Origin of the sequence: Pseudomonas brassicacearum (genome assembly GCF_003732265.1) — a bacterium.
Classification (GTDB): Bacteria; Pseudomonadota; Gammaproteobacteria; order Pseudomonadales; family Pseudomonadaceae; genus Aquipseudomonas; species Aquipseudomonas brassicacearum_D.
In genome coordinates, this window is the sequence record NZ_MOBK01000001.1 from 739,963 (window position 1) to 797,633 (window position 57,671).

The 57,671-nt window shown below is 61.7% G+C and carries 49 protein-coding genes; 30 read left to right on the plus strand and 19 right to left on the minus strand.

From position 1 onward, the window contains the following. Window positions 1-94: 94 nt before the first annotated feature. The 10 genes from BK660_RS03570 to BK660_RS03615 all read right to left on the minus strand — a co-directional run bounded on the left by BK660_RS03570 (window position 95) and on the right by BK660_RS03615 (window position 13,701). Entirely contained in the window at window positions 95-2,641 is a 2,547-nt protein-coding gene (locus tag BK660_RS03570) for an efflux RND transporter permease subunit (RefSeq protein ID WP_259698473.1), read from the minus strand. A gap of 28 nt (window positions 2,642-2,669) precedes the next feature. Beyond that, on the minus strand, window positions 2,670-3,731 hold the full coding sequence (locus BK660_RS03575) for a WD40/YVTN/BNR-like repeat-containing protein (RefSeq protein WP_123432110.1): 1,062 nt from the start codon (window positions 3,729-3,731) through the stop codon (window positions 2,670-2,672). A gap of 70 nt (window positions 3,732-3,801) precedes the next feature. Further along, the gene (locus BK660_RS03580; RefSeq protein WP_123432111.1) at window positions 3,802-5,160 is read right to left on the minus strand and encodes a DUF1329 domain-containing protein; all 1,359 of its coding nucleotides are present in this window, start codon (window positions 5,158-5,160) and stop codon (window positions 3,802-3,804) included. A 38-nt stretch (window positions 5,161-5,198) separates the two neighbouring features. Further along, complete coding sequence (locus tag BK660_RS03585; RefSeq protein ID WP_123432112.1) at window positions 5,199-7,025, minus strand: DUF1302 domain-containing protein; 1,827 nt, start codon at window positions 7,023-7,025, stop codon at window positions 5,199-5,201. Window positions 7,026-7,204: 179 nt separating this feature from the next. Continuing rightward, window positions 7,205-8,212, minus strand: a complete 1,008-nt coding sequence (locus tag BK660_RS03590; RefSeq protein WP_123432113.1) for a YeiH family protein — start codon at window positions 8,210-8,212, stop codon at window positions 7,205-7,207. Between the two features lie 3 nt (window positions 8,213-8,215). Next, complete coding sequence (locus tag BK660_RS03595; protein ID WP_221178635.1) at window positions 8,216-9,490, minus strand: spinster family MFS transporter; 1,275 nt, start codon at window positions 9,488-9,490, stop codon at window positions 8,216-8,218. Between the two features lie 61 nt (window positions 9,491-9,551). Beyond that, entirely contained in the window at window positions 9,552-11,132 is a 1,581-nt protein-coding gene (locus BK660_RS03600; RefSeq protein WP_123432114.1) for an acyl-CoA carboxylase subunit beta, read from the minus strand. Next, complete coding sequence (locus BK660_RS03605; RefSeq protein ID WP_123432115.1) at window positions 11,129-12,688, minus strand: class I adenylate-forming enzyme family protein; 1,560 nt, start codon at window positions 12,686-12,688, stop codon at window positions 11,129-11,131. The genes BK660_RS03600 and BK660_RS03605 overlap by 4 nt, the downstream gene beginning before the upstream one ends. Window positions 12,689-12,760: 72 nt before the next feature. Further along, complete coding sequence (locus BK660_RS03610) at window positions 12,761-13,471, minus strand: GntR family transcriptional regulator (RefSeq protein WP_123432116.1); 711 nt, start codon at window positions 13,469-13,471, stop codon at window positions 12,761-12,763. Window positions 13,472-13,476: 5 nt separating this feature from the next. Beyond that, the gene (locus tag BK660_RS03615; RefSeq protein WP_221178636.1) at window positions 13,477-13,701 is read right to left on the minus strand and encodes an acyl-CoA carboxylase biotin carboxyl carrier protein subunit; all 225 of its coding nucleotides are present in this window, start codon (window positions 13,699-13,701) and stop codon (window positions 13,477-13,479) included. A gap of 198 nt (window positions 13,702-13,899) precedes the next feature. Here BK660_RS03615 and BK660_RS03620 point away from each other — a divergent pair, with 198 nt between their 5' ends. From BK660_RS03620 to BK660_RS03735, 24 genes are all read left to right on the plus strand, one after another. Beyond that, the gene (locus tag BK660_RS03620) at window positions 13,900-14,367 is read left to right on the plus strand and encodes an acetyl-CoA carboxylase biotin carboxyl carrier protein (RefSeq protein WP_123432117.1); all 468 of its coding nucleotides are present in this window, start codon (window positions 13,900-13,902) and stop codon (window positions 14,365-14,367) included. Next, window positions 14,367-15,776, plus strand: coding sequence for an acetyl-CoA carboxylase biotin carboxylase subunit (accC, locus tag BK660_RS03625; protein ID WP_123432118.1), 1,410 nt, complete (start codon window positions 14,367-14,369; stop codon window positions 15,774-15,776). The genes BK660_RS03620 and accC overlap by 1 nt, the downstream gene beginning before the upstream one ends. Beyond that, a complete protein-coding gene (locus BK660_RS03630; protein WP_123432119.1) occupies window positions 15,773-17,170 on the plus strand; it encodes an acetyl-CoA carboxylase biotin carboxylase subunit family protein in 1,398 nt (465 codons plus the stop codon). The genes accC and BK660_RS03630 overlap by 4 nt, the downstream gene beginning before the upstream one ends. 3 nt (window positions 17,171-17,173) lie before the next feature. Continuing rightward, on the plus strand, window positions 17,174-18,673 hold the full coding sequence (locus BK660_RS03635) for a carboxylase (RefSeq protein ID WP_123432120.1): 1,500 nt from the start codon (window positions 17,174-17,176) through the stop codon (window positions 18,671-18,673). Window positions 18,674-18,680: 7 nt separating this feature from the next. Then, entirely contained in the window at window positions 18,681-19,094 is a 414-nt protein-coding gene (locus BK660_RS03640; protein WP_123432121.1) for a Zn-ribbon domain-containing OB-fold protein, read from the plus strand. 8 nt (window positions 19,095-19,102) lie between these two features. Further along, on the plus strand, window positions 19,103-20,632 hold the full coding sequence (locus BK660_RS03645) for an AMP-binding protein (RefSeq protein WP_123432122.1): 1,530 nt from the start codon (window positions 19,103-19,105) through the stop codon (window positions 20,630-20,632). Beyond that, window positions 20,629-21,813: a thiolase C-terminal domain-containing protein gene (locus BK660_RS03650; protein WP_123432123.1), complete on the plus strand. Its 1,185-nt coding sequence runs from the start codon at window positions 20,629-20,631 to the stop codon at window positions 21,811-21,813. Before BK660_RS03645 ends, BK660_RS03650 begins: the two co-directional genes overlap by 4 nt. Before the next feature lie 175 nt (window positions 21,814-21,988). Further along, window positions 21,989-23,530 carry an acyl-CoA carboxylase subunit beta gene (locus BK660_RS03655; RefSeq protein ID WP_123432124.1) on the plus strand — a complete coding sequence of 514 codons (1,542 nt, stop codon included), beginning with the start codon at window positions 21,989-21,991 and terminating at the stop codon, window positions 23,528-23,530. A 76-nt stretch (window positions 23,531-23,606) separates the two neighbouring features. Beyond that, a complete protein-coding gene (locus tag BK660_RS03660) occupies window positions 23,607-24,308 on the plus strand; it encodes an NAD(P)H-dependent oxidoreductase (protein ID WP_123432125.1) in 702 nt (233 codons plus the stop codon). Between the two features lie 88 nt (window positions 24,309-24,396). After that, window positions 24,397-25,068 carry a GntR family transcriptional regulator gene (locus BK660_RS03665; protein ID WP_027924781.1) on the plus strand — a complete coding sequence of 224 codons (672 nt, stop codon included), beginning with the start codon at window positions 24,397-24,399 and terminating at the stop codon, window positions 25,066-25,068. A 114-nt stretch (window positions 25,069-25,182) separates the two neighbouring features. Next, window positions 25,183-26,115 (plus strand): 4-hydroxyproline epimerase, encoded by a 933-nt coding sequence (locus tag BK660_RS03670; RefSeq protein WP_123432126.1) that lies wholly within the window; start codon window positions 25,183-25,185, stop codon window positions 26,113-26,115. Then, complete coding sequence (locus BK660_RS03675) at window positions 26,112-27,227, plus strand: NAD(P)/FAD-dependent oxidoreductase (RefSeq protein WP_123432127.1); 1,116 nt, start codon at window positions 26,112-26,114, stop codon at window positions 27,225-27,227. Before BK660_RS03670 ends, BK660_RS03675 begins: the two co-directional genes overlap by 4 nt. Continuing rightward, window positions 27,220-27,456, plus strand: coding sequence for a (2Fe-2S)-binding protein (locus BK660_RS03680; RefSeq protein ID WP_027924784.1), 237 nt, complete (start codon window positions 27,220-27,222; stop codon window positions 27,454-27,456). Before BK660_RS03675 ends, BK660_RS03680 begins: the two co-directional genes overlap by 8 nt. After that, the gene (locus BK660_RS03685) at window positions 27,453-28,709 is read left to right on the plus strand and encodes an NAD(P)/FAD-dependent oxidoreductase (protein ID WP_123432128.1); all 1,257 of its coding nucleotides are present in this window, start codon (window positions 27,453-27,455) and stop codon (window positions 28,707-28,709) included. Before BK660_RS03680 ends, BK660_RS03685 begins: the two co-directional genes overlap by 4 nt. A gap of 74 nt (window positions 28,710-28,783) precedes the next feature. Further along, window positions 28,784-29,533: an AraC family transcriptional regulator gene (locus BK660_RS03690; RefSeq protein ID WP_123432129.1), complete on the plus strand. Its 750-nt coding sequence runs from the start codon at window positions 28,784-28,786 to the stop codon at window positions 29,531-29,533. Window positions 29,534-29,765: 232 nt separating this feature from the next. Continuing rightward, the gene (locus BK660_RS03695; protein WP_123432130.1) at window positions 29,766-30,584 is read left to right on the plus strand and encodes an ABC transporter substrate-binding protein; all 819 of its coding nucleotides are present in this window, start codon (window positions 29,766-29,768) and stop codon (window positions 30,582-30,584) included. A gap of 10 nt (window positions 30,585-30,594) precedes the next feature. Next, on the plus strand, window positions 30,595-32,373 hold the full coding sequence (lhpI, locus tag BK660_RS03700) for a cis-3-hydroxy-L-proline dehydratase (RefSeq protein ID WP_123432131.1): 1,779 nt from the start codon (window positions 30,595-30,597) through the stop codon (window positions 32,371-32,373). Then, window positions 32,366-33,031, plus strand: a complete 666-nt coding sequence (locus BK660_RS03705) for an amino acid ABC transporter permease (protein WP_123432132.1) — start codon at window positions 32,366-32,368, stop codon at window positions 33,029-33,031. Before lhpI ends, BK660_RS03705 begins: the two co-directional genes overlap by 8 nt. A gap of 10 nt (window positions 33,032-33,041) precedes the next feature. After that, window positions 33,042-33,692 carry an amino acid ABC transporter permease gene (locus tag BK660_RS03710; protein ID WP_027924790.1) on the plus strand — a complete coding sequence of 217 codons (651 nt, stop codon included), beginning with the start codon at window positions 33,042-33,044 and terminating at the stop codon, window positions 33,690-33,692. Then, window positions 33,685-34,407: an amino acid ABC transporter ATP-binding protein gene (locus tag BK660_RS03715; RefSeq protein WP_123432133.1), complete on the plus strand. Its 723-nt coding sequence runs from the start codon at window positions 33,685-33,687 to the stop codon at window positions 34,405-34,407. Before BK660_RS03710 ends, BK660_RS03715 begins: the two co-directional genes overlap by 8 nt. A gap of 126 nt (window positions 34,408-34,533) precedes the next feature. Further along, the gene (locus tag BK660_RS03720; protein ID WP_027924792.1) at window positions 34,534-35,562 is read left to right on the plus strand and encodes a trans-3-hydroxy-L-proline dehydratase; all 1,029 of its coding nucleotides are present in this window, start codon (window positions 34,534-34,536) and stop codon (window positions 35,560-35,562) included. A 119-nt stretch (window positions 35,563-35,681) separates the two neighbouring features. Beyond that, complete coding sequence (locus tag BK660_RS03725) at window positions 35,682-36,599, plus strand: dihydrodipicolinate synthase family protein (RefSeq protein WP_123432134.1); 918 nt, start codon at window positions 35,682-35,684, stop codon at window positions 36,597-36,599. Between the two features lie 70 nt (window positions 36,600-36,669). Then, window positions 36,670-38,067: a fosfomycin efflux MFS transporter AbaF gene (gene abaF, locus BK660_RS03730; protein WP_123432135.1), complete on the plus strand. Its 1,398-nt coding sequence runs from the start codon at window positions 36,670-36,672 to the stop codon at window positions 38,065-38,067. A 27-nt stretch (window positions 38,068-38,094) separates the two neighbouring features. Continuing rightward, the gene (locus tag BK660_RS03735; RefSeq protein ID WP_123432136.1) at window positions 38,095-39,675 is read left to right on the plus strand and encodes an aldehyde dehydrogenase (NADP(+)); all 1,581 of its coding nucleotides are present in this window, start codon (window positions 38,095-38,097) and stop codon (window positions 39,673-39,675) included. A gap of 251 nt (window positions 39,676-39,926) precedes the next feature. Here BK660_RS03735 and BK660_RS03740 read toward each other — a convergent pair whose 3' ends face one another. From BK660_RS03740 to BK660_RS03755, 4 genes are all read right to left on the minus strand, one after another. Then, window positions 39,927-40,934: an Ldh family oxidoreductase gene (locus BK660_RS03740; RefSeq protein WP_123432137.1), complete on the minus strand. Its 1,008-nt coding sequence runs from the start codon at window positions 40,932-40,934 to the stop codon at window positions 39,927-39,929. 33 nt (window positions 40,935-40,967) lie between these two features. Then, window positions 40,968-42,422: a purine-cytosine permease family protein gene (locus tag BK660_RS03745; RefSeq protein WP_259698474.1), complete on the minus strand. Its 1,455-nt coding sequence runs from the start codon at window positions 42,420-42,422 to the stop codon at window positions 40,968-40,970. Between the two features lie 159 nt (window positions 42,423-42,581). Then, a complete protein-coding gene (locus BK660_RS03750; protein ID WP_123432138.1) occupies window positions 42,582-44,420 on the minus strand; it encodes an amidohydrolase in 1,839 nt (612 codons plus the stop codon). A gap of 131 nt (window positions 44,421-44,551) precedes the next feature. Further along, window positions 44,552-45,565 carry a helix-turn-helix transcriptional regulator gene (locus tag BK660_RS03755; protein ID WP_123432139.1) on the minus strand — a complete coding sequence of 338 codons (1,014 nt, stop codon included), beginning with the start codon at window positions 45,563-45,565 and terminating at the stop codon, window positions 44,552-44,554. A gap of 223 nt (window positions 45,566-45,788) precedes the next feature. Here BK660_RS03755 and BK660_RS03760 point away from each other — a divergent pair, with 223 nt between their 5' ends. After that, window positions 45,789-46,061 carry a DUF2790 domain-containing protein gene (locus tag BK660_RS03760; protein WP_123432140.1) on the plus strand — a complete coding sequence of 91 codons (273 nt, stop codon included), beginning with the start codon at window positions 45,789-45,791 and terminating at the stop codon, window positions 46,059-46,061. 51 nt (window positions 46,062-46,112) lie between these two features. On the opposite strand, the gene BK660_RS03765 is transcribed toward BK660_RS03760, so the two are convergent. The 5 genes from BK660_RS03765 to BK660_RS03785 form a co-directional block, all read right to left on the minus strand. Next, window positions 46,113-47,051, minus strand: a complete 939-nt coding sequence (locus BK660_RS03765) for a LysR family transcriptional regulator (RefSeq protein WP_123432141.1) — start codon at window positions 47,049-47,051, stop codon at window positions 46,113-46,115. 76 nt (window positions 47,052-47,127) lie between these two features. Beyond that, window positions 47,128-48,078: an aldo/keto reductase gene (locus tag BK660_RS03770; protein ID WP_123432142.1), complete on the minus strand. Its 951-nt coding sequence runs from the start codon at window positions 48,076-48,078 to the stop codon at window positions 47,128-47,130. A gap of 31 nt (window positions 48,079-48,109) precedes the next feature. Continuing rightward, window positions 48,110-49,576, minus strand: coding sequence for an efflux transporter outer membrane subunit (locus tag BK660_RS03775; RefSeq protein WP_123432143.1), 1,467 nt, complete (start codon window positions 49,574-49,576; stop codon window positions 48,110-48,112). Between the two features lie 19 nt (window positions 49,577-49,595). Continuing rightward, complete coding sequence (locus tag BK660_RS03780) at window positions 49,596-51,065, minus strand: DHA2 family efflux MFS transporter permease subunit (RefSeq protein ID WP_123432144.1); 1,470 nt, start codon at window positions 51,063-51,065, stop codon at window positions 49,596-49,598. Further along, window positions 51,065-52,198 carry an HlyD family secretion protein gene (locus tag BK660_RS03785; protein ID WP_123432145.1) on the minus strand — a complete coding sequence of 378 codons (1,134 nt, stop codon included), beginning with the start codon at window positions 52,196-52,198 and terminating at the stop codon, window positions 51,065-51,067. Before BK660_RS03785 ends, BK660_RS03780 begins: the two co-directional genes overlap by 1 nt. 227 nt (window positions 52,199-52,425) lie before the next feature. On the opposite strand from BK660_RS03785, the gene BK660_RS03790 reads away from it, so the two are divergent. From BK660_RS03790 to BK660_RS03810, 5 genes are all read left to right on the plus strand, one after another. Further along, complete coding sequence (locus BK660_RS03790; protein WP_123432146.1) at window positions 52,426-53,049, plus strand: TetR/AcrR family transcriptional regulator; 624 nt, start codon at window positions 52,426-52,428, stop codon at window positions 53,047-53,049. A gap of 8 nt (window positions 53,050-53,057) precedes the next feature. Continuing rightward, a complete protein-coding gene (mug, locus tag BK660_RS03795) occupies window positions 53,058-53,582 on the plus strand; it encodes a G/U mismatch-specific DNA glycosylase (RefSeq protein WP_123432147.1) in 525 nt (174 codons plus the stop codon). A 116-nt stretch (window positions 53,583-53,698) separates the two neighbouring features. After that, complete coding sequence (locus BK660_RS03800) at window positions 53,699-55,072, plus strand: glutamine synthetase family protein (RefSeq protein WP_123432148.1); 1,374 nt, start codon at window positions 53,699-53,701, stop codon at window positions 55,070-55,072. Between the two features lie 7 nt (window positions 55,073-55,079). Continuing rightward, window positions 55,080-56,471, plus strand: coding sequence for an aldehyde dehydrogenase family protein (locus BK660_RS03805; RefSeq protein WP_123432149.1), 1,392 nt, complete (start codon window positions 55,080-55,082; stop codon window positions 56,469-56,471). 3 nt (window positions 56,472-56,474) lie between these two features. Then, window positions 56,475-57,635 (plus strand): iron-containing alcohol dehydrogenase, encoded by a 1,161-nt coding sequence (locus BK660_RS03810; RefSeq protein WP_123432150.1) that lies wholly within the window; start codon window positions 56,475-56,477, stop codon window positions 57,633-57,635. Window positions 57,636-57,671 lie beyond the last annotated feature (36 nt).

Below are 57,671 nucleotides of genomic sequence, written 5' to 3' on the forward strand. Positions count from 1 at the left end.
CCGAGAGCCCCCAAGACACACAAGCCGGCGGATTCTGTCTTACCCGTAGGCGTTGGCGCAAGGCGTTGTAGCCTCTTGCTGGTAACCGAAAGCTTCACTTAAACACTGGCGATTTTTCTTGTTTAAGTGAGGCCGCTTGTTCACCGTTGATCTGCGCTCGGCCGCAACCCACTTCAAGATCCCTCTCCCCTGCTTTCTTGCCCAATACGTGATGAGTGCGCAGCAGAAAATGCGACAGCGCAGGAATCAGGATCAGCGCGCCGAGCATGTTCCACAGGAACATGAAGGTCAGCAGGATGCCCATGTCGGCCTGGAACTTGATTGGCGACCACGCCCAGCACACCACGCCCGCCGCGAGGGTGATGCCGACCAGGCCGACGACCCGGCCGGTGAACGACACCGCGTTGCGGTAAGCCTGGGACAGCGACAACCCTTGGCGCTGGAACTGCAGCTGGACGCTGAGCAGGTACAACGCGTAGTCGACGCCAATGCCGACGCCCAATGCGATCACCGGCAGGGTCGCGACTTTCACGCCGATCCCCATCGCCACCATCAAGGCCTCACAGAGGATCGACGTCAGCACCAGCGGCAGCAGCGCCACCAGTGTTGCGCGCCAGCTGCGGAAGGTGATCAGGCAGAACAGCGTCACCGCTGCGTACACATACAACAGCATGGTGTGGTTCGCCTCACGCACCACGATGTTGGTCGCGGCTTCGATCCCGGCGCTACCGGCAGCGAGCAGGAACTGGCGATCCTCGGTGCTGTTTTCCTTGGCGAACTGGTCGGCGATGGCGACCACGGCGTCGAGGGTTTCGGCCTTGTGATCCTTGAGGAAGGCAATCACCGGCATCAGCGAGCAATCGGTGTTGAACAGCTCCGGGGAGTTGACCGAGGCTTGCTGCGCGGCGTAGTTGAGCACGTCCTGGTTGCGCTGGATGCTGTTGAGTTTGGGGTTGCCCTCGTAGGTCCCGGCAGTAATTTGCCGGACCGCGTTGACCAGCGAGGCTGTGGCCTGCACCCCCGGATTCTGTTGCAGCTCCCAAGCCAGCCGGTCAGCCAGCACCAACGTCTTGTAGTTCAGGCAACCTTCCGGCGCGGTCTTGATCATCACCGCGAACAGGTCGCTGGACAGTGCGTAATGCTGGGTGATGTAGGTGTTGTCGCGGTTGTAGCGCGAGTCCGCCCGCAGTTCCGGGGCGCCGCTGTCGAGGTCGCCGATCTTCAGGTGCTGGCTCACCGCAAAACCACCGATGCCCAGCAAGGCTGCCACCACAACGGCGCCAGTGGCCCACTTGGCTGTGGTGAAGCGATCCAGCTTGTCCCAGAGTTTGCCAAACCCTTTATGCGCGGCGGCCCGCGTATCGATTTTCAAGGCGCGCTCGGCGGCTTTTGCACCGACGCCGACGTAGGACAGCGCCACCGGCATCAGCAGCAGCGAGGTGAAAATCAACACGGCGACACCGATGCTGGCGGTGATTGCCAGGTCCTGGATCACTGGAATGTCGATCAGCATCAACACCGCAAAACCCACGGCGTCGGCCAACAGTGCGGTGACGCCGGCGATGAACAGACGGCGGAAGGTATAGCGTGCGGCAATCAGTTTGTGGGTGCCGCGGGCGATGTCCTGCATGATGCCGTTCATCTTCTGCGCGGCGTGGGACACGCCGATGGCGAAGATCAGGAACGGCACCAGCACCGAGTACGGGTCGATGGCGTAACCCAGCCAGGCGACGATGCCCAGTTGCCAGACCACCGCAATCAGCGAGCAGCCGACCACCAGCAAGGTGCTGCGCACGCAGCGGGTGTAGGCGTAGATGATCACCAGCGAAGTGATCACGGCCAGGCCGAAGAACATCATCACCTGAATCAGGCCGTCGATCAGGTCGCCCATCAGTTTGGCGAAGCCGATCACCCGGACTTTGTAGTGACCTTTACCTTCAGCGCCGGATTTGCGCGCCGCACTGTCTCCGGCGTATTCGATCTTGTCGCGCAACTGCTCTTCGAGCATCCGCGAAAACTGATGGTAATTAATGCTCTGACCGGTGGCCGAGGCTTTGTCCAACAGCGGCACGACCAGCATGCTGGACTTGAAATCGCTGGCGACCAGGCTGCCGACGATCCCGGCGCGGGAGATATTCTGGCGCAGTTGTTCGATGTCCGAAGGTGAACCCTGATAACTGTCGGGCATCACCGGGCCACCCTGGAAGCCTTCCTCGGTGACTTCGGTCCAGCGCACGGCGGGTGTCCACAGAGACTTCATCCAGGCGCGATCGACGCCTTCAGTGAGGAACAGTTCGTCGTTGACCTTCTTGAGCACATTCAAATAGTCGGGGTCGAAGATGTCGCCCTGGGTGTTTTCCACCACCACCCGTACCGAGTTACCCAGACCACGCAGCGACTGGCGATTTTCGAGGAAATTCTGGATGTACGGCTGACTCTGCGGAATCATTTTTTCGAAGCTGGGACGCAGCTCCAGACGGGTGGCCGCCATGTAGCCCAGCACCAGAGTCGCCAGGGTCATGAGCACGATGAACAGCGGGCGGTAGTTGAACACCAGCCGCTCCAGCAGGTTGCCGGAGCGCCGATCAAAGTCGCGCAGATCGCGGATCACCGGCATGTTGTCTTGCTTGGTAGTGGCCATGTCTGGGTACTCGCTCTGGATCTTATTGTTATTGAAGGGACAGCGTGCGCACGCCACGATTGCCGACCAGCACCAGCGCGCCATCGGCGCTCAGGGCAGCACCGGCCACCGGTGACGGGTTCTGTTGCGGCATCAGTTGCAACCGGGCGTTGTCGGACTGATCAACCAGCATGTGCCCCGCCTGGGTGAACAGCCGATAGTGACCTTGGGCGTCAATCGCGGCAGCGGTGACACTGATTTGCAGGCCGGTATCGAACGGCTTCCAGCTCAATCCGCCGTCGGTGCTGCGTAAGGCATTACCGCGCAGGCCGAAGACGACGACTTCGCCAGGCTTGCCGAGCACGCCGAAGAAGCTGCCCTGATACGGCGTGTTCAAGGCGGCAAAACGCTGATGCGCGTCGTCCCATTTCAACACCAGGCCTTGCTCGCCGACGATGTACAGCGCGTCGCCGGTCGAGGTGATGGCGTTCAAGTGAAAGTTCTGCGGGTTGTCGGTGCGGTCCTGAAAAGGTGTCCAGCTCTGGCCACCGTCTTCGGTGCGCAAGATCAGGTTGAACACACCGACCACGTAACCGACTTTGTCGTCGGCGAACCAGACGTCAAGCAAGGGTTTGTCGGCACCCTCCTCGACCAGCCGCTGACCTTCACTAACCCGCAGCGACCATTGTTCGTTGGCCGGCTCGGCATTCGCCAGCGCCGCATAATGTTTGATCAGCAACGCGCCGATCTCACGACCGTCCAATTGCTTTGTCCAGGTCACGCCAGCGTCGCTGCTGTGCAGAATCACGCCGTCATTGCCCACCGCCCAGCCTTGTTCTGGGGAAGGAAAGTACACAGCGTTGAGGTCGCTGCTGACCGGTACGCTGGACTGCTGCCATTGCTGGCCGGCATCGTCGGAATAAAGAATGTGGCCACGCTGCCCGACCGCGACCAGACGCTGTCCGGCATTCGCAACGTCGAGCAAAGGGCTGCGCACCGCCAACGCACTGGGCTTGGCGGGCAGGTCCAGCACATCAACGTACCCTGAGGCTTGCGCAAGCGTTTGCCATACCACCAGCATCAGCGGCGCAAGCGTTTTGAATAAACACATGGTGCGTCCTCTTGCCAAAGCTGAAGCCGGCGCTCTACCGCTGCCGGCCCAGACTTTTGTTGTGCGTTACTTAGCGAACGCCATTACCGGCCAACGCATCAGGCGACCACTGCGACTTGGAGAGCGGCGCGATGTATTTGATGCCGCCATAAGCGCCCGACAAACCATTGATGTTGTAGGTCCCGCCAATCAGGTCATAGATCACGTGCGGCGTAGTGTTGGGTGTCGTCGCATCGTAGCTTTGCGAAAGGAAGCTGAAGGAACCACGGTACAACTGGCCACGGGCATCGTACTGGTCAGACGCCAGAGCCACCCAGCTGTCCTCATCCAGATAGAAGCGACGCTTGGCGTAGACGTGACGGGCACCGGCCTTGAGCGTGCCCTCCACCACCCACACCCGATGTTTCTCCCAGCGCACGAATTGCGGTGCCAGGTGGTTCGGGGTGGTCAGGGCTTTCGGATCCTTGAGGTAGCTCAGCGCGTAGGCGTTGTACGGCACGATCATTTCCTGCTTGCCGACCAGTTTCCAGTCATAGCGATCCAGCGCACCGTTGAAGACATACACGTCATCATAGGTGCCCGACCCTGCGGTGCCCGGATTGGGCGTGTCGTAGGCCAATGTCGGTGCCAGTTTCACGCGACGCTGCCCTGGCAAGTACTGCCAGGCACGACGCGCCTGCTCCAGCGGATTGGCCGAGTCCTTGAGCAGGATCGCCTCGCCCGCACGACGTGCCGGGCCGGTGTAAAACAAGCGAGTCTGAAAGTAGGTGTCCTTGCCATCGATGACCTTGTTCGGCTCTTCGAAGATGGGAAAGGAGTTGACCACCTCACCGCTGGTGGCCAGGCTCTGCGTGCCGGAGGAGTCGACGTTCCAGGAATCATATTTGGTGGAATAGGCGACGCCCTGATAACGCAGCAGGTGGTTCCACATGGCCTCAGCCCCCGACTGCGGGATCGGGAACGGCACGCCAGGCAACACGTTCTCGATGGCATTGCCACCTTCCAGCGACTTGGCGCCGGTGGCGTTTTTCAAGGTGTTATCCAGCACACCTTGTGGCAGCGCCACGCTGCGGTGGGTCGGGTAAACGTCAACACGGAAACTCGGGAAACGCTTGGCCAGTTCGACGGTGACGGCGGTCAGTTGATCCTTGTACTGAGCGACATTCTTGCCATCGATCACCAGCAGCGGCTTTTCGTTGGCATAGGGATCGGGGCGGAAGGTGTCACCCGTTTTAAAACCCGCCGGGGCAGTGGTCAGCCCGCCGGTATAGGCCGGAATGGAGCCATCGGCGTTCCCGGCTTTATCAGCGCCGACGGCGGTCAGGCTGCTCCCCAGTTTGGCGGCGTCGGCGGCAGGTACGGCGGCCTGGACCAGGCCGGCGAAAGCCAGCGCAACCGAGGCGGTCAACAGATTGTGCATGCATTTCATTTTGTCGTTCTCCTGATTGGGTTTTAAGCAATCGCAAATCAGAAAGTGGTCTTGAAGGTGGCCGTGACCATCCCGCGATCCTTGAGTTGGGCCGGGGTTCCGCCGAACGCGGTGGTCTGGCCGGGTACGCAGTTGTACTGGCCGTTGGCACCCGGTGCCGCGCCGTCTCCTTGACTGCCAGCGTTGCCTGGCGAACTGCAGGTGTCGAATGGACCGAAGTTGTCCACGTATTTCAGGTCGAAGCGGTATTGGTTGTGCACGTCCATGCCGACCCCAACCGAATAACTACCGGAGTCTTCATTACCGCCCAGTTGCACGGCAGAGTTGCCGTTGAGGCCGACGTTGTAGGTCATCGGCAGGTACATATCGATGCCGGGAAACACCTGGTACCAGGTCGGGTTGAAGTTGACGCCGAGGATGTAGTTGTCCTTGGTGACCTTGTCGGTGCCGTGGTACCAGTCTTCGCCCTTGAACAGTTGCTTGTTCTCGGTCACGTCCAGCCAGCGGCTGTACCCGAGCTCAACCAGCAATGAAGAGCTGTCCCAGACCGGTGTCTTGCCAAACGTGGCCAGGCCGTTAAGCACCGCGTGCACGGTGTTGCCGCGGGCCACGCCGTTCTCGCCGTTGAAGCTGCCAATGAAGCCGGGCACGTTGGCGGCGGCCGCAGCCGGGCTGACAGTGCCTGGTACGCTGGCCAGGGGCATGTTCTCGCGGTAGTTCAGGTCGAAACCGACGCTGACGTCGCCGACGTTTTTCGACAGGCTGATGCCATAGATGTCGATGTCATCGACGTAGAACTGGTTGTAGCTGCCGATGTTGCCGGAGATCAATTGGGCAGGACCGACAGCGGTCGGCTGCAGCACCAGGTTGGGCAGAATGTCGGAGGTTTTGCGGTAGTAGAGACCGAGCGTGCCGTCCAGCCACTCCGGGCTCCACTTGGCCATCAAACCGAAGTCTCCGTGCTTGTCCGGGGTGAAGGTATGGCCATTGCTCAAGCGCAGGAACTGGTTCGCACCGAGCGGCCCAGGCGTACCAAAACGCGGATTCAAGCCACCGATCAGCGACAGGTTGTGCCCGCCGTTCTGGATGCCGTCATTGAAGCCCAGATAGGTACCGGACTCCGGCAGGCGCGAAGCGTCCCAGTCGAGGAAGTATTGTGCACCGAGGGTCAGCTCCGGGTTGACCGTGAAGTTCACGGACAGTTGATTACGCGGGATGAACAGTTCCTTGGCTTCGGTGCCGGGTACCGCCAGGGCCTTGGAAATATCCAGGCCGGACTGGCCGTAGCTGTTGCCGTGGGCAAAGGCCAGGACACTTTCGCCCCAGTATTGCGTGTGCTTGCCGAGCTTGCCGCTGAGGATCGAATCCTCGCCGACTTCGGTACTGCCGAAGACGAAGGCATCGAGGATCTCGGCCGACGGCCCGTTGTAGTAGCGATCGGCGTAACCGCTGATATGGCGTGAATCCGGCACCCCGTTGTTGATCTGGTTGGTGGCCGCGTTGTCACTGCCGACATTGTCATAGGCATGGTCGTACCAACTGTTGGTACTGACGCGAAAACCTGCCTTCTTTTTGTAGCTCACGTCCAGTTCGGACAGCACATCCAGACGCTGGGCCACCGCACTTCCGGAGGAGAAGTTACGGTTGCCGTCGTTGTTGTTCCACGCGTTCGCCAACTTGCTGTTGGGACTTTCGACCCGCTGGGCATAGTTGAACTTGAACGTGTTGTCGAAACGCACCGTCCAGTCTTCATTGCCGGTGTCGAATTCGAAGGCGTGCGCCGTTGGCCACGCCGCGACCAACAACGCCGAAGCCAGCAGAGTTGGCTCCCAGACACTCACCACCGATTTTTTGTTTATACGCATACATTGGCTCCGATTTTTTTGTTGTTGTTTTTATGTTTATGAAAAAACATGTGGCCACCCGATTCGGGCGCGACAGTGCTCACCACTCTTAGCCCCATCAGGGGAGCGTTCGATTCATTCAAAGTGATCCATTCACTACCGCCGGCGTCAGCACACCCCTCGGTAATGAACGACCAGACTCAACTTCCGAGTCGTATCAACAGCAACACCAGCCCCAGCAAGAACACGGTTTCACCGACCATCAACACAATGGGCTTGAGCCCCACCGTGGCCAGTTCCTTCAACTGGATTTTCATCCCCAGCGCACTGATGGCGATCACCAGGCACCAACTCGACAATTGATTGCCCAGGGCCTGCACCGCAGAAGGCAGCCAACCCAGACTGGTGATCGTCGCCAAGGCAATAAAGGCCACGGCAAACCACGGCAACAAGGGCGGTTTCTTACCGGTCCCTTGCCCGCCCTGGGCACGGGTAATCAACACCGCACAAACGATGACCGGCAGCAGCATGGCGATGCGCATCAGTTTCACCACTGTGGCGGTGTCGCCGATGTCATGCGACATGCTGTACCCGGCGCCGACCACTTGGGCGACGTCGTGGATCGTGGCGCCGAGAAACACCCCGGCTTGCAGCGGGTCCAGACCGAGCGCCCGGGCAATCACCGGATACAGAATCATCGCCAGGGTCGACAACGCGGACACGCCAATGACCGTGAACAGCGTCGCGCGCTCCTTGGCATGATGGGCAGGCAGCGCGGCGGCCAATGCCAGTGCCGCGGACGCCCCGCAAATCGCCGTGGCGCCGCCGGACAACAGGCCGAACAACACGTTGAAGCCCAGGGCCCGCGCCGCCAGCATGGACACCACAATGGTGACCACCACCGACACGACCACGATCAGCACCGGGTGCCAACCGAGCGCCACGATCTGCTCGAGGGAGATGCGCAGGCCCAGCAAGGCAACCCCGACACGCAGCACTTCACGGGCGCTGAAATCGATACCCGGTTTGCTCGGCCCCGCCGCCAGAAAGTTCATGGCCATGCCGAGCAAAAGCGCCAACAGCATCACTGGCGCGTGGTACTGGTCCGCCAGAAACCGCGCCGCAATAGCGACCACGATGCTGGCCAGGACACCCGGCAGGTACTGACTGACAACCGACTGAAACTGAATGACGGCGGATCTGGACATACGTTAAACCTTGATACCCATGGCGGGTGCTGCACAGGTGCTTTCACGCTTGATACGCGCGGCCATGAAAAAGAAAAACCCGCCCAACACCAACGCCAGAATGTCGCTGACCAGCAACACATGGGTCAGCGGCGAGGCAACCCCGGCCACGGTCAACGCGTCGCTGATCCAGCCCACAAAGAACGTGCCGAGCGCCACCGAAAAAAGGTTCAGCAAGAGCATCGAGCAACCCATGACCGTCGAACGCATGCGCACCGGGACGGCTCCCTGAATCGCCGTGGTCGCGGAACCGTAAAGCGACATCAACATGAAAATGCCGACGGCCATCCCCACGTAGAACAGCGGTGAATCGCCGGGTACCAGGCGGTAGGCAATCATGAACGGCGCGCACACCAGCATCAGCAACATCAGCACACTGGCATGGCCGCCCTTGAACCGAGGCGCCAGGCGATCACTCAAAATGCCACCGGCCAACGCGCCCAACGAGCCGAAAACAATCTGCATGACGCCCATGGTCATGGCGATATGAGCCGGGTCCAGCCCTTTCTCCCGCACAATCCAGAGTTGCGCGAACGAAATGCCCGGATAGACCAGGTGCGCCAGCACAAAACCGATAACGGTGTAACGCACGACACGGTTGCTGCGCAGCTCACCGAACACCTCGGCCAACTGAGTCTTGAGCGGTGCGCCACGCTCCTGCACCGCATCGCTGCTGCGTTTGTCGCTCATCAACATCAACGGTAAACCGATGACAACCCCGCAGATACCCAGCACATAGAACGTTGTGCGCCAGCCATGAGCGGCGCCCAGCGTACCCGCCAACAAAAAGCTGCAACCAATACCCAGCGGAATGCCGAGGTAGAACAATCCCACCGCAGTGCCCCGACGCTTCTCGGAGAACAGCTCCATCAGCAACGCCGTGGCGGCGGGCACCAATGCCGCTTCACCGGTGGCCACCAGAAAGCGTGCGACCACCATCTGTTCGAAGTTCTGGACAAAACCGGAGGCCACCGTGCAGGCGCTCCAGACGAGCATCCCTGCGCCGATCACCCGTGGCCGGCTGTGACGATCCGCCAGCGCCCCGAGGAATACCGCCATCACGCCATAGCTCAGCACCCAGACCGCGCCGACGAGGAAACCGTACTGCGCGTTATTGATCGCCAGCTCGCTGGTGATTTGCGGAGCGAAGCCCAGCAGAATATTTCGGTCCACCTGAGCCAGCAGGTGAATCACCATCAACGTTGCCAAAACGGCGCAAGGACTCTTTTTCCAGAACATCGTCTGTACCTTTGAGTTGTTGTTATGAAGGTAAGGCTGGATGCCGCTCGTCCTGCCAGGACTAGCGCATGGTCCGCCGCTTCGGCCCAAGGGAAAGTGCGGTGATGCGATACGCGTCACCCACCCAGTTGCACAGCAGCGGACGCGTACTGTCCGGCTCGATCACGTCAATCACGCCAAAACGCTCAGCCGTGCGCAGGGGGGACGCCAAGGCCTGGTAATGGGCCTCCAGCTCCTTGCGCCGTGCCAGCGGATCCTCGGCGGCGGCGATGTCCTGCTTGTAGGCCGCCGCGACGCCACCTTCGATCGGGATCGAACCCCACTGGGCCGAAGGCCAGGCAAAACGGTGCGGCAATGCCGTGCCCGTCGGACCGTGCCACGGACTGACCATGGCGCCGGCGAGCCCGACACAGCGGCGCAGGACGATGGTGATGACCGGCACACTGGCCTGCTCGATCGCATGCACCGCCTGCATCGCGGCACCCAAGGTGCCCTGCATTTCGGCTTCTTGCCCGGTCATGACACCCGGCTGGTCGACGAGGAAGATCAGCGGCAGATGAAAGGTGTCGCACAGATCGATGAAGCGGGTCTGCTTGAGCGCCGCCGCACGGGTCAGCGCACCGCCGCCGACGCGCGGGTTGTTGCAGATGATCCCGACCGAATAGCCGTTCATACGGGCAAACGCGGTGATGGTCGACGCGCCGAAATCCGGGGACATCTCGAACAGACTGTCTTTGTCGACCAGCGACTTGAGGATCTTGTGCGGGTTGAAAATCTTGCGCCGGTCATGAGGGATCGCGTCGTTGAGCCACGCGTCGCGGCGACCAGGTGCGTCGGTCACGGCTGCCCGTGCCGGCTGTTCCCAGACATTGCCCGGCAGATACGACAGGAAACGCTTGGCCAGATCCAGGGCCTCGGCGTCGGTGTTGGCCGCCAAGTTGATCATGCCGCTGTGACGATGCACCTGGTCATAACCGCCGAGGTCGTTCTTGTCGATATCAATACCGAATGCCTGCTTCACCACCGGTGGGCCGGCCGCGAACACCTGACTCTGGCCACGCACCATGATCGACAAGTGTGAGGCGGCAACCCGCAACGCACCCAGACCGGCGCACGCACCGTGGGCAATGCCGACCACCGGCACGGCGCCCAACAGAGAAGTGATCGGCAACAGCGCGTAACCCGGAATCTTGGTATGACCGAGCTTGTCGAGCAGCTTCACACTGCCGCCCGCACTGTCGATCATACGGATGATCGGCAGCTTGTATTCCCAGGCGTAACGATCGGCGTAGATCCACTTTTCAGCGACCGCCGCTTCCGACGAACCGCCGCGAATGGTGAAGTCATCGGCCGCCACCACGGTGCGCCGTTGTGCGATGGTGCCCACGCCGACGACCGCCGTGCTCGGGGTGGCGGAAGCAATCTTGCCTTCTGCGGTGTACTTCACGGCGCCGGCGAGGATGCCGAACTCTTCAAAGCTTTCGCTTTCCAGCAGATGGCCAATGCGCTCACGCGCCGTGAGCTTGCCTTGGGCATGATGTTTTTCCACCGCTTCCGGGCCACCCAATGCATAGGCAACTTCCCGACGTGCACGAATGTCGGCGAGCTCCAGCGACCATTCAGGGGCAACAGGCGTGCTCATAATTCATTCCTCTCAAGGCGCGCGAGATAACCATCGCGCAGAATGTTTTTGACGACCTTGCCGGCGTTGTTGCGTGGCAGCGCATCGACGAACTCGATCAGGCGCGGCTTTTTGTAGCCCGCGATCAGCGCCGTGCAGTGATTGCCAAGCGTTTCGCCGTCGACGGCTGCGCCTTCGCGGATCACGACAAACGCTGCAATGCGCTCGCCCCACTCCGCATCGGGCAACCCCAGCACCGCGACTTCGACCACCTGCGGATGGCTTTCCAGCGCATCCTCGACTTCCCGTGCGTAGACGTTGAAGCCACCGGAAATGATCATGTCCTTGTTGCGCCCGACTATATAAAGAAAGCCCTGCGCGTCGAGGTAGCCCAGGTCGCCCGAGTAGTACCAGCCGTCGCGAATCGCTTCGGCTTCCAGGTCGGGACGGCGCCAGAACGCCACCTCACCAATCCCGTCGGTGGCGATGGCGATCTCGCCGATTTCACCTTGTGCCAGCTCCTGGCCGTTGGCATCGCGCACAGTGATCTGCACATTCGCGGTCGGTTTGCCGCAGGAGCGCAGCGCACTTTCTTCAACGTGTTCGTGCGGGTACAACACCGCCAGAGGCTGCACCGCCTCGGTCATTCCATACTGCTGGCGCATCACCGGACCGAACCGCGTGATCGCCCGACGGATCAGGTCGACGGAGGTCGGCGCCGTGCCGTAATGAATGCACTTGAGCGACGACAGATCGGCATCGACACCGCTGTCGAGCGTGTCGAGCAAGCGCGTGAGCATGGTCGGTACGCACATCATTTGCGTGATGCAGTGGCGATCGATTTGCCGCAGCGTTTCCAGTGGCTCGAACTTCTCCAGGATCACGTTGCGCGCCCCACGCAAATAGCAGGGCAGCAAATGGACACCGGCGGCATGGGTCAAGGGACCGACATGCAACATCGCATCGTCCACGCCCAGGCTGTATTCCATGGCGTAGAAGTGGTTGGTCAGGCGTTCGTACCAGCGCTTGACCGTGTAAGTAACGCCCTTCGGTTTGCCGGTGGTGCCCGAGGTATAGGCGATCCGCAGCAACGCATCCGCAGCGACCTGGACATTCGGTGCATGGTCCGGCATCGAAGCGAGCAGTTCGCGGTAATCCAGAACCTGCGGCGCCTGCCAATCAAGTCCGATCACATGACGCAAACTCGCGACGCCGTCGCGAACACCTTCACCGATTTCCCGAAACTCCGGCCCAGCAACCAGCAGGGTGGCGCCAGCGTCCTCAAGAATCGCGATCTGCTCGGCCAACGTGTGCCGCGCATTGAGCGCCACGTAAACCAGACCGGCCTTCTCGACCGCGAAAACGCTCTCGATAGCCTCCGGCGAGTTATTCAGTAAAACCGCCACACGGTCCCCGACCTGCAACCCCAGCGAAATCAGCGCATGAGCCAGACGGTTACTGCCGGTCTCTACATCGTCATACGTCAGGCAGTCGTCCCCGAATATCAGGGCGGTGCGGCCACGGTGCTGTCGAGCGGCCCAACTCAGCATTAATCCTGCGGTACGTTTTTTCGTCATGATCTTTTGTCTTTTTTGTCTTATTGTCGACAACTTGACACAGCACTGGGGAGTGTTGTGCCCCCGTGTGAGTTATTCCAATTGATTCAATGCGGCTTGATGAGACGCGTTGACGAGTTCAACCATCATTTCCCCAGCGACCGTATTACTGTTTTGTCTGAGGGCTTCCACCAGGTTTCGCCAATAATTGACGGAGGCTCGTCGGCGTTCTGGAGATCGCAATCCCAGCCGCGTGTAGCGTGCGGTCTGAATCGCCAGTGCCCCCATCAGTTCAGCCAACTGCTTGTTATCGCAAGCCTGGAACAACAAAGTGCTCAGGCGATAACTGCCCTGTGCATACTCATCCAGCGCATCCGATTGCGCCGCGATCAGCTCAAGCCGGGTAACGATGGCATCCATTTGATTGACCACCGACGCATCAGGATCAACCAGGTACTTGGCTACCAAGCCCGCCAACACAGCACGGATCTCGAACAGATTGTCGATCTCCTGCTTGCTCAATGAAGTCACATGCGCACCACGCTGCGGAACGATGGTGATAACACCCACCTTCTCGAGAATGCGCAGGGCCTCGCGAATCGGACCACGGCTGACCTGGAAGTGGTCGGCCAGTTCCTGTTCACGCACGGAGTCACCCGGCCCGTATTCACCCCGCAGGATCGCAAGTGTAATGCTCTCGGCAATCTGCTCCGGCATCGTCAGCACGCGTTGGCGACCCGCGCGCATGACACCTATTGCACTACCGCTCTTGGCGGTCGACGCCGAACCTGCATTCATTGACATAGACTTCAATCGCACTCCATAAGCAAAACATCCTGGCCGTCTTTCACCACCTCGCCCTCGGCAACGAGAACGCTGATGATTCGACCCGACTCTGCGGCCATCAACGGAATTTCCATTTTCATGGACTCCATGATGATCAGCATCTGATCTTCTTCAACGACATCGCCTTCGCGGACATGAATCTGCCACACGGTTCCCGCGACATCCGATTTAACCGCGATTGTACTCATTCTCGCCCCCTCCAAAACACTACTGTTTTCTGAATTCGCCAGGCCTTTGGCTGCCGCACGCTACGCTTTTTCTATCTAGCGTTGCGCAGACGCCCTGGGTGATGACCAGCACATTACTCGATTGTATGATTGTTGACAATCCTACGTTTGAATGTTTTTATCGGTCCAGGCAATTCGAACAACAAGAGGCCCTGAGGCATGTCGCTCACACATAAAGAAGCAAGAAGAATCCTGGAAACGCTGGATCACGCCAGGCATCTGGACTTCCTTGAAGTCCGCATCGGTGACACCACGCTGACAGCGAGCAAGTCCGGCACGGTTCAACGTTCGTTGGAGCCTGTGCAAGGCACCACGCCCGGTAAACCCGCGCAGCCGGCGCCTGCCGTGGTGGCTGCGAGCGAACCTGAAGTCGCCGAAGGTCAGGTCGCCGTCCGGGCGACCATGATGGGCACCTTCTATCGCAAACCCAGTCCTGACCAACCGTCGTTCGTCGAGGAGAACACCACAGTGGAAGCCGGCACACCGCTGTGCCTGGTCGAGGCCATGAAACTCTTCAACACCCTCGCCTCCCCGGTGAAAGGCCGCGTCGTGCGCATCGTCGCCCAGGACCTGCAGATGGTTCAGCGGGACCAGTTATTGATGATTATTGAACCGGAGGCACGCTGATGAGCAGCATTCCCGTAGCAACCCGCGACATCCGCCGGGTACTGATCGCCAACCGTGGCGAAATCGCTGTACGCATCGTGCGTGCCTGCAAAACCCTGGGCATTGAATCAGTCGCGGCCGTCTCCGAAGCCGACCAGGACAGTCTGGCCGCCCGTCTGGCCGACGAATACGTTGTGATTGGTCCGGCGCCGGCAGCGCAAAGTTATCTGTGCGCCGACCTGCTGGTGCGCACCGCGCTGGAACACCGCTGCGACGCCATCCACCCAGGCTATGGCTTCCTTTCCGAACGTTCGCACTTCGCGCAATCCTGCGAAGACGCCGGCATTGTCTTCATCGGGCCATCGGCCGGGATCATTGATTCGATGGGTGACAAAATCACCGCCGTCGGTCTGGCCGAAAAGGCCGAAGTACCACGCGTACCGGGCTCGGATGCCGTGGCCGATGCCGACACCGCTCGCACCATTGCCAGCGAGATTGGCTACCCGGTGCTGTTCAAGGCGACGGCCGGTGGTGGCGGGCGCGGCATGCGCATCGTGCGCAGTGATGAAGAGGCCGAGGCGGCTTTCCGTTCGGCATCGTCGGAAGCACAAGCGGCCTTTGGCGATCCGACGCTGTATGTCGAGAAGTTCATCGAGCTGGCACGCCACATCGAAATCCAGATCATGGGCGACCGCCATGGCAACGTCGTGCATCTGGGCGAGCGCGAGTGTTCGACTCAGCGCCGGCACCAGAAGCTGATTGAAGAAGCGCCCTCCCCCAGCCTTGCACCCCACACCCGCGAGCAAATGGGTGAGTGCGCCGTACGTCTGGCCAAGAATGTCGGCTACTTCGGCGCGGGCACCATCGAATTCGTGGTCGATGACCGCGACGGCAAATTCTACTTCCTGGAAATGAACACCCGTATCCAGGTCGAGCACCCGGTGACAGAGATGATCACCGGGTACGACCTGGTCGCCGAACAGATTCGCATTGCCGCCGGTCTGCCACTGTCGTTCAGCCAGGCCGACGTGAAACTGACCGGCCATGCCATCGAATGCCGGATCAACGCCGAAGACCCGGACCGCAATTTCCTGCCGAGCCCGGGCCTGGTGAGTGAGTGGCTAGCCCCCCAGGGCCCAGGCGTCCGGGTCGACACCCACTGCTTCAGCGGCGCCACCGTGCCACCTTTTTATGACTCCCTGCTGGCCAAACTGATCGTGCATGCGCCGACGCGTGGCGAGGCCATCACGCTGATGCGCAAGGCGCTGGAAGACATGAAGGTCGTGGGGCTGTCGACCACGGCCAGCTTCCATCATGCCGTGCTCGACCACCCGGACTTCGTCGCCGGCCTCGTCACCACGCGCTGGGTAGAAGATGTCTTCGTTCCGGCGCGCAAACTGGCGTTGAAACAAGCCAAGGAGCGCGCATGAACATGACAACACTGGTCGATGTCAGCCTGACCGACGGTCAGACCTGCGCCTGGAATGGTGCCGCCGGCACCGCGATGCTGCTGGGAACGATGAATTCACTGGGCCACGCGCGCCTGGCCGCCATCGAGGTGCTGAGCCCCGCGGTGATCGCGCAATGCATCCAGCGTGATGAGAACCCGCTGCAACGCGTCGCCGCGTTGCGCGAGCGCGCCAATGGCACACCGTTACGCGCCACCGTGAACCTGCTGCCCGCCCATGGCTATCTCGATGTGCTTGCCGGGGAAACGCTGGACACCTGGCTACGGCTGCTCGCCACTTCCGGCGTCAGCGAGGTCGTGCTGATCGATCCGCAGCTGGACCTTTCACGTCTGGGCGACGCCGTGCAGAAGGCGCAGGCCCACGGCCTCAGCGCCATCGCCACCCTGCCCTATATAGACGATCACCAGCATTCCAATGCCTGGTATGCAACCTCTGCCGCACAACTGGCCCAAACCGGTGCACAGCGCATCATGTTGCGTGATGAAGCCGGCTTGCTGCATGTCGATCGCCTGCCCGAGTTACTCGCAGCCCTGCGCAGCGGCGTCGATGGCAAACCGCTGGATCTGCACACACGTTGCCATACCGGCCTCGGCCCGCAGGTCGCTCTGGAAGCGATCCGCCTCGGCATCGACCGCCTCGACGCTGCCCTGCCCGTTGTCGCCAACGGCGCGTCGGCGCCTTCGCTGCCGTTGCTGACTCGCTCGGCCGCGTTGCTCGAACTGCCGCTGCAACCGCCGGATCTGGGCCGTCTCAACGAAGCCCAGGCTCAGCTCGCCGCAGTAGCGGATCAGGAAGGATTTGCCGAAAGCCTGCCTTGGGCCTTCGACCTGGCCCCGTACGAACACCAGCTGCCAGGAGAAATCGCTGCCCAAGCCATGCATGCATTGCGCGAGCGCGGACGCCTGGCCGATCTGTTCGAGTTTTCCCACGAGTGCACGCGCATACGCCAAGAGCTGGGCAATCCGCCGATGCTGCAACCTTTCGCCCAGGCCATTGCACGACAGGCACTCGAACATCTCGATGCCCGTCCACGTTTCGCGACGTTGCAGCCCGCACTGCGACGCTGGTTGCAAGGCTGCTACGGCCCGATCGACACGTCCCTGACCAGCCTGCAAGAACGCATCGGCGCCGTCGCGAACCCCTGCCGTCCGATCAACGTGCCCGCCACAGAAGAGGCGCTGGCGGCGTTGATCTGCGGTTGCCCTGCGCTGCCACCGGTGCAGAAACTTCACTATGAAGTTCGCTCACCCGAGCAAGCCCTGACACACGGGCTGCTGCAACGCTGGCCCGACTACACCGTATTGAGTGTCACAGGCCCCGGCCTGTCCATCCATCTCGAACACAGCAAGGGGTGACATGTGCTGAATCAATTACGCGAAAAAGTAGCTGCGGAGTTTGCTCGTACCGGCAAGCGTCGGCGTATCCAGCTGGTCGATGCCACCCTGCGTGACGCACACCAGTGCCTGTGGGCTACGCGCATGCGCACTGAACACATGCTGCCGATGGCCGAGCGCCTGGATGCCTTGGGTTTTGATGTTGTAGAAGGCATTGCGTTGGTGCAGTTCGACGCCAGCGTGCTGTTCCTCAACCAGAATCCGCTGGAGCGGCTACGCCTGTTATCCGAGCGCATCCGCCGCACGCCGCTGCGTGGTGTGGTGCGCAGCAATATGCTGCGCAGTTTCTACCCCGAACCGGACGACCTGAGCGAACTTTATGTCGAGCGCCTGGTTGCCAACGGTGCTCGCGACATTGGCTTTCTCGACTCCCTGCACTGCTGGGATAACCTGGTGCCGGCGATCACCACCGCAAAACGACTGGGCGCAACAACGACCCTTGCGATGATTTACAACCTGGCGCCAGGCTACGACGCCGAGTTCTACGCCGCCAAGGCACGCGAGGCCATCGAACGCTTCGATATCGACGCATTTACCTTCGGCGACGCCGGCGGCAGCATGACCGTGGAGCAAGTGCGCAGCATTGTGCCGGCGATCAAGGCCGTGATCGGTGATCGGCCGCTGGAAATAATCACCCATTGCCTGAACGCGACCGGTTCGCTGGTTGCGCTGGAAGCAGCCGTTCACGGTGCCGACCGTCTGCTGTGCTCGATCGATCCGCTGGCCAACGGCAATGCCGGACCGTCGGCGCAGATGCTGGCGCGCAACCTGCGCGAGATCGGCTTTGAGGTCAGTTTCGATGACCGTGCGGCAGACGAAATCGGTGACTACCTCGCCGGGATAGCCGAAGAGAACGGCCTCCCCGTAGGCGTCCCGGCGGAATACGACCCGGCTCACTTCGTCACCCAGTACGCCGGGGGCGCCATGACCAATCTGCAATCGCAGCTTCAGCTGGCGGGCATCGCCGACAAGCTGCCGGTGGTGCTCGAGGAAATCGGCCGCATCCGTGTGGAACTCGGGTCGCCGGTGATGGCCACGCCATTCCCCGCCATGATTGCCGCACAAGCGGTGATGAACGTGCTGAGCGGCGAGCGTTACAAAGTGGTACCGGACGAAGTGAAAAAGTACGTGTGCGGTTATTTCGGCGCGCTGCCGCTGCCGGTCGATCCCGACGTCAAGGACCGCGTACTCGTCAACGGTTCCCGCGAAATTTCGACCACGCCGCCGGTGCTGGCACCGAAAGTTCCTGAGCTGCGCCGCCGCTACCCTGGCCTGTCGGATGACGAGTTGCTGCTGCGCGCCATGTACGGCGACGAAAAAATCAGCGGGCTCGCTCCTGTGGTGGTCGACGACACGTTCAGCGTGCGGCGTCCGCTGCACGAACTGATCGCCGGTCTGGCCAGGCACCCGGAACAACGTCATGTGCACATCGCCATGGCCGGTTTCGAATTGCGTTCGCACTGAGGCTGCCATGTCGACTCTCCCTGCACGGCCATTGCCGCAACCCACCACCGAGACGGCCGCCTATTGGGCGGCCGCGCAGGAGCACCAACTGGTAATCCAGCGTTGCGGCAGTTGCGGCCACTGTCAGTTTTACCCGCGAGCGTTCTGCATCGAGTGCCTGTCCGACGGCGTCGAATGGATAAAGGCCAGCGGTCGAGGACGCATCTACACCTACACGGTCTGCCGGATCGCGCCCTCGCCGGCCTTCGAGTCTCGGTTGCCTTATGTCGTTGCCCTGATCGACCTTGATGAAGGCGTGCGCATGCTGACCAACATCCTGGACGCCGACCTCGAGCGCATCACCATCGGCGCCCGCGTCCGCGTCTGTTTCGAATCCGTCAGCGAATCCTGCACGCTGCCCCAGTTCACTCTTTTGGATTAGCCGACACCATGGAAATGATTACCGACCACTTCGATGCCGGCGCCAATCGCCACCCGGACAATGTCTGCCTGCAAGGCACTGGTTTCAGCCTCACCTACGCCGAGGTTCAGGCCGACTCCCATGCCATCGGCCATGCCCTGTCGCTGCTGAACCTGAGTTCGTCCCATGTCGGCGTACTGGCGCCCAATCACCCGCTAAGCTTCGTCGCGATGCTGGGTGCCTTGCGTGCGGGCGCTACGTTCATCCCCCTGAATGCGCGTGATTCGATCGACAGCCTGATCTGGTTCATGAGCTTCACCCGGTTGTCCGTACTGGTGCTGCACTCGCAGTACTTCGAGCATGCCGAACGCATCCGTGCAGGCGTGCCCACGCTGACAACCGTGATCGGTCTGGACGAACCGATCGCCGGGCTGAGTATCGCCGGCTGGTGCCGTGAGCATACTGGCCAGCGCTGCACGGTGCGTAAATCGCTCGACGATACAGCCCTGATCAAGTCATCGGGTGGCACGACCGGTCGGCCCAAAGCAATTATGCAAAGCCATCGGGCGCTGCTGGCCTGCTATCGCATCAGCAATCAGTTCATGCCACCGACGAAAAGTCCGGCGCATCTGGTTGTCGCACCGCTGACCCATGCTGCGGGTGCGACGGCCATGGCGCTGTCGACGTTCGGCACACGCAACGTGATCGCGCCGTCCGCCGACCCGGCCGCCGTGCTCGAAACCATCGAACGGGAGCGCATCACTCACCTGTTCCTGCCGCCGACCCTGATTTATCGACTGCTGTCGCATCCAGATGCCAGGACGCGCGACTGCTCGTCACTTGAATACGTGATCTACGGTGCCGCCCCGATGTCCGTGGACAAACTGCGCGAGGGCATCGCTCTGTGGGGGCCAGTGTTCGTTCAGTGCTACGGCCAATCCGAGGTGCCTGGGGTGATCACGGTGCTGACCCGCGAAGACCACATGCGTGACGGCAAACACCTGGGTTCCGCCGGCCGCCCCACCGGTGCCTGCGAAGTGGCACTGATGGATGAGGAAGGACGCATCGTCGAACCGGGCGAACGCGGTGAAATCGTCGCCCGTGGCGAGTTGGTCGCCCCGGGTTACTACGACAACCCGCAAGCCAACGAAGAGGCACGCCGTTTCGGCTGGCACCACACCGGCGACATCGGCGTGTTCGACGAAGGCGGTTACCTGTACATCGTCGATCGCACCAAGGACATGATCATCTCCGGCGGTTTCAACATCTATCCAAGCGAGATCGAGCAAGTCATCTGGGCGCATCCGGCGGTGATGGATTGCGCAGTGGTCGGCCTCCCCGATGCGGACTGGGGCGAGAAAGTCATCGCCGTCATCGAGCTCAAAGCGGGCGCCAGCGCCACGAGTGAAGAATTCATCGACTTGTGCCGCGAAAAACTCGGCAGCCTGAAAACGCCGAAACAGGTGCTGTTCTGGGAGAGTCTGCCACGCAGCCCGGTCGGCAAGGTGTTGAAAAAAGACGTGCGGGCGCAGTTGATCCCGCAGGAGCCGCAAGCATGACGAACGATCCTTCCCGTCTGGCGGGTCGATACGCCATCGTCGGCGTCGGCGAGGCCGGCCTTGGCAAGGCGCAGCCCGGTGACACCGCACTCTCGCTGCAATGCCGGTCGGCCCGCGACGCCTTGCTGGACGCCGGGCTGACACTGGCCGATGTCGATGGCGTGTTCGCCCATTGGGATGACCGCGCCAATGCGTTGCTGGTGAGCGAGTACCTGGGCATCACACCGCGCTACGTCGACAGCACGGTGGTGGGTGGCGGTTCGCCGCTCACCCATTTGATTCATGCCATGGCCGCGATCGAATCTGGCTTGTGTTCGGTGGCATTGATCACTTACGGCAGCACCCAGCGCCTGGATCACAGCCGCAACCGAGGCGGCGCGATCACCGAGCCGCGCTCCCCGTCGGGCCAGTTCGTGACGCCCTACGGTGTGCTCAGCCCGATCAGCTGGTACGCGATGCTCGCGCAGCAGTATTTGCATCGTTATCAGGCGAGCGCCGAGGACCTCGGCGAGGTTGCGATCAACGCGCGGCGCTGGGCGCAATTGAACCCCCAGGCCACGCTGCGCAAACCACTGACGATGGAGGAGTACCTGGCATCGCCGCTGATCTCGGACCCCTTGCGCAAGGCCGATATTTGCCTGGTCAGCGACGGCGCAGGGGCGTTGATCCTCACCAAAGCCGAGCACGCGCGCACGCTGGCGAAACCACCCGTGTTCATCCGCGGCTTCGCTGATACCTATCGACGTCACGTGACACCCGTCGGCCCGTTCGACTGGCTCGACCCTGACGTTATTGGCGGCTGCGCCGAGCGAGCGCTGCGCATGTCCGGCATCGCGCGCAACGAATTGAGCATGCTCCAGATCTATGACGCCTTCACCATCAACGTGTTGGTATCGCTGGAGGCCATGGGTTTCTGCGCACCCGGCCAGGCAGGCGCGTTTCTGCGCAGCGGCATTGCCGCGCCCGGCGGCGCCTTACCGGTGAATACCTCTGGCGGTGGGCTGGCCTTCAACCACTCCGGTCAGTTCGGCATGCAGTTGATGATCGAATCGGTGCGCCAGCTGCGGGGGGAATGCGGCGAGCGTCAGGTCGCCAATGCTCGCAGCTGTCTGGTCCAGGCCGGAGGGCTTGTGATGTCGGCCTTCATGACCATGGTATTGGCGAAAGAGGCCAGTGATTGATCATGAGGTCGTCGGCTGGCTCGACGCGCTCGGGCTCATCGCGCTGGCGTCCACCGGCCGAGTACCGATCCCTCTGAACCGCCAATCCGCTAGATGAAGTGCCACAACTACTGAAAAGGATGCGTCGCGGCGAAATCGTCGGACGTGCCGTCATCGTTCCCAACGAGACTTACCCATGACTCACGAACACACATCCCCTGAACAAGAACTTCACGCACGCCGCGAACGCACCCTGAAAATGGGCGGCGAGGCCAAGCTTCAGGTGCGCCGCGACGCGGGTGTGCTCAACGCACGTGAACGCCTGGAGGGCCTGTTGGACCCGCAGTCGTTCAGCGAGGTCGGGATGTTGGCGCACTCGGCCCGCCCCGAAGATCGGGACAGCACACCCGCCGACGCCAAGATCACCGGTTTTGGCCGCATCGACTCGCGCCGGGTAGCCGTCGTGTCCAACGACATGACGGTGAAAGGCGCATCGTCCTCTTGGATCAATGCACGCAAGATCGCGTACATGAAGGAATGTGCCACCCGCAACGGCATGCCGCTGATCTTCCTCGGCGAATCGTCGGGCCAGCGCATGCAGGACGCAATGGGCGCAGGCAGCATGGCCGGTGCTGGCCAGGATGCCCAACAATACTGCCGACGTCGCGAAACACCGTGGGTCAGCGCGGTACTCGGCGCCTGTTTTGGCTCGGCGAGCTGGTACTCGTGCCTGTCCGACTTCACGGTAATGCGCAAAGGTGCATTGCTCGCTGTCTCCAGCCCGAAGGTCACTTCGGTTGCGATCGGTGAGTCTTCGGACACGGAAGAACTCGGGGGCTGGCGCATGCACTCGGAAGTCACCGGGCTGGCCGACATGGTGGTCAACAATGACCAGGAAGCACTGACGGCCATCCGGCGTTTTCTCAGCTACCTGCCCTCTCACTCGAATGAGACGCCAGCCGTGCTGCCCTGTGGGCCCGAGGACCGCCCGGATTCGTCGGGACCTGAAACCATCGTCCCGGCGGAGCGCAGTAAAACCTACGACATGCGCAAATTGCTCGCCACGCTGGTCGATCGCGACAGCCTGTTTCCACTCAAGGACCGCTTCGGCCGCTCGGTCGTCACCGCCCTCGCCCGACTTGAAGGCGCCAGCATTGGCATCGTCGCCTCCAACCCGCAATTCAAAGGCGGGGCACTGGACGCCGATGCCTGCCGCAAGGCCACCGGTTTCATCGCCATGTGCGACTCGTTCAACATCCCGTTGGTGTTTCTTGTCGATACTCCCGGTTTCCTCGTGGGCATCGAAGGCGAGAAGCGCGCAGCGCCCGCACACATCATGAACATGATTCACGCCGTGCAACTGTGCTCGGTGCCGAAGCTCTCGGTGATCGTGCGCAAGAGTTTCGGTCAGGCCTATCTGAATTTCGGCGGAGGCCGTAACAGCGACCAGTCGGCCGCCTGGTGCATGGCCGACGTCAGTTTCGTCGACCCCAGCGTTGCGGTCAGCGTCGTGCATGGCGTAACCCGTGAATCCGACCCCGAGCGCTATGCCCAGTTGCACGCTGAATTCTCAAAAGACACGTCGGCCTTTGCCCTGGCCGGTGCAATGGGCACCCACGAGGTGATTGCACCAGGAGAAACCCGGCGCTTTCTCGTCGAAGCATTGGCGGCGCAACGGCGCGTGATCAATAACGGCATCGGGCGCCATGAAATGCGCACGTGGCCGACCTACTTTTGACCGTACAAGCCATTTACTGATCACGGTGGCGGTTCATTCATGCTGAATCACGCCACCTGAAACTCAAGGAGCTGCCATGAATGTCCTGGTTGTGCATGCCCACCCCGAGCCAAAGTCCTTTACCGCCGCATTGCGTGACCAGGCGGTAGAGACCTTGCAAGCTCAGGGGCATCAGGTCCGGGTATCGGACCTGTATGCAATGAACTGGAACCCGGTGGCCAGCGCCGAAGACTTCACCGTCAGGGACAATCCCGAGTACCTGGTCTACGCACTGGAACAACGCTGCAACAGCAAAGAACAGACGCTCGCCGCCGATATCCAGCAAGAGCTGGAAAAGCTGTTGTGGGCCGACCTGCTGATCCTCAATTTCCCGATTTACTGGTTCTCGACACCGGCCATCCTCAAGGGCTGGATTGATCGGGTGCTGGTGTCTGGCATCTGCTACGGCGGCAAGCGTTTCTACGATCAAGGCGGACTGCGCGGCAAAAAAGCGCTGGTGACGGTGACGCTGGGCGGACGTGAGCACATGTTCGGCGAAGGTGCCATCCACGGCCCGTTGGAAGATATGTTGCGCCCACTGCTGCGCGGGACACTGGCCTATGTCGGGCTGGAGGTCTTGCCGCCTTTCGTTGGCTGGCATGTGCCGTACATCAACGACTCGGCTCGGCAGCAATTGTTGGAAAACTATCGCCAACGATTGGAAAATATCGGTGAAGACCAGCCGATGCAGTATCCGCGGCTGGATCAGTTCGATGACCGTCTCTATCCGCTTGCCTGACACTCTCGTCGCAGGGGTCGCTGGAGAGAGAGAACGGCCAGGGAATTTCGTATACCCTATCCCCATCTCACTGCAAACGACCGCCGACGTGAACCTACCCAAACTCAACGCTCCCGACCTTGGCAATACGCCTTCGACCTCGGAAATCATCACCCGCCACCTGCGGGATGCGATTGTCGCCGGGCATTTTGCCGAGGATGAACCGATTCGCCAGGACGACATTGCCCGGCAGTTCAACGTCAGCAAAATCCCGGTGCGCGAGGCGCTCAAGCGGCTGGAGGCCGAAGGGCTGGTGATGTTCCAGCGTAATCGCGGAGCGATGGTCACGCGGATTTCCGATGCGGAACTGGCGCAGATGTTCGAAGTGCGCATGTTGCTGGAAGACAAGGTGTTGCGCCTGGCCATTCCCAACATGACCGAAGAAACCTTCGCCCGTGCCGAGCGTATCTGCCAGGAATTCATCGGCGAAGACGACGTCGGGCGCTGGGCCGAGCTCAACTGGGAGCTGCATTCCTGCCTTTACGAGCCGGCGCAGCGGCCGTTTCTGGTGAGTCTGATTCGTTCGGTCAACGACAAACTGGAGCGCTACCTGCGCATGCAGATGAGCCTGTCCGCCGGCAAGGAGCGCGCCGATCACGAGCACCGCGAAATCCTCGCGGCCTGCCGTGCCGGGGATGTGGACCTGGCGGTGAAGCTGCTGGATGAGCACATTGCCGGGGTCTGCAAAACCCTGTTCGAGCACCTGCCCCACGCTCACTGATTGCTGCGGGCACTGTGCCGATTTCGTCATCGGCACCGGTTAAATCCATCAAGCCGCCACCCGACCCCACGGGCCACTCTAGCGTTCACTCAACCGAATGGACGTGGCCCTCCCATGAAACACATCTCCGTCATCGACTCCCACACCGGCGGCGAACCGACGCGTCTGGTGACCGCCGGTTTTCCTGATCTGGGCCGCGGTAGCATGGCTGAACGGCGCAAAATCCTCGCCGAACAGCATGACCAATGGCGTGCAGCGTGCGTGCTCGAACCGCGCGGCAGTGATGTGCTGGTGGGCGCCCTGCTCTGCGAACCGGTTGACCCGAGCGCCTGTGCCGGGGTGATTTTCTTCAACAACAGCGGCTACCTGGGCATGTGCGGCCACGGCACCATCGGCCTGGTGGCGTCGCTCGCGCACATGGGCAAGATCGGGCCTGGCGTGCACAGCATCGAAACGCCGGTGGGCACGGTTCAGGCCACCCTGCATGAGGACCATTCGGTCAGCGTGCGCAATGTCCCCGCTTATCGTTATCGCAAGGACCTGACAGTGCAGGTGCCGGGGATCGGTCCGGTGACCGGCGATGTCGCGTGGGGCGGCAACTGGTTTTTCCTGATCGCCGACCACGGCCTGCGGGTAGCGGGCGACAACCTTGAGACGCTGACCGCTTACACCTACGCCGTACAACAGGCGCTGGAAACCCAGGGTATTCGCGGTGAAGATGGCGGCCTGATCGACCATGTCGAGCTGTTCGCCGATGACGATCACGCCGACAGCCGCAACTTCGTGCTCTGCCCCGGCAAGGCCTACGACCGTTCCCCGTGCGGCACCGGCACCAGCGCCAAATTGGCGTGCATGGCGGCTGACGATAAGTTGCAGCCAGGGCAGATCTGGCGCCAGGCCAGTGTGATTGGCAGCGAATTCGAAGGCTCGTTCGAATGGCAAGGTGAGCGCATCATCCCGACCATTCGTGGCCGCGCGTTCATCAGTGCCGAAGCGCGCTTGATCATTGAACAGGACGATCCTTTCGCCTGGGGCATTCGCCCATGATTGAGGGGCGTGTGGCCGATGTGATCGTCATCGGCGCCGGCATCATCGGCGCGGCGTGCGCCCAAGCGCTGGCGCGGCGCGGCTTGCAGGTGCTGGTGCTCGATGCCGGCCTGCACAACGCGACAGCGGCGGGCATGGGCCACTTGCTGGTGCTCGACGACAACCCGGCCGAACTGGCCCTGAGTGATTACTCCCTGCAACGCTGGCGCGAGCTCGGGCCGGGCTTGCCCGACGGTTGCGCTTACCGCAACAACGGCACGCTCTGGCTGGCCGCCAACGCCGAGGAAATGGCGGTGGCCCAGAGCAAATTTCTGAACCTGCAAGCTCAGGGGATCGACTGCGAACTGATGGGTGCCGGTGCCTTGCGCCAGCGTGAACCGGAGCTGCGCGAAGGCCTGGAAGGCGGACTGCTGATCAAGGGGGACGGCATTCTGTACGCGCCCGCCACGGCCAACTGGATGCTCGAAACTCCAAACATCCGCCAGCGCCGGGCACGCGTCGCGGAGGTCGATGGCCATCGGGTACGCCTCGATGACGGCCACTGGTTGAGTGCCGACGCCGTGGTGTTGGCCAACGGCACGCAGGCCAATCAACTGTGCCCCGAGTTGCCCATCGAGCCGAAAAAAGGTCACCTGCTGATCACCGACCGCTACCCCGCCGTTGTCACTCACACGCTGGTGGAACTGGGTTACGTCACCAGCGCCCATAACGCCAAAGGCCCGTCGGTGGCCTGCAATATTCAACCGCGTCCGACCGGGCAATTGTTCATTGGCGCTTCGCGGCAATTCGGCACGACCGACCCGCAGGTCGAAGGCTGGATGCTCGCGAAGATGCTCAAGCGTGCGGCCGGCTATATGCCGGGGCTGGCCCAATTGAATGGCATCCGCGCCTGGACCGGGTTTCGTGCCGCCAGCCCCGACGGTTTGCCGCTGGTAGGTCAGCACCCGCAACGCCAGGGCTTGTGGCTGGCGGTCGGGCATGAAGGACTGGGCGTGACCACCGCGCCCGGCACCGCGGATTTGCTGGTCGCGCAACTGTTCAACGAAACCCCGCCACTGGCCGCGCAACCCTACCTGCCCCAGCGTTTCCTCGGAGAACCGGTGTATGCCTGAATTGATGCTCGACGGACATGCCCTGACGGTCGCCGACGGCACCAGCGTCGCCGCAGCCTTGGCGCTCGGCGGTAACGGTTGCAGTCGCACCTCGGTCAGCGGACAACGCCGCGCCCCGCTGTGCGGCATGGGCATTTGCCAGGAATGCCGGGTGACCATCGACGGTCGCCGTCGCCTCGCGTGCCAGACCCTGTGCCGTGACGGCATGCAGGTGGAGACCCAGCCATGAACGAATACGCCGACCTGTTGATCATCGGTGCCGGCCCCGCCGGGATGGCCGCCGCATTGGCCGCGGCCCCCAGTGGCGCGCGCATTGTCATGCTCGACGACAATCCGTTTGCAGGCGGGCAAATCTGGCGCGACGGCCCTCAAGCCAGCCTCCCCGCTCAGGCCCGTCAGCTACGCGAGCGCTTGCAGTCCCACGGCAATATTCGCCATCACAGCGGAACCCGGGTGATCGCCAATCCCGGCCCGAAACAACTGTTGGTCGAAGACGACGAAAATGGCTGGCTGATCAGCTATGACAAATTGATCCTGTGCACCGGTGCCCGCGAATTGCTGCTGCCCTTCCCCGGCTGGACGTTGCCCGGGGTGACCGGGGCCGGGGGTTTGCAGGCACTGATCAAATCCGGACTGTCAGTGCGCGATGAGCGTGTGGTGATCGCCGGAAGCGGGCCACTGTTATTGGCCAGTGCGGCAACCGCCACCAAACACGGGGCCACGGTGCTGCGCATCGCCGAGCAAGCGTCGTTAACGTCGGTCGCCGGTTTCGCTGCGCAACTGCCGCGTTGGCCGGCGAAATGGCTGCAATCGTTCAACCTGTTCAACCGGCATTACCGGGCAGGCACTCATGTCCTGGCCGCCCTTGGCACCCACCGACTCGAAGGCGTGCGCCTGCAACAGCAAGGCAAAATCGTCGAACTGGAATGTGATCGGCTGGCCTGTGGGTTCGGCCTGATCCCGAATATCCAATTGGGCCAGGCATTGGGTTACGCCATCGAAGGACAGGCGTTGAAGGTGAATGCGTGGCAGGCCAGCAGCCGCGCTGACCATTACGCAGCGGGCGAATGCACTGGGTTCGGCGGCAGCGAACTGGCCCTGGCGGAAGGCGCGATTGCCGGCCATAGCGCCGTGGGTGAAGTTGAGCAGGCGCGCCAATGGTGGCCACGCCGGGCACGCTGGCAGGGTTTCGCCAAGGCATTGAATCAGGCCTTCGCCCTCGACCCGCAACTCAAATCCCTGGCCCGCCCCGACACCCTGGTTTGTCGCTGTGAAGACGTGCCCTACGCCGCCCTGACCGAACACAGCGACTGGCGCACGGCCAAGCTCGCCAGCCGTTGTGGCATGGGCGCCTGTCAGGGGCGAGTGTGCGGTGCTGCAGTTGGGCACTTGTTTGGCTGGCAACCTTCGGCGTCGCGCCCACCGTACAGCCCGGCACGAATCGAGACGTTGATGTGCCTGGATGACACGCCGCCCGCGTGATGAACGAGACCGGGGTTTCGGTCATGCGACCGAGCCTCTATGATCCAGAGGTCGCCTTCGGACCTCCCAGCGCTATGTACCCCTCACTCACCACGTTCAAACCCTGCGATCTGCCGACGCTGTTAAGCAACCTTCAGCCGATCGCGCCGCTGCTCGATACCCTGTCGGACGTGGTGTTTTTCATCAAGGATCGCGACGCCCGTTACGCCTTCGTCAACCAGACGCTGGCGCGGCGCTGCGGTTTTAAACACAGCGATGAATTGCTCGGGCTCACCGCCGACAGTGTCTTCCCGGAACACTTCGGGCCGCTGTACACCGAGCAGGATCGACGGGTGTTATCCAGCGGCCGGGTGCTGGCCGACCAACTGGAACTGCACCTGTATTTCGGCAACCAGCCGATCTGGTGCCTGACCCACAAACTGGCCCTTCACGACGAACAGGGAAACATTGTTGGCCTCGCCGGAATCTCTCGCGATTTGCCAACGCCGCAGTCCGCTCATCCGGCCTACCTGAAACTCGCCGCCGTGGATGCGCATATCCGCAGCCACTTCGCGCGGCCCATCAGCCTCTCTGAATTGACGGCGATTGGCGGTTATTCCGTCGCGCAACTGGAGCGTCACTGCAAACGGGTGTTCCAGCTCACACCGCGACAGATGATTCACAAGGCGCGTCTGGAAGAAGGTTCTCGCCTGCTATTGAGTACCGACCTGCCCATCACCGAAATCGCCTTGCGCTGCGGTTACACCGACCACAGTGCGTTCAGTCGGCAGTTCCGCGCGTTGACCAGTTTGTCGCCGAGTCAGTACCGCGATAATCAGCGCTAGCCCCTTCACCGGTGTTCCCTAAAGGGGCGCCCGCACCAGCCATTGCTCCCATCTGTAACACGGCGCGCAGGTCGTCGGCGCGGTGGTGCGCCACTACAAACCTTCTACTTCAAGGGCTGACGCTAAATTCACGGTGCTGACTGGAAATCGGCACGTTGATTGCTATTGTTAATATCGTATACGAAATCCTCAATACGATATTTCAACAGCACTTCACACGAACGAGGCCTCTATGAAAAACCCCGCATTTGCCGTAGCCCTCAGCGCTGTTCTCAGTACCACCTTTGTCGCCAGCGCCCAGGCGGACAAGCTCGACGACATCATCGGTTCGGGCAAGCTGCGCTGTGCCGTGACCCTGGACTTCCCACCGATGGGTTTCCGCGATGCCAGTAACAACCCGGCCGGTTTCGATGTGGATTATTGCCACGACCTGGCGAAGATCCTCGGGGTCGAGGCTGAAGTGGTCGAGACGCCGTTCCCGGATCGTATTCCGGCGCTGGTCTCCGGGCGCGCCGACGTGATCGTCGCCTCAACCTCCGACACCCTCGAACGAGCCAAGACCGTCGGCCTCACCGTGCCCTACTTCGCGTTCCAGATGGTGGTGTTGACCCGCGACGATACCGGCATCAACGATTTCAAAGACCTCAAGGGCAAACCCGTGGGCAACACCAGCGGCACCTACGAGGCCATCGCTCTGGAGAAAGACGTGAAGAATTGGGGCACCGGCAGCTTCCGCGCCTACCAGTCGCAGAACGACACCCTGCTCGCCGTCGCCCAAGGCCACATCGACGCCACTGTGGTCACCAACACCGTGGCTGCCGCCACCCTCAAATCGGGTAAATACAAAAACCTCAAAGTCGCCGGTAATGCTCCGTACGTGATCGACTACGTGTCCCTCGGCGCCAAGCGCAGCGAGTACGGGCTGCTCAACTACCTCGACCTGTTCGTCAACCAACAGGTGCGCACCGGTCGTTACAACGAGCTGTTCGTCAAATGGGTCGGCACCGATATTTCGCCGGCCGACCTGACCGTCCCAAAGGTCTACTACTAAGGTGTCCGGCATGCCTGGGTCTGTTTCTCTGACCGGTCGCAGTCTGGTCGCGGGTGCCGCTCAAGGCGCCCTGCTGTTCGCCGATGTCGGGCTGAGTTTCTGGGGCGGCGTTGATTCCGCCAGTGGTGAGGTCATTGATCGCCACCACCCGCTCAGCGGCGAATGTCTGTCGGGGCGTGTGCTGGCGATTCCCAGCGGGCGCGGTTCGTGTACCGGCAGCAGCGTGTTGATGGAACTGATCAGCAACGGCCATGCACCGGCGGCACTGGTGCTGGCCGAGCCGGATGAGATCCTGACCCTGGGCGTGCTGGTCGCACAGACCATTTTTGCCCGTTCCCTGCCGGTGCTCTGCATCGGCCGGGAGGCCTTCGCGTCATTGCGCGATCACGCTTTTGCCCGGGTGGATGGCGACACGCTGAACCTGTTCGAGCACCTGCCCGTCGATACCTGGCAGGCGCTCGACACCCCAATATCCAGCACCGATAACGGCGCTTCAATCGAACTCACCGCGTTCGATCGGGCACTGCTCGACGGTCAGCATGGACAGGCCGCGCAAATGGCCATGCACATCGTTCTGCGCATGGCCGAGCTGCAAGGGGCGCGCAGCCTGGTGGATGTCACCCAGGCGCACATTGATGGCTGCATCTACACCGGGCCAGCGAGCCTGCGCTTTGCCCAACAGTTGGTGGAATGGGGAGCCAAAGTGCGGGTGCCGACCACCCTCAATTCGATTTCCGTGGACCAGCGCCGCTGGCGCGAATTGGGCATCGACCCGGCCCTCGGCGAGCCGGCCAGCGCCTTGGGCGATGCCTATATGGCGATGGGCGCACAACTGAGTTACACCTGCGCGCCCTACCTGCTCGACAGTGCGCCTAAGGCTGGCGAGCAGATTGTCTGGGCCGAATCGAATGCCGTGGTCTACGCCAACAGCGTGCTCGGCGCCCGCACCCTGAAGTACCCGGACTACCTCGACATCTGCATCGCCCTTACCGGCCGTGCCCCGCTGATCGGCTGCCACCTGGACGCGCAACGCAAGGCCCGGTTGCAGATCGAGTTGCCGGTACTCGGTGAACTGGACGACGCGTTTTACCCGTTGCTCGGTTATCACATCGGTGCGCTGGCCGGCAGCCGCGTGCCGCTGGTGCTGGGCCTGGAAAATCGCCAGCCGAGCCTGGACGATCTCAAAGCCTTTGGCGCAGCGTTTGCCACCACCTCGGCGGCGCCGCTGTTTCATATCGCCGGGGTTACACCGGAGGCGATTGATCCGGCCAACGTCGTGGAGCCGAATGTCGCCCTACCCGTGGAAAAAATCCGTCCGAAAGACCTGTTGGTGAGTTGGCGCGAGCTTAACAGTGCCCGCGATCACCACGTGGATGTGGTGTCGCTGGGCAACCCGCATTTTTCCCTCAGCGAGTTCGCGCATCTGGCGCGGCTGTGCCGGGGCCGGCACAAACACCCGGACGTCGTCCTCGCCATCACCTGCGGCCGCGCAGTGCTGGAGCAGGCCCGCGAGGCTGGCCATATCGCGGTGATCGAGGCCTTCGGCGCCACGCTGGTCACCGACACCTGCTGGTGCATGCTCGGCGAGCCGGTGATTCCGCCGGCCGCCACCACGCTGATGACCAACTCCGGCAAATACGCCCACTACGCACCGGGACTGGTGGGCCGCAAGGTGCATTTCGCCAGCCTTGCCGAGTGTGTCGATACCGCGTGCAACGCCATCGCCAGCGGACGCCTGCCGGCCTGGCTGCAACCCGCCGCCCAACTGGAGAGCCCTGCGCATGTTTGACTACACCTTCCAATGGCGCTCTGCCCTGCGCGCCTTGCCGGACATGCTAGCCGGCGCCGTGGTCACGTTCGAGACCGCGGCCCTGTCGATGATCTTCGGCGTGCTCATCGCCCTGGCCCTGACGGTCATGCGCGAAAGCAAAAACCCGCTGCTGCGCGGCATCGGCAACGGCTGGGTTTCGATTGCGCGCAACACGCCGTCGCTGTTCCAGATCTACATCCTGTACTTCGGCCTTGGCTCGCTCGGTCTGCACGTCAGCTCGTGGCTCGCACTGCTGGCCGGGATCACGTTCAACAACGCCGGCTACCTCGCGGAAAACTTTCGCGGCGGGCTCAAGGCTGTGCCCCAGACCCAGGTTCGCGCCGCGCGGTCACTGGGCATGAGCGCGTTTCAGACCTACCGCATGATCATCGTCCCGCAGCTGCTGCGCATCGTCTTCTACCCGCTGACCAACCAAATGGTCTGGGCGGTGCTGATGACGTCGCTGGGGGTGATCGTCGGGCTGAACAATGACCTGACCGGGGTGACCCAGGACTACAACGTCAAAACGTTCCGCACCTTCGAGTACTTCGCAATAGCGGCGGTGCTGTATTACGCGATTGCCAAGACGATCGTCGCGACCGCGCGGCTGATGGCCTGGCGGTTGTTCCGTTACTGAGGAGCTGTCCATGTTTGCCACCGGTTTTTCCTCGAATGACCTGATGTTCCTGCTCAATGGCGCCTGGGTCACACTGCAATTGACGTTCTGGTCGATCATCCTCGGCTCCATCGCCGGGCTGCTGTTCGGCTTGCTGCGGGCGTTGTTGCCACGGGCCAGTTTGCCGCTGGCCTGGGTGCTGGACGTGTTTCGCAGCGTGCCGTTGTTGATCCAGTTCGTGCTGTTCAACTCACTCAAAAGCATCGTCGGCCTGAACATCAGCGCCTTCAGCGTCGGCTGCATCGTGCTCGGCGTGTACACCGCCGCGTACTTCACCGAGATCGTGCGCGGCGGCGTGTTGGCGGTGCCGTTCACGGTACGCCGGGCCAGCCGTTCACTGGGGCTGAGTTTCTTGCAGGACCTGCGCTGGATCGTCCTGCCGATGGCCACGCGCGTCGCCTTCCCCGGCTGGCTGAACCTGGTGCTCGGGGTGATGAAAGACACCGCGCTGGTGATGTGGATCGGCATCGTCGAACTGCTGCGCGCTTCACAAACCATCGTCACCCGCATCCAGGAACCGTTGCTGGTGCTGTGCATCGCGGGCCTTATCTACTACGTCATGAGCCTGGTGGTTGCACGCCTCGGCGCTCGTCTGGAAAGAAGGTGGCAGGAAAATGATTGAGATCGACAACGTACACAAATCGTTCGGCAACCTCGAAGTGGTCAAGGGCGTGAACCTGACCGTGAACAAGGGCGAGGTGGTGTCGATCATCGGCGGTTCCGGCTCCGGCAAATCCACGCTGCTGATGTGCATCAACGGCCTGGAGCCGATCCAGAAAGGCAACATCCGTGTCGACGGTGTCGAGGTGCATGACAGCGCCACTGACCTCAACCGTCTGCGGCAGAGGATCGGCATCGTGTTCCAGCAATGGAATGCCTTTCCGCACCTGACGGTGCTGGAAAACGTGATGTTGGCGCCACGAAAAGTGCTCGGTAAAAGCAAGGCCGAAGCCGAGGAACTGGCGGTGCAACAACTGACCCACGTTGGTCTGGGCGACAAGCTCAAGACCTTCCCCGGCAAGCTGTCCGGCGGTCAACAGCAACGCATGGCCATCGCCCGCGCCCTGGCGATGTCGCCGGACTACATGCTGTTCGACGAAGCCACGTCCGCCCTCGACCCGCAATTGGTGGGCGAGGTGCTGGACACCATGCGCATGCTCGCCGAAGACGGCATGACCATGGTGCTGGTGACCCACGAGATTCGCTTTGCCCGCGATGTGTCTGACCGGGTGGCGTTCTTTCGTAATGGGTTGGTGCATGAGATCGGGTCGCCGGATCAGGTGATTGGCAATCCTGTGCATGCGGAGACGGCGGCGTTTTTGAAATCGGTGAAATGACAAATGGCCCCTTCGCGAGCAAGCCCGCTCCCACATTTGACCGAGTTCCTCCAGAACAAATGCGATTGAATGTGGGAGCGGGCTTGCTCGCGAAGAGGACCGCACAGGCAAAACAAGGAATAAACCATGCGCTCATCAAAAGTAATCCACGTCGTCAGCTGCCACGCCGAAGGCGAAGTCGGTGACGTGATCGTCGGCGGCGTCGCTCCACCACCCGGTGCCACCGTGTGGGAACAATCACGCTGGATCGCCAAGGACGAAACCCTGCGCAACTTCGTGCTCAACGAACCGCGCGGCGGCGTGTTTCGCCACGTCAACCTGCTGGTACCGGCCAAGGACCCTCGGGCGCAGATGGCCTGGATCATCATGGAACCGGCGGACACGCCACCGATGTCCGGTTCCAACTCACTGTGCGTGGCCACCGTGCTACTCGACAGCGGCATTCTGCCGATGACCGAGCCGCAAACCCGGCTGGTACTGGAAGCCCCCGGCGGGCTGATCGAGGCCGTCGCCGATTGCCGTGACGGCAAGGTTGAGCGGGTAGAAATCAAGAACGTGCCCTCCTTCGCCGATCGCCTGGATGCCTGGATTGAAGTCGAAGGCATCGGTTCATTGAAGGTCGATACGGCCTATGGCGGCGACAGTTTTGTGATTGCCGATGCCAAGGGCCTGGGCTTCTCCATCCGCCCGGACGAGGCCGCCGATCTGGTCGCGGTCGGGCTGAAAATCACCCGCGCCGCCAACGAACAATTGGGCTTTGTGCACCCGCTGAATCCCGAGTGGTCGCACATCTCCTTCTGCCAGATCGCGGCGCCTATCGTCCATGAGAACGGCATTGCCACCGGCGCCAACGCGGTGGTGATTCAACCCGGCAAAATCGACCGTTCACCCACCGGCACCGGCTGCTCGGCGCGTATGGCCGTGATGCACGCGAAGGGTTTGATGCAGGTGGGCGAGCGGTTTATCGGCCGTTCGATCATTGGTTCCGAGTTCCACTGCCGCATCGATTCGCTGACCGAAGTGGCCGGCCGCGCTGCCATCTACCCGTGCATTTCCGGGCGGGCCTGGATCACCGGCACCCACCAATTGCTGCTCGATCCGAGCGATCCATGGCCACAGGGCTATCGCCTGTCTGATACCTGGCCGGGTGCTTAATCCCTTAACACCCGGACCAACGGCTACAAAATCCCCTGAAAAACAAGAAATAGCACTGGCCGAATCTTTTCATTTTAAATATCGTATACGAAATACAATTAACGACCCGGAGGCAACAAATGAGCAAGCGTATTAACTGGAGTGGCGTCTTCCCCGCGGTGACCACTCAATTCAACGATGACTTCACCATCAACCTGGACAAGACCCATCAGGTGATTTCCAACGTGATCCGCGATGGTGTGTCGGGCCTGGTGGTATGCGGTTCGGTCGGCGAAAACACCTCATTGACCGCCGAAGAAAAAATCGCCGTCACCGAAGTCGCTGTCGATGCCTCTCGCGGCCGGGTGCCGGTGATTTGTGGCGTGGCTGAATTCACCAGCGTGCAAGCGGCCAAAGTGGCCAACGCGGTGCGCAAGGTTGGCGTCGATGGCGTGATGCTGATGCCGGCGCTGGTCTACAGCTCCAAGCCGTTTGAAACCGCCGAGCATTATCGCTACGTGGCCAAGCATGCCGACGTGCCGTTGATGGTCTACAACAACCCGCCGATCTACAAAAACGACGTCACCCCGGACATCCTGATTTCCCTGGCCGACTGCGACAACGTGGTGTGCTTCAAGGATTCCTCCGGCGATACCCGCCGTTTCATCGACGTGCGCAATGAAGTCGGCGACCGCTTCGTGCTGTTCGCAGGCCTCGATGACGTGGTGCTGGAAAGCATCGCCGTGGGCGCCGAAGGCTGGGTCTCGGGCATGTCCAACGTGTTCCCGAAAGAAGGTGAAACCATATTCCGCCTGGCCAAGGCCGGGCGTTTTGCCGAAGCCATGCCGATCTACGAATGGCTGATGCCGATCCTGCACCTGGATGCCCGTGCCGACCTGGTGCAGTGCATCAAGCTGTGTGAAGCCATCGCCGGTCGCGGCAGCGCGCTGACCCGTCCACCACGCCTGGCCTTGCCGGACGAGGATCGCCTGTTCGTCGAACAGATCATGGCCAAGGCCCTGGCGAACCGTCCGCACCTGCCGGACGTCGGTCTCTGAGTGAGTGCCGGGCGGGCCTTGGAGGCCCGGCCCGGCTGCCTGTTTTTGCGCCTCTACAGGAAACGTCAGCATGCCTAATCATCAACACACTCAACGCGCAACCACACCCTCCGGACTCAAGCGTGTCGTGGCCGCCGCCATGGCGGGTACGGTCGCCGAGTGGTATGAATTCTTTCTCTACGGTACGGCCTCGGCCCTGGTCTTCGGCCAACTGTTCTTTCGCCAGACCGACAGCCCCGTCGACGGCATCATCGCCGCGTTCGCGCTGTACGCCGTGGGCTTTCTCGCCCGCCCGCTGGGTGGCCTGGTGTTCGGTCACTACGGTGACAAATTCGGCCGCAAGCGCTTGCTGCAACTGAGCCTGGTGGTGGTCGGCATCACCACGTTCCTGATGGGTTGCCTGCCCGGGTTCGACCAGATCGGTTACGCGGCGCCGGTGCTGCTGGTGCTGTTGCGGCTGATCCAGGGGTTCGCCTTTGGCGGTGAATGGGGTGGCGCGATTCTGCTGGTGTCCGAACACTGCCCGGACAATCGCCGTGGCTTCTGGGCCAGTTGGCCGCAAGCGGGTGTGCCGGCCGGGAATCTGGTGGCGACGGTTGCGCTGCTGCTGTTGTCGTCGAACCTGTCGGAGCAACAATTTCTCGCCTGGGGCTGGCGCGTGGCGTTCTGGTTCTCGGCGGTGGTGGTGTTGATCGGCTACTGGATTCGCACCAGTGTCGATGACGCACCGATCTTCAAGGAAGCCCAGGCGCGACAGGCGCAGACCAAGCAACAACAATTGGGCGTGGTGGAAGTGCTGCGTCACCACTGGCGTTCGGTGCTGGTGGGCATTGGCGCGCGCTTTGCCGAAAACATTCTCTACTACACCGTGGTGACGTTCTCCATCACCTACCTGAAGCTGGTGGTGCACAAGGACACTTCAGAGATTCTGTTTCTGATGTTCGGCGCTCACTTGCTGCACTTCTTCATGATCCCGTTGATGGGCTATCTGTCGGACATCGTCGGGCGCAAACCGGTGTATCTGGTCGGCGCGGTGCTCACGGCATTTTGGGGCTTCGTCGGCTTCCCGATGATGGACACCGGCAATAACTGGCTGATCATGGCCGCCATTACCCTGGGCCTGGCCATCGAGTCGATGACCTATGCACCGTATTCGGCGCTGATGGCCGAGATGTTCCCCACTCACGTGCGCTACACCGCCCTTTCGCTGTGCTACCAGGTGGCGCCGATTTTCGCCGGTTCCCTTGCACCACTGATTGCGATCACGCTGCTCAACAAGTACCACAGCTCGACGCCCATCGCCTGGTACCTGCTCGGTGCCTCGCTGATCTCTGTCATTGCCGTCGGGCTGACCCGGGAAACCCGCGGCAAATCGTTGCACGCGGTGGATGCCGAGTCCGCGGCGCGCATTGCCTCACTGGACAACGCCGCCCCCGCGCCCCCGCGTCGAGGCGATTCGCTGGCGTGAGCCGCACTTTACCGACAGGAGTTTTTCATGCCCCAGATCCTCGGCCACAACTACATTGGCGGCACGCGCAGCGCCGCCGGCAGCCTCAGTTTGCTCAGCCATGACGCCAGCACCGGCGAGGCGTTGCCCTGCTCTTTCGTGCAAGCCACCGAAAGCGAAGTGCACGCCGCTGCCCAGGCTGCTGCCGCTGCGTTCCCGGCCTTTCGTTCTATGCCTGCGGCACGCCGTGCGGATTTTCTGGAAGCCATCGCCGCGCAACTGGATGCACTGGATGACGAGTTTGTCGCCCTGGTCACTCGCGAAACCGCACTGCCGAACGCACGGATACAGGGTGAACGCGCTCGCACCAGCGGCCAGATGCGCCTGTTTGCCCAGGTCTTGCGTCGCGGTGATTTTTACGGTGCGCGCATTGACCGCGCCTTGCCCGACCGCAAACCACTTCCCCGCAGCGACCTGCGTCAGTATCGGATCGGCGTAGGGCCTGTGGCCGTGTTCGGTGCGAGCAACTTTCCGTTGGCGTTCTCCACGGCTGGCGGCGATACCGCTGCGGCCCTGGCCGCCGGTTGCCCGGTGGTGTTCAAGGCCCACAGCGGGCATATGGCGACGGCCGAACAGGTGGCGGATGCAATCATCCGTGCGGCCGAGCAGACTGGCATGCCCAAGGGTGTGTTCAACATGATCTACGGGGCTGGCGTGGGGGAAGCCCTGGTCAAGCATCCGGCGATCAAGGCCGTCGGTTTCACCGGTTCGCTTAAAGGTGGCCGTGCGTTGTGCGACATGGCCGCCGCACGCCCTCAACCGATTCCGGTGTTTGCCGAAATGAGCAGCATCAATCCGGTCGTGGTGTTGCCTGAAGCCCTTCACGTGCGCGGCGAGAAAATTGCCAGCGAACTGGCTGCCTCTGTGGTGCTCGGCTGCGGCCAGTTCTGTACTAATCCGGGATTGGTCATCGGTATGCGCTCTGCGCAATTCAGTGCCTTCACCGAGACCCTCACGGCGCTGCTGGCAGAGCAACCGGCGCAAACCATGCTCAACGCGGGCACCCTGCGCAGCTACGAAAAAGGTGTGCAGGCCTTGCTTAGCCACCCGGGCGTGACCCACCTGACCGGCCATCGCCAACACGGCAATCAGGCCCGCGCGCACCTGTTTAAGGCCGACGTGAGTCTGTTGCTCGAAGGTGATCCGTTGCTACAGGAAGAAGTGTTCGGGCCGACCACCCTCATCGTCGAAGTGGCCGACAGGGCCGAACTGCACCAAGCGCTGAACAGCTTGCACGGTCAACTCACCGCCACCCTGATTGGCGAACCCCAGGATTTGCATGACCATGCAGAGTTGCTGGCGCTACTGGAACAAAAGGTCGGCCGGGTGCTGTTCAACGGCTACCCCACGGGCGTCGAAGTGTGTGATTCGATGGTGCATGGCGGCCCCTACCCGGCCACCTCCGATGCCCGTGGGACCTCGGTCGGCAGCCTGGCCATCGAACGCTTCCTGCGCCCGGTGTGCTACCAGAACTGCCCGGACGCCCTGCTGCCCGACCCACTGAAAAACGCCAATCCACTGGGTATTGCCCGACTGGTCGACGGCGCCAGTCACCGAAACCCGATCTGAAAAACACCCCAAACCCCTGTAGGAGTGAGCCTGCTCGCGAAAGCGGAATGTCAGCCGACAGAAATGTTGGATGTACTGCCGCCTTCGCGAGCAAGCCCGCTCCCACACTGGATCGCTGGCGAAAACGATATTTGTGTACGACTTCGATTAACTGTGGGAGCGGGCTTGCTCGCGAAAGCGGTGGGTCAGTCAACGGGAATGTTGAATGTACTGCCCCCATCGCGAGCAGGCTCACTCCTTCAGTTATTGAGTCAAGCCAGCAATGCGTTGAGGTCGTTGAACAACGCCTCGGGGATCTGCACCCCTTCGGCAAAGCTACGCGCCCGCGCCTCGTATCGGCGTTGCGAAGGCAAGCGTGCGCCCTGCCCTTCGATCCCCTGGAACAACGCTTCGGCCCTGGCCAGATGAACCTCAGTCGAGTCCCCCAAAAAGCGCCGTGGATCAAAGGCAATGATCAGTTCCCCATGGTACGGCGACGACTTGCTGCCAGCGTCATAAGCCAACGATTCGGCACTGGTCAGGTCGCCAATCAACGGCCCGGCAATCAATTCCACCATGGCTGCCAGCGCCGAGCCCTTGTGCCCGCCGAATGTCAGCATCGCGCCGCTGTCGAGTACGACGTTGGCATCAGTGCTCGGTTGCCCCTGCGCATCAACGCCCCAGCCCTCGGGGATCGCTTTTCCGGCACGGCGGTGCAGTTCGATGTCGCCACGGGCGATGGCGCTGGTGGCGAAGTCGAACACGAACGGATCCTGTCCCTGACGGGGCCAGCCGAAGGCAATCGGGTTGGTGCCGAACACCGGCAAGCGCCCACCGGCCGGGGCGACCCAGGCATGACTCGGATTGCACGCCAGCGCAACTAAACCGGCAGCGGTCAATTGCTCGATCTCCACCCACAACGCCGAGAAATGCACACAGCGATTGATCGCCAACGCCGCAATCCCGTTGGCGCGGGTTTTCTCTGTCAGCAGCGGCAAACCCGCCTGAAAGGCTAATTGCGAAAAACCACCGCCAGCATCCACTCGCACAATCGACGGTGCCTGGTTAATCACCTCGGGTTCAGCCGTGGCCGAGACTTTGCCGGCCCGCAGGGAATTGACGCACCCCAGCACCCGGTACAAACCGTGGGAGGCACAGCCGTCGCGTTCGCCGGCAGTCACCGTGGTCGCCACCGCACGCGCATGGGCCAGGTTAAAACCGTTGTGCAACAGGATCGATTCGGCCAACGCATGGGCTTCGATCAGGGTCAGTCGGATCATGGTCATCTCCTTGAACAGACCGGTCAGGGTGGTCTATTCGAGGCGATTGGGCTTGATGGGTTTGCGCAGGGGGAGTGACGAAATCAGCACAGGTGCTTCATCAACAACCACCGCCGACTTCCTCGCCAGCAGGTAGTAAAGAACACCCGGCACCACCAAGCCGACGATCCAGGAAATATCCACGCCACCGAGCTGCGCGACCATCGGCCCGGAGTAGAAATGCGTGTCGACAAACGGCAGCTGGATCAACACGCCGCTGACATACACGCTGATCCCCAACACGTTCCAGCGACCGTAACGCCCGGCCGGGTCGGACAAGGCCGGGATGTCATAGCGCTCCTTGTTGATGAAGTAGTAGTCCACCAGGTTGATCGCGCTCCACGGGGTGAAGAACGTCAGCAAAAACAGGATGAAGTACTTGAACGAGTTGAGGAACGAGTACTGGCCGACCAACGCGAGCGTGGTCGATGCCGCGACGATCAGCAGCACAAACAACATGCGCTGGCGGGCGCTGATTTCCAGGCGACTGCGGAAACCGCTGATGATGGTCGCCACGCACATGAAGCTGCCATAGGCGTTGAGTGTGGACACGGTGACCTTGCCGAACACCACGCTCAGGTAAAGCAAGGAGGCCATCACCCCGGTACTGCCCAGGCCGACGATGGTCGCCACTTCATGACCGCGAAAGTTGGCACCGGCCAGTGCGGCGGCAAACACCCCCAGCACCATCGACGCCTGGGCGCCGAACACGGTCCCGAGGCCGACGGCGGCGAAGGTTTTCCAGGATGATGTGTTGCTCGGCAGATAGCGCGAGTAATCGGCCACGTATGGACCAAACGCAATCTGCCAGGACGCCGACAGCGACACCGCCAGCAGGAAAGTGCTCCAGCCAAAGTGGCGATTTTCCAGGAGCAGGCCGATGTCGTTAAGCGTCATCAAGCGAGTAAACAGGTAAGCGAAGGCGATGATGCCGAGCACGCTGGCCACACGCCCCACCAGGTGAATCACCCGATAGCCGAAGATCGTCAGGAACGTAATGCACGCGGCGAAAATCAGGATGCCGGTGCTGTCGCTGACGCTGATCAACTGGGCAATCGCCTGCCCCGACAACACCGCGCCCGTGGCGCTGAAACCGAGGTACATGAGGCACACCAGCACAATCGGGATCGCCGCGCCGTAGACCCCGAACTGCACACGGCTGGAGATCATTTGCGGCAGCCCCAGTTTCGGTCCCTGCGCAGCGTGCAAGGCGACGACCGCACCGCCGAGCAACTGGCCGATCAGTAAACCGATCAATGACCAGAACACATCGCCGCCCAACACCACGGCCAGCGCTCCGGTGACGATCGCGGTGATCTGCAGGTTGGCGCCGAGCCACAGCGTGAACTGGCTGTAGAGGCTGCCATGACGCTCGGCCTCGGGGATGAAATCGATCGAGCGGGTCTCGATCAGGGGACTTCGTTGTTGATTATCGTGGAGCTGAGTCATTATTTTTATTCTCTTCAAAAGTAGAAGGCATTCACACAACTCCCTGTGGGAGCGAGCCGGCTCCGGGCGGCGTTCCGACGAAGGCGGCGGCACAGTCAACATTGATGCAAGCTGACACACCGCTTTCGCGAGCAGGCTCGCTCCCACCCTGGATTGCGTTTAACGGGTCATCGCCACCTGGCCTACGAACGGCGCCTTGGCCCACACGATCTTGCCCCCCACGACGGTCATCAACACGCTGTTACGGGCGAGTTCCTCTTCCGGTACCTGCATGAAGTTTTTATCCAGCACGATCAGGTCCGCAAACTTGCCGACCTCGACCGAACCGACGACGTTCTCCAACTTCAGTTGCTCGGCGGCGTTGACGGTGATGGTGCGCAGCACGTCGGCTCGGGACAGCGCCGGGTCGGCATTCAGGCGGCCCGCGTATTTGGGACCATAGCTGTGCGGGTTGGTCGGATCACCGGAACGGGTCACACCGACTTTCAACGCCAGGAACTCATCGAGCGGGTCAACCGGCCAATCGCTGCCATAGGCCACCCGGCCACCCGCACGGGCGATGCTGCCCGAGGGCTCCATGCGCGCAAATCGCGTAGGCCCGAGGTGATCGCTGGTGCCGTCGACCGTCGACGGCGCTTGTTGCGCCCACTGGAAGGACATGTTGGCGGTCACGTCGAGGGCCTTGAAGCGCCCATAGTCGGCGGGGTCCACGGACTCGTTGTGGGTGATGGCCGGACGGAAGCCGTTGCCGGGCAATTGCTGACGCACGTATTCGATGCCGTCGAGTGAGTCACGTACGGCGCGGTCGCCAGTGGCGTGCAGGTGCGGGTCGAGGCCGGCCTGTACGGCTTGCAACAGCAGCGGCTTGAGCACTTGCGGCGGGAAATACAGTTCACCGACGTTCTTGCCTGGCGCCCATTTCGGTGCCTTCTCGGTGCCGGCGTTGTGCAGGTACGGCGTCAACATCGCACCGGTGTCCGCCGGCGCATTGATGATGCCGTCCATGAACAATTTGACGTGACGCATGCTCACGCCCGGCGCGACTTTGGCTTCGCCCTGATCGTAGGTCGCGGCCATCGCCTTGGCCTCGGCGATGGTTTTCGCCGGGTCGGCGGCAGCGGCGGCCGGGTCCAGTTTAATCGCCAGCAAGGCGCGGGCGGTCAGTTCACCCGACTGCTGCAAGGTGGTGAAGGCTTTGCCATTCTCCGGTCCCGACAAGGCGTCGAAGAAACTGGTGATGCCTTGCTGGCGCATGGCGTCGAGCGCCGCGCGGGTCTGGTTGAGTTTTTCCGCGTCGGTGGCCGGCGGCACCACGGCGGCCATCGTATCAGCCGCGCCGTCTTCGCAGATGCCGGTGAGGTTGCCGGCGCTGTCGCGCACGTACTTGCCATCCCCGGGATTGGCGGTGTTTTTGTTGATGCCGGCGACGGCCAGCCCGCGTGAGTTGACCAGCACGGTATGGAAATCGGTGGAGCGCACTTGAATCGGCCGGTTGGTCTTGAGGGCGTCCAGCGTCGATTTGTCCGGGTCGCCGTCGAGGCCGTCCATGCCCATCCGGTCCCAGCTGCCGACTTCGAGCCAGACATCCGGCCCTTTATCCTTGTCAGCATCCAGGCACGCCTGAATGGTGGTCTGGAACTCCTTGCGGGTCATGGTCTGGTATTTCAGGTCGCACAAGGTCATGGCGCGGCCGCCGTCACCGGGATGCATGTGTGCATCGATGAAGCCCGGCATCAGCATGCGCCCCGCCAGATCGATCGTTTGCGTCTGCTTGCCGATGTACGACGCCGCCCCTTCGTCGTTGCCGACATAGACGATCTTCCCGCCCGTGACGGCAATCGCCTGCTGCACCGAGTTCTGGCCATCGACGGTGTAGACATAACCGTTGCGCATGACCATGTCTGCCGGGGTCGAACCCTGGGTCTGGCACCCCACCAGCGCCACACCGGAAAATGCCGTGGTTGCCGCAATGGCGACAAAAAGCCTGGAGAATTTCAACTGCCTCACCTCTGTTTTTATAGTTTTGGAAGAGGCCCGACCAGCCTGCGCGCAAGCCCCTGATATGCAGGGCATACCCTAGCGTGCGCGGGCGTTGGACGGACCTCCACAAATGAGGAGGGGTCGGTGATTCAGAGGGCTTCGCGGCGGGTTGCCTGTGCAGACAGGACAGAGCCCAGCTCGACTTTGCTTTTCACGCCGAGCTGCAAGTAGCAGTTGCGCAGGTAGGTGCGCACCGTCGCAGGGCTCAAACCGAGGATCCTGGCGATCTCTTTATACGAGTGACCGGCCGCAAACAGCATCGCCGCCGTCCGCTCCCGTGGCGCCAGCACCACGCCGCGTGACTGTGTTTCGAGGGACAGAATGACGTGTTTGGCATTTGGGCTGAGGGTCAGCGCACAGCGGCCCAGGCGCATGACGCTCGGCGCTTTCGGCAGTTGGGCGATTACCTGCGCCGGCAGCCTCGAACCGCTCCAGCCCGGCACCTCGCGCTGGATCGCCGCACACAGGCTGGCGCCGACGTACAGCAGCGTGCCGTCCATGCGCGCAACGCCAAAGTCGCTGGCGCCGTCGCCGGTGTCGACGCGAATCATGTCCTGTACCTGGAAACGCCATAGCTGCAACAGGTGATCGCAGAACGCCGAAAACAACGCGGCCTCGCTGTCGTTGAAACCTGACGCCTGTTCGCCGCGATACAGGCATACAAAAAACATCAAACCGCTTTCGGGCAACTCGAAGGTGATGCAGATCACATGGTAGAGGTCATGACGGCGAGCAAACGCATCGACCTCGACATGGGGATCTGTGAAACCACTGTCGCGCACCACCGCGCCCGGTTGGCTCAAAGTGTCATGGGAGAACCGGTCGCTGCCCGCGCTCTTGTGCCATTCGGCGGCAAACGATTCGGGCAGGTCGATGCGCCCGTGCATCCAGCTTTTCGGCGGCACATGGGCGTCCGACGTGGACATCTCGCCCCACCATGCCGACGCGAACGGCACCAGCGGGCGAAAGGCTTGCAGCCCGTCTTCGATGAATTGCGAGGCGCCGCGCTCCCGAGCCAGTCGCCCGAGGTGCAATACGCACTGATTGAAGGCCTTCAGCGTCGCCATCGACGGTGTGCCGCCGACCTCGTTCCCCTCCTCCATCATCTTGATCCTGTTGGCTACGTGGCATTTTTTCGACCATGCCACACGGGCAGCGATGCCGTCCACAAGGCCCGTATTCATGCGTAAACCGGCAACAGTGTTTGTCCTTCCGACCGCTGTTTGAGGCAGGGGTAAACCCCTAGCATCGTTCCTACCCGATGAGCATTTACCAACAGCTCACAAGGTAGAAAACCAACCCTCCTCAAACGATACGGTGAACGCCATGAAATTTTCGAAATTCGCGCTTCTGCTCGCTCTCGCCAGTCTCGGCGCCCCCGCCTTCGCTGACGACAATGCCTCAACCGCCGCCACCACCAAGGCCCCGGTTGAAACCTATACCTACGACACCCATCTCGACATCAAACGCGTCATCAGCGTGTCAGACGTCGGCGATGAGTGTGGCCCGGTACCGGCACAAATGACCTACGAAGACTCGCGCGGTCAACAGCATGTCCTGCAGTATCAAGTCATGGGCACCGGCTGTTCGAACGGTTGAGTACCGTGCAGACGATGGAGGGTCGACACTCCATACCGGCGGCACTGGCGTTTATCTTTTTTTGCTTGAACCGACGATTTTTTCATCGCTGGCCAGCAGGACCGGAATGTAGTCCTTGAGGAAGTCCACCCAGGTCTTGATCTTCGCATCGACGAATTTGCGCGATGGGTAGATGGCAAACACATTCAGTTCTTCAAAATGATACTCAGGCAACACCCGCACCAACGTCCCCGCTTTCAAACCCTCCACGGCAGACGCAATCGGTTGAATGCCGATGCCCATTCCGTTGCTGATCGCCACCGTCATCGCATCCGCGGTGTTGACGTGAAACGGCGACATCGGTGTGCTCACCGTCTCCACACCTTCAGGTCCTTCGAATACCCAGTTTTCCGCTGGCATCACCGTATTCACAATCCTCAGGCAATCATGTGAACCCAAAGCACCCGGCGCGTCGGGAATTCCGCGTTTCTTCAGGTACGCCGGCGAGGCGCAAAGAATGCTGTAGGTAATGCCGAGCCGTTGCGCGACAAAGCCTGAATCGGGTAAGTCCCGCGCCAACACAATCGACATGTCGTAGCCTTCTTCCAGCAAATCCGGCAGCCGATTGGTCAGGGTCAAATCAAACATCACCGACGGGTGCGTCTCTCTATACCGGGCGATTGCATTGATCACGTAGTGATTGCCCACGGCGGACATCGCATGGATTTTCAGCCGGCCCACGGGTTGGGTTTGCGCCGTTCCCGCCTCCTCATCGGCTTCGCGCATCTCCTCGATAATCTTCTCGCAGCGTTGCAAATAGCGCTGCCCCGCCTCGGTCAGGGCCAGACGTCGGGTCGTGCGGTTGATCAAGCGTGTTTGCAAGCGCGCCTCCAGGCTGGAAACCGCTTTGGAAACGTTGGTGGTCGAGGTGTCCAGCGTCGCCGCTGCGGCCGTGAAGCTGCCGCTCTGGGCCACGGCGATGAAACAACGCATGGTTTGAAAAACGTCCATCGGTTTTGCCTCGGCGCACAATTGAACGGTCAAAAAAAAGCGGCGGCCTGAGATCAGGCCGCCGCGCTGGCAGGGGTTACCTTTTGCCCGGGATAAAGCCCGGGATACCGGTTTCCACCACCGAGTTGAAGCGCACCCGCGTCGTGATGTCCTCCTTGATCTCAAGCATGGCCCGGTGCGGCAGCGTGGCAATGTCAAAGTTTTCCTGAATATGGCTCAGTGTTGCAGACGTGGTCAGAAACGCCACACCGCGCTGCACCGACCAGGCCAACGCAACCTGAGCCGGGGTTCTGCGCAGGTGTTTGGCGATGCCGGTCAGCACCGGGTCTTCCAGCACCGCAGGCTGCATGCCATGGCCGAGCGGTGCAAACGCAAGGACGATGATGCCGTGCTGTTTGCAGAACTCCAGCAGCTCCCATTCCGGCAGATACGGGTGGGACTCCACCTGCACCACGGCAGGTTTGATCCGCGCCACGTCGACAATCGCCTTCAACGCCTCCAGGGTGATGTCCGACAAGCCGATGGACTTGCAGCGCCCTTCGTCCACGAGCTGTTCGAGTGCGCGCCACGTTTCGAGCAAGGTCACGCCCGAGTCGTAGATCATGTGGCCGAACGGGTCCCGGGGTTCCTGGTCATCACCGGGTTGAAAGGCGAATGGCGTGTGGATCAGGTAGCAATCGATGTAGTCCACCTGCAGCCGCCGGCAACTGGCCTCGAACGCCGGCAACACGCGCTCGGGACGATGGTTGGTGTTCCACAGTTTGGTGGTGATGAACAAGTCCTCGCGCCGGGCCTTGCCCGAGTCGATGAAGGCCTTGAACGCCACGCCCACCGCTTCTTCGTTGCGATAACGCTCGGCGCAATCGAAATGGCGGAAACCGGTTTCCAGCGCGTGGGTGACCGCTTGGGTGGTGACGCTGAGGTCGCGGAACAAGGTGCCAAAGCCCACGGCCGGCATCTCGGCCGAGCCGTGGTTCAGCGCAAATTTTGTCTCGCGAAGTTCGTCGTGAAAGGCTTCGTAGGTCATGTCGTTACTCCACTCTCTAAGGCCGCAGCCTCTACTGATATGAACGTTTGGATGCTTCGCGGCTGGCGACCCGCTGCTCAAACACGCCGACCGAATTGCCGCCGAGGGCGACAAACAACTGGACGGTGTCGAGGTACTGCGCGGTCTTCACCCTGATCTGCCCCAACAACGCCTGCTCATAGGCGCGCTCGGCCTCCAGAACCTGGAGGATGCTGTTCTCGCCTTGGGCGTACGCTTGCTGGTTCAAACGAAAACTGCTGTCGGCGGCGCGCAATGCGTCTTCCTGGGCAAGGTTTTCTTCGGCGTGATGGTTGATGGCTTGCAGCGTGTCAGCGACCTGACCGAACGACTGGATGACGGTCTGCTGATAATCCGCGAGCGAGGCGTTGTAGCCGTCGACCGCCGCCTGGCGTTCAGCCTTGAGGGTGCCGCCATTGAAGATCGGTCCCGCCACTCCGGCGGCAAAGCCCCAGAGCGCGGCGCCACCATTGCCGGACGCCGACTGCGCGAGAAACGCCGACAGCTCCACGTGCGGATAAAGGTTGGCGGTCGCGACACCGACGGCGGCGCTGGCCATGTGCAGTTGCGCTTCGGCTTGCAAAACGTCCGGCCGGGTGTGGGCCATTTCCGAGGGCAGACTCACGGGCACGTTGGCCGGCAAGGCAAACTCACTCAGGTCGAAGTCCGGCGCAATCCAGTCTGCCGGGCCTTTGCCGGTCAGGATCGACAGCGCATGCCGGGCCGAATCACGTTGCTGAGCGAGGGGCGGCAACAGCGTCCGGTCCTGGGCGAGCCGGGTTTCGGCCAGCGACACATCGATCTGCGTGGTGCTGCCATTGGCGTGGGCCATGCGCACCAGTTCAAGGTTCTTGGTGTCATTGGCCAGCAGTTTTTCCACAGCCTGGATCTGCGCGTTCGCCGAGGCCATCAACAACGCCTGGCTGGCGACATTGCCCGTCAAGGTCAGGTAAGCCGCTTCGTAGCGATGCTTCTGAAACGCCGTCAGTGCTTCCTGTTGTTCAACCTGGCGCTTGTTGCCGCCGAACACGTCCAGATCGAAACCAACCCGAGGACCGATGGCATAGAAGTTGGAAACCACCGGCTGCGGTCCGTTGTGCGTACGCTGGCGACCGGCCTGGGCGGCAAAATCGACCTGCGGATACAGCACCCCTTCCGCCGCTGCGACCGAGGACGCCGCCTGACGGATCGTGGCATCGGCCGCGACCAGTTCCAGATTGCCGTCGATGGCCCGGCGCACAACGCTGTCGAGCTTGGGCGAACGAAATGCCGTCCACCAGTCGCCGTTGACCTTCTTGCCCAGGTCGATGCGTTGGCCAAGACGCTGCTCGGCCTGTTGATCGTAGTGTTGCGACGGGCTCGGCGCCGGCATTTGATAATCGGGGCCGACCGTGCAAGCGGTCAGGAACACCAGCACCGCGACCGCACCGAAGGTGGTGTTGATCAGTTGTCTGTTGATGAAGCGCGCATTGGATTTCATGAGGCAAACTCCACGAAAACTAGTTGGTCGCAACGGGCTTGCGAAGAAAGATCACCAGTGGGCTGACCACCAGCATCGCGTACATCAAAATCTTGAATTGACCGACCACGCCGATAAACGCGGCCTGGCCGGTGATCATTTCGTTGAGCCCCGCCATGGCTTGCAGGGACGTCGCCGCCGAATGCGCCGCCGCACCATACGGCGTCAGGTTGCTGGCCAGTGCCATGTGCATGGCGTGGGTGTTGTTGAAGAAATACAACTGCACGATCGCCACACCGAGGGTGCTGCCGTACACACGCGACAGGTTGAACAGACCGGTGCCTTCCGGCCGTAACGCTGGATCAAGCGTGCTGAACGCGACCTTGGTCAGCGACGGCATCAGCATGCCGATGCCGAAGCCCTGAATCGCACCCGCCAGCGCCACCGGCCACCAGTCCATCAGCGGCGAATAGCCGAGCATCAGCCAGTTGGCGTACACCACGATGGCCACGCCAGCGGCCACGAACAGCCGACGGTCGAAACGCTCCGGAACACGCCCCATCAGCAGAAACGCACCGACCAGTCCCATGCCGCGCGGAATGGTCAGCGAACCGGTGGTGTCCGGCGGGTAGCCGAGGATTTCATCGAGCATCGGCGAGGTCAGCGCCATGGTCGACAGCAACACGAAACCCACCGCGAAAAAGATCACCGTCGACAACACGAAGTTGCGGTCGCTGAACAAACGCTTGTTGAGGAAATGCACCTTTGCGGTCAGCACATGCACCAGAAACAGGTAGAGCCCGAGCGCACAGCCGATCGCTTCCAGCCAGATTTCGGTCGAGGCAAACCAGTCCAGGCGTTCACCGCGATCGAGCAACATTTGCAGGCTGATCAGCCCCAGCGTGAAGGTGCCGAAACCGAAAAAGTCGAACGTTGGGCGTTTCTCGGCCTTCTTCTCGGCCAGCAACAGCGCGATCACCATGAAGATGTACGCCGACAGCGGCAGGCTGATGTAGAAGATCGGGCGCCAGCCGAAATGTTCGGCAACCCAGCCGCCGATGCTCGGGCCGCTGACGATGCCCAACAGCACGATGGCGGTCCACGTCGCGCCGAACTTCGCGCGTTTCTCCATTGGCAATGTTTCCAGGGCAATCGCCATCGACAACGGCGCCAGCACGCCACTCGCCAGGCCCTGGATAATCCGCGCGCCGATGAATTCCAGCGGCGTCGAGGCCAGGGTGGCGAGCAGCAAGCCCAGGACGAATACGGCCAGCGCGGTTTGATACACCCGCTTCAAGCCATAGCGCCCGGCGAGCCATTGCGCGATCGGCATGGTGATCGCACTCGCTGCAAGGTACGACGTGAAGATCCATCCGGCCTGATCGTCGGTCATCGACATACTGCCCTGGATCAGACGGAGCACGGCATTGGGCAAAGGCAGGTTCGCCGATTGCATGAACGTCGCGAGCAATGCGGCCAACCTTAATGAACCTGCGGGGGTGGTGTTCATCAGGAAGCTCCTGAGGTAAACAGCGCCTTGATTGGATGCCACCATGGCGTGCGGTGCCCGGTATCGACCTTGACGGTGGCGCTGATCCCCGAATAGAGCGGCATCTGCGGGTCAAGCTCGTCGAGTTCGAGCCGCACCGGCACCCGCTGCACCACCTTGACCCAGTTGCCGGTGGCATTTTCCGGCGGCAGCAAGGCGAAGTCAGAGCCGGCACCGGGGCTCATGCTGATCACGTGGGCCTTGAATTCGTGATCCGGGTAGGTATCGAGGTGAATGGTCGCGGATTGGCCCGGACGCATATGCGTCACCTCCGTTTCGCGGAAGTTGGCTTCCACCCACACCTCGCGATCGGACAGCAGCGCAAAGGCTGGCGCGCCGTTGTTCACAAAGTTGCCCACCTGCAAATCATCGACCTTGGCGACGATGCCGTCGTCCGGCGCATACACCGTGGCGTACGAGAGGTAGAGCTGGGTTTCATCCAGCTGCGCCTTGGCCTCGCGAACGGCCGGGTGGCTGTCGACCTCGATGTTCGGATTACCGTTCAGGGCAACCACGGTGCTGGCGATCTGTTGTTCGATCGAGGCAATTCGCTGGCGCGACACTTTCACGTCGGTGTCGGCGCGCTCATAAATCGACTTCGACACGAACTCGGACGCGACCAGCGCTTTCTTGCGGCCAAATTCCTTTTGGTCGAAATCGGCCGACTCTTTGGCCGATTGCAGTTCAGCCTGTTGCTGGCGGTAGCTGGCCTTGAGCCCATCGATGCGCAACCGCGCGACGCTCAACTGGGCTTGTGCGCGGTCAACGGCGATCTGCAACGGTTTCGGGTCGATGCGGAACAACACCTGGCCCTTGCGAACGGGCTGGTTGTCCTCGACTGCGATCTCGATGACCTGGCCGGAGGTGCGCGCATTGATCGAGGCCTTGGCCACTCGGGCGTAGGCGTTGTCGGTCGAGATGTAGGGCTCGCCGGCGACATAGTGGGCGTACCCGATCGCGGCGAAGAGCGCCGGGACACCCACCATCAACAGTGGCCGTACGGTTTCTTTAAGCGTTTTCTTGTTGGGCGCTGTCGGGTTCGGCCCAGGGTGCTCAAAGGTTTGTGAAGCCGGAATATCGAACTGTTTAGTCATGATCGAAAACACCTTTAACCGGGAAGTCAGGGGCTAATACCCATAAAAAACAGCCATACCGTGCGCAGTCAGAAGGATCGCTCCGCCGCACCCTGTTTCGTCGCCGCTATACCCAGTTCGAGCTCTGCTTCAACAAACCTGAAATTGAGGAACTTCTGGTTCCTTAATTTTGTGCGATGGTGTAAGAATATGCCTCGACTTACCTTCACACAAGGATTTTGTACGCCATGGCACAAAAAAAGATTACCGAAGCAAAAGGACGTGGCCGCCCACGCGCCTATGACCCGCAGACCGCGCTGCAGCAAGCGCTTGGTGTGTTTTGGAGTACCGGCTATTCCGCCGCGTCGCTGGACAGCATCGCCACGGCAGCGGGCATGAACCGCCCGAGCCTGTATGCCGCCTTCGGTGACAAACACGCGCTCTACATCAAGGCGCTCGAGCAGTACTGGGAATTTGCCGCCGCCGACATGCACGCTGCGCTGACAGACAGCCAACTGACCTTGAGCGAGGCGCTGATGCGTTTCTATGAAGGGCAGCTGTCGATCTACTTCTCGGGAGACGGCCAGCCGCGTGGCTGTTTTGCGATTGGCACTGCAACCACCGAAGCCGTAGAGGACGTTGAAATTCGCGAAGTGCTGTCCGATCGCCTCAGCCGACTCGACGCCGATCTCGAAGCGCGTCTGAAAACGGCCGTGACTGCCGGCGAACTCAAGGACAACGTCGACCCGGCCGCCCTCGCCGTGCTCGCCTCCTCCCTGCTGCACAGCATTTCGATCCGGGCACGCGCCGGCAAATCCCGCGCGGAGCTGACCGAACTGGCACGCAACGCGGTCAACGTGATCTGCGGTTGAGAGGTTTTATGGCGGGTGAAGGACTTGAAGACATACTGGCCGATCAGCTCGACGTGATTTTCTGCGGGATCAATCCGGGCATGACGGCCGCCGCCCAAGGGCATCACTTTGCGGGCCGCAGTAATCGCTTCTGGCGCACGCTGCACCTTGCCGGGTTTACCCCCGAGGAAGTGCGCCCGGAAAACGACCGGACGATCTTGCAGTACCGCTGCGGATTGACCGCCGTGGTCGACCGCCCCACGGCGCGCGCCGATCAGCTGTCGTTGCACGAATTCACCGCCGCCGCTGCCGACTTCGAACAGAAGATCCTGCGCCACGCCCCCCGTGTCGTCGCGTTTCTCGGCAAAGCCGCCTACAGCGCGTTAACCGGCCAGCGAGAGATTGCCTGGGGCCTTCAACCCAGGACTTTCGGCCATGCAAAGGTCTGGATCTTGCCCAACCCGAGCGGAAGAAATCTGGCGTTCTCGCTGGATCAATTGGTGGCTGCGTATCGCCAACTCCATCAAAACTTGCACAAATCGACAGTAGGCTAAGCTAAGGATCAGCTTATTGCGCACGATGCTCGCTCCGGCAGGGTTTGGGTTTTTCTGAAGAGCGTCTGCAACAGCTATTTCAGACAGGCCCACACTGTTCACGCAGGAATGACGTGATGACCGAGCCCCTTCTCAGCTTTGATGAACTGAAGCGTGCCGCCGTTGCCGGCGAAATTGATACCGTCCTGGTCTGCATGGTCGACATGCAGGGACGTCTGGTCGGCAAACGATTCCAGGTCGAGTTTTTCATCGACAGCGGCCATGAAGAAACCCACTGCTGCAATTACCTGTTGGCCGACGACATCGACATGGAGCCTGTGCCGGGCTATGCCGCTGCCAGTTGGAGCAAGGGCTATGGCGACTTTGTGCTCAAGCCCGACATGTCCACCCTGCGCCGGGTGCCCTGGCTGGAATGCACGGCGCTGGTGCTCTGTGATGTGCTCGATCACCACCATCGCCGCGACTTGCCGCACAGCCCGCGGGCGATCCTGAAGAAGCAGATCGAACGCCTGCGCGAGCGTGGCTATACCGGCATGTTCGCCTCGGAACTGGAGTTCTATCTGTTCGACGAGAGCTACGAGGCGATCCACAAGCGCAACTACCACAAGCCGAAAACCGCCGGCCATTACATCGAGGATTACAACATCCTGCAGACCACCCGCGAAGAGCCGGTGCTGCGGGCGATTCGCAAGCACCTGCAGGCCAGCGGCATTCCCGTGGAAAATTCCAAGGGCGAATGGGGCCCCGGCCAGGAAGAGATCAACATCCGCTACGCCGACGCCCTGACCATGGCCGACCACCACGTCATCATCAAACACGCCTGCAAGGAAATCGCGCAACTGCAAGGCAAGGCGATCACGTTCATGGCCAAGTGGCGTTATGACGCCGCCGGGTCCAGTAGCCACATCCATAATTCGCTGTGGGACAAGAACGGCAAGAAGCCGCTGTTCTTCGACGCCAAGGCTGAATTTGGCATGTCGAAACTGATGCGCTCCTGGGTCGCCGGGCAGCTTAAATATGCCAACGACATCACCTGTTTTCTCGCGCCGTACATCAACTCGTACAAGCGCTTTCAGGCCGGCACATTTGCGCCGACGCGGGCGGTGTGGAGCCGCGATAATCGCACCGCAGGTTTTCGCCTGTGTGCTGAAAGCAGCAAATCCATTCGCATCGAATGCCGCATCGGCGGCGCCGACCTCAACCCGTATCTGGCCTTCGCTGCGCTGATCGCGGCGGGCCTGGCCGGGGTCGACGAGAAGCTCACCCTCGCCCCGCCCTTTGAAGGTGACGCTTACGTCGATGACCATCTGCCCGAAGTCTCCAAGACCTTGCGCGAAGCCAGCGCCGCGCTCCAGACCTCGAGCATGTTGCGCGAAGCGTTCGGCGACGAAGTGATCGACCACTACGTGCACACCGCCGAATGGGAGCAAAAAGAATACGACCGGCGGATCACCGACTGGGAACTGCAGCGCGGCTTCGAGCGCTATTGAGGTCAGCATGACGGCAACCATCAAACTCATTTCCCCGGTCGATGGCCGGGTGTATGCCGAGCGCCGCTGCGCCGACGCCACGCAGATCGAACAGGCACTGACCGCCGCCGCCACCGCCCAGGCGCAATGGAAACGCCGACCACTGAGCGAGCGCGCGGCTTTCTGCAGTGCGGTGGTGGACGCGATGCTGGCGATGAAAACCGACATCGTGCGGGAACTGGCCTGGCAAATGGGCCGCCCGGTTCAGTTTGGCGCGGGCGAATTGCGCGGTTTCGAAGAGCGTGCCCGGCACATGATCGCCATTGCGCCTGAAGCCCTGGCAGCGATTGAACCGACACCCGTCAGCGGTTTTCGCCGGCACATCCAGCGTGATCCATTGGGGACCGTGCTGGTCATTGCGCCCTGGAATTACCCGTACCTGACCGCCGTGAATACGATCATTCCGGCGCTGATGGCCGGCAACAGCGTCATCCTCAAACACGCGTCGCAAACGCTGCTGGTCGGTGAACGGTTCGCCGAGGCCATGGCCAACGCCAACTTGCCGGCCGGCCTGTTTCACAACCTGCTGCTCGATCACCGCCAGACCACCGACATCATTGGCTCCGGACGCGTGCAACAAGTGAATTTCACCGGCTCCGTCGGCGCTGGCGAGGCCATGGAAACCGCCGCCACCGGGCGCTTCCTTGGCGTCGGCCTGGAGCTCGGCGGCAAAGACCCGGCCTACGTGCGCGCCGATGCCAATCTCGAACACGCGGTAGAAAACCTGGTGGACGGCAGCTTCTTCAACTCCGGGCAAAGCTGCTGTGCCATCGAACGCATTTACGTCGACAAGACAATCTACCCGGCCTTCATCGAGCGTTTCGCTGCCCTGACCCGCCAATACGTGCTGGGCAATCCACTGGACGAAGCCACCACACTCGGCCCCTTGGTCACACCGGCCGCCGCTGATTTCGTGCGCGGCCAGATCGCCGAAGCGCTGGCCCAAGGTGCCACGGCACTGATTGAACCCACGGCGTTTCCCGTTGACGAGCCGGGCAGCGCCTACCTCGCGCCGCAGGTGTTGATCGACGTTACTCATCAAATGTCAGTCATGCGCGAGGAAAGCTTCGGCCCGGTGGTCGGCATCATGCCGGTCGAAGGTGACGACGAAGCCATCGCCCTGATGAATGACAGCGAATTCGGGCTCAGCGCCTCGATCTGGACCCAGGACCTCGCCGCCGCCGAACGCCTGGGCAACGAGATCGACACCGGCACCGTGTTCATGAACCGCTGCGATTACCTCGACCCGGCCCTGGCCTGGACCGGGGTGAAAAACAGCGGACGCGGCGTCACCTTGTCGCGCCTCGGTTATGAACACCTGACCCGCGCCAAATCCTTCCATTTGCGCCACGAGATCTGAGCCATGAGCCTGACCGCGAACTGGAATTACCCTACGAGCATCCGCTTCGGCGTCGGCCGCATCGCGGAACTCGCCGACACCTGCCGCGCCCAAGGCATCCAGCGCCCGCTGCTGGTCACCGACAGTGGCCTGGCGCGTGCGCCGATGACCCTCGCCGCGCTGGAAGCCCTGCGTGCCGCCGGTCTTGGCGTCGCGATGTTTAGCGACCTAAAGCCCAACCCGGTCGAAGCCAACCTCGCCGGCGGCCTGGATGCCTGGCGCGCCGGCAACCACGATGGCGTGATCGCCTTCGGTGGCGGCAGCGGCCTGGACATGGGCAAGCTCATCGCGTTCATGAGCGGGCAGACGCGCCCGGTCTGGGACTTCGAAGACATCGGCGACTACTGGACCCGCGCCGACGAAAGCCGTATCGCCCCGGTCATTGCGGTGCCGACCACGGCGGGCACGGGCTCGGAAGTCGGCCGTGCCGCGGTGATCATCGACGAGGCGACCCACACCAAGCGCATCATCTTCCACCCGAAAATGATGCCGCGCGTGGTCATCAGCGACCCGGCGCTGACTGTCGGCATGCCGGCCAAAATCACCGCCGGCACCGGCATGGACGCCTTGGCGCACTGCCTGGAATCCTACTGCGCCCCCGGTTTCCACCCCTTGGCCGATGGCATCGCCGTGGAAGGCATGCGCCTGGTGGCCAACGCACTGGTGCGCGCCGTGCACACGCCGGGCGACCTGGAAGCGCGGGCGAACATGCTCGCGGCGGCGGCGATGGGCGCCACCGCGTTCCAGAAAGGCCTGGGCGGGATGCATGCCCTTTCGCATCCGGTCGGCGCGCTGTACGACACCCATCACGGCATGACCAATGCGACCTTCATGCCTTACGTGCTGAAATTCAATCGCCCGGCCATCGAAGAACGCATCACGCGCCTGGCCGCGTATTTGCGCCTGCCCTCCCCCGGCTTCGACAGTTTCCTGGCCTTCATCCTCAAGTTGCGCAAAGACATCGGTGTGCCGCACACGCTGTTCGAGTTGGGCGTGGATGACAAACAGGCCGACCTGATCGCGGACATGGCCGTGGTCGACCCTTCCGCCGGCGGCAACCCGCTGCCCTTGACCAAGGCCGGTGCAGCAGAGATTTTCGACGCGGCGTTTCACGGCCGCCTGTAGAGCAGTTGACTGTCGGTGCTCGACACATGAATGCAG

Excerpts from the sequence above, each read along its gene's own strand:
- BK660_RS03595 (WP_221178635.1), bottom strand. The coding sequence starts at position 9,490 with ATGTTCTGGAAAAAGAGTCCTTGCGCCGTTTTGGCAACGTTGATGGTG.
- BK660_RS03735 (WP_123432136.1), top strand. The coding sequence starts at position 38,095 with ATGCCCCAGATCCTCGGCCACAACTACATTGGCGGCACGCGCAGCGCC.
- BK660_RS03620 (WP_123432117.1), top strand. The coding sequence starts at position 13,900 with ATGTCGCTCACACATAAAGAAGCAAGAAGAATCCTGGAAACGCTGGAT.
- BK660_RS03615 (WP_221178636.1), bottom strand. The coding sequence starts at position 13,701 with ATGAGTACAATCGCGGTTAAATCGGATGTCGCGGGAACCGTGTGGCAG.
- BK660_RS03765 (WP_123432141.1), bottom strand. The coding sequence starts at position 47,051 with ATGGACGTTTTTCAAACCATGCGTTGTTTCATCGCCGTGGCCCAGAGC.
- BK660_RS03575 (WP_123432110.1), bottom strand. The coding sequence starts at position 3,731 with ATGTGTTTATTCAAAACGCTTGCGCCGCTGATGCTGGTGGTATGGCAA.
- BK660_RS03590 (WP_123432113.1), bottom strand. The coding sequence starts at position 8,212 with ATGTCCAGATCCGCCGTCATTCAGTTTCAGTCGGTTGTCAGTCAGTAC.
- BK660_RS03790 (WP_123432146.1), top strand. The coding sequence starts at position 52,426 with ATGGCACAAAAAAAGATTACCGAAGCAAAAGGACGTGGCCGCCCACGC.
- BK660_RS03725 (WP_123432134.1), top strand. The coding sequence starts at position 35,682 with ATGAGCAAGCGTATTAACTGGAGTGGCGTCTTCCCCGCGGTGACCACT.
- BK660_RS03655 (WP_123432124.1), top strand. The coding sequence starts at position 21,989 with ATGACTCACGAACACACATCCCCTGAACAAGAACTTCACGCACGCCGC.
- BK660_RS03740 (WP_123432137.1), bottom strand. The coding sequence starts at position 40,934 with ATGATCCGACTGACCCTGATCGAAGCCCATGCGTTGGCCGAATCGATC.
- BK660_RS03690 (WP_123432129.1), top strand. The coding sequence starts at position 28,784 with ATGTACCCCTCACTCACCACGTTCAAACCCTGCGATCTGCCGACGCTG.
- BK660_RS03705 (WP_123432132.1), top strand. The coding sequence starts at position 32,366 with ATGTTTGACTACACCTTCCAATGGCGCTCTGCCCTGCGCGCCTTGCCG.
- BK660_RS03710 (WP_027924790.1), top strand. The coding sequence starts at position 33,042 with ATGTTTGCCACCGGTTTTTCCTCGAATGACCTGATGTTCCTGCTCAAT.
- BK660_RS03645 (WP_123432122.1), top strand. The coding sequence starts at position 19,103 with ATGGAAATGATTACCGACCACTTCGATGCCGGCGCCAATCGCCACCCG.
- BK660_RS03685 (WP_123432128.1), top strand. The coding sequence starts at position 27,453 with ATGAACGAATACGCCGACCTGTTGATCATCGGTGCCGGCCCCGCCGGG.
- BK660_RS03650 (WP_123432123.1), top strand. The coding sequence starts at position 20,629 with ATGACGAACGATCCTTCCCGTCTGGCGGGTCGATACGCCATCGTCGGC.
- BK660_RS03670 (WP_123432126.1), top strand. The coding sequence starts at position 25,183 with ATGAAACACATCTCCGTCATCGACTCCCACACCGGCGGCGAACCGACG.
- BK660_RS03675 (WP_123432127.1), top strand. The coding sequence starts at position 26,112 with ATGATTGAGGGGCGTGTGGCCGATGTGATCGTCATCGGCGCCGGCATC.
- mug (WP_123432147.1), top strand. The coding sequence starts at position 53,058 with ATGGCGGGTGAAGGACTTGAAGACATACTGGCCGATCAGCTCGACGTG.
- BK660_RS03640 (WP_123432121.1), top strand. The coding sequence starts at position 18,681 with ATGTCGACTCTCCCTGCACGGCCATTGCCGCAACCCACCACCGAGACG.
- BK660_RS03745 (WP_259698474.1), bottom strand. The coding sequence starts at position 42,422 with ATGACTCAGCTCCACGATAATCAACAACGAAGTCCCCTGATCGAGACC.
- BK660_RS03720 (WP_027924792.1), top strand. The coding sequence starts at position 34,534 with ATGCGCTCATCAAAAGTAATCCACGTCGTCAGCTGCCACGCCGAAGGC.
- BK660_RS03780 (WP_123432144.1), bottom strand. The coding sequence starts at position 51,065 with ATGAACACCACCCCCGCAGGTTCATTAAGGTTGGCCGCATTGCTCGCG.
- BK660_RS03760 (WP_123432140.1), top strand. The coding sequence starts at position 45,789 with ATGAAATTTTCGAAATTCGCGCTTCTGCTCGCTCTCGCCAGTCTCGGC.
- BK660_RS03785 (WP_123432145.1), bottom strand. The coding sequence starts at position 52,198 with ATGACTAAACAGTTCGATATTCCGGCTTCACAAACCTTTGAGCACCCT.
- BK660_RS03755 (WP_123432139.1), bottom strand. The coding sequence starts at position 45,565 with ATGGAGGAGGGGAACGAGGTCGGCGGCACACCGTCGATGGCGACGCTG.
- BK660_RS03715 (WP_123432133.1), top strand. The coding sequence starts at position 33,685 with ATGATTGAGATCGACAACGTACACAAATCGTTCGGCAACCTCGAAGTG.
- BK660_RS03775 (WP_123432143.1), bottom strand. The coding sequence starts at position 49,576 with ATGAAATCCAATGCGCGCTTCATCAACAGACAACTGATCAACACCACC.
- lhpI (WP_123432131.1), top strand. The coding sequence starts at position 30,595 with ATGCCTGGGTCTGTTTCTCTGACCGGTCGCAGTCTGGTCGCGGGTGCC.
- BK660_RS03630 (WP_123432119.1), top strand. The coding sequence starts at position 15,773 with ATGAACATGACAACACTGGTCGATGTCAGCCTGACCGACGGTCAGACC.
- BK660_RS03570 (WP_259698473.1), bottom strand. The coding sequence starts at position 2,641 with ATGGCCACTACCAAGCAAGACAACATGCCGGTGATCCGCGATCTGCGC.
- BK660_RS03580 (WP_123432111.1), bottom strand. The coding sequence starts at position 5,160 with ATGAAATGCATGCACAATCTGTTGACCGCCTCGGTTGCGCTGGCTTTC.
- BK660_RS03770 (WP_123432142.1), bottom strand. The coding sequence starts at position 48,078 with ATGACCTACGAAGCCTTTCACGACGAACTTCGCGAGACAAAATTTGCG.
- BK660_RS03660 (WP_123432125.1), top strand. The coding sequence starts at position 23,607 with ATGAATGTCCTGGTTGTGCATGCCCACCCCGAGCCAAAGTCCTTTACC.
- abaF (WP_123432135.1), top strand. The coding sequence starts at position 36,670 with ATGCCTAATCATCAACACACTCAACGCGCAACCACACCCTCCGGACTC.
- BK660_RS03585 (WP_123432112.1), bottom strand. The coding sequence starts at position 7,025 with ATGCGTATAAACAAAAAATCGGTGGTGAGTGTCTGGGAGCCAACTCTG.
- BK660_RS03695 (WP_123432130.1), top strand. The coding sequence starts at position 29,766 with ATGAAAAACCCCGCATTTGCCGTAGCCCTCAGCGCTGTTCTCAGTACC.
- BK660_RS03800 (WP_123432148.1), top strand. The coding sequence starts at position 53,699 with ATGACCGAGCCCCTTCTCAGCTTTGATGAACTGAAGCGTGCCGCCGTT.
- BK660_RS03600 (WP_123432114.1), bottom strand. The coding sequence starts at position 11,132 with ATGAGCACGCCTGTTGCCCCTGAATGGTCGCTGGAGCTCGCCGACATT.
- BK660_RS03610 (WP_123432116.1), bottom strand. The coding sequence starts at position 13,471 with ATGTCAATGAATGCAGGTTCGGCGTCGACCGCCAAGAGCGGTAGTGCA.
- BK660_RS03680 (WP_027924784.1), top strand. The coding sequence starts at position 27,220 with ATGCCTGAATTGATGCTCGACGGACATGCCCTGACGGTCGCCGACGGC.
- accC (WP_123432118.1), top strand. The coding sequence starts at position 14,367 with ATGAGCAGCATTCCCGTAGCAACCCGCGACATCCGCCGGGTACTGATC.
- BK660_RS03805 (WP_123432149.1), top strand. The coding sequence starts at position 55,080 with ATGACGGCAACCATCAAACTCATTTCCCCGGTCGATGGCCGGGTGTAT.
- BK660_RS03810 (WP_123432150.1), top strand. The coding sequence starts at position 56,475 with ATGAGCCTGACCGCGAACTGGAATTACCCTACGAGCATCCGCTTCGGC.
- BK660_RS03605 (WP_123432115.1), bottom strand. The coding sequence starts at position 12,688 with ATGACGAAAAAACGTACCGCAGGATTAATGCTGAGTTGGGCCGCTCGA.